Raw genomic sequence first — 50,014 nt, forward strand, 5'->3', positions numbered from 1 at the left:
GCTCCGGCACCCGCCGCGGCGAAGTCCCCCGCCGCCCCGGCGTCGATCCCCCCGCCCGCACCGCACGGCCACCCCGACGACGACGGGCACCCGCCGTCCTACCCGCCCCGGCGCGAGCTGCGCGACGCGACCGAGGTCCGCCGCACCGCCGGCACCCACCGGGCCCCCACCCGCGCCGGGTGGATCACCTCGACCACGACCGGGAACCGGCTCGGGAAGCTCGGCCGGCTGACCTGGCCGCTCGTGGCGCTGATCCTGCTGGTCGTCGCGCTCCTCGGGGCGGCGCTGGCCGATAGGCTCACCGGCGCCGAGGGCGGCTCACCCCCGGGCGAGCCCGCGCTGGGCGCGACCGGCACGACGAGAACGGCGACGACGACCGTCACGGCGGCTCCGGCGCACGGGACCGGCGCGGCTGCCGGCACCCGCACGGCGGCCGTCGACCCCGGATACGCTTTCCGGGACGGCCTCGATGGGATGATCACGGAACGTGCGCGGGTTGCCGACAGGGCAGCAGGCACGTGGACGACGACAGCGAAGGACGCCTAGTGGTGGACGACGGATCCCGGATCCTCGGAGGACGGTACGAGGTCGGTGAGCTGATCGGCCGCGGCGGCATGGCCGAGGTGCACATCGGCCACGACACGCGGCTCGGACGGACCGTGGCGATCAAGGTCCTGCGCTCCGACCTCGCACGCGACCCCTCGTTCCAGGCACGCTTCCGCCGCGAGGCCCAGGCCGCCGCATCGCTCAACCACCCCGCGGTCGTCGCGGTCTACGACACCGGCGAGGACCTCGTCACCGAGCCGTCGGGCGTCGTCGCGCACGTGCCGTTCATCGTCATGGAGTACGTCGAGGGGCACACGGTCCGCGACATCCTGCGCGACGGCAACGCGGTCCCCATCGAGGAGGCCGTCGAGATCACGGCCGGCGTGCTGTCCGCGCTCGAGTACTCCCACCACGCGGGCATCGTGCACCGCGACATCAAGCCCGCGAACGTCATGCTGACCCCGACCGGCGCCGTCAAGGTCATGGACTTCGGCATCGCGCGCGCCGTCGCGGACTCCGCGGCGACCATGACGCAGACGCAGGCGGTCATCGGCACCGCGCAGTACCTGTCCCCCGAGCAGGCGCGCGGCGAGACCGTCGACACGCGCTCCGACCTGTACTCGACGGGCTGCCTGCTCTTCGAGCTGCTGACCGGGCGCCCGCCGTTCGTCGGCGACTCCCCCGTCGCCGTGGCGTACCAGCACGTCCGCGAGGCCGCCCCGGCGCCGAGCATGTTCGCCGCGGACGTCCCCGACTCGCTCGACCGGATCACCCTCAAGGCGCTCGCCAAGGACCGCGACTCCCGCTACTCGACGGCCGCCGAGTTCCGCACGGACCTGGAGGCCGCCGCGCGCGGGGGCCACGTCGGCGCTCCCCCGGTCGGTGCCCTCGTGGCCACCGGCGTGAACGACGACGCGACGCAGGTGTTCGGCGCCGCCGGCCCGGCGACGACGCAGGTCGTCACCGGCCCCGCGCCCTGGGCGCCCACCGGCCCGGGCACGACCGTGCTGCCCCCCACGGGCGCCGCGACCGGCGCCGTCGGCGAGGACGACGAGCCGAAGAACAAGCGCTGGCTCATGTGGACCCTCATCGCGGTCGCGGTCCTCGCGGTCGCCGGGATCATCGCGCTCATCGCGGCGAACGCGGCGAACAACGACGAGCCGGAGACGGTCACCGTCCCGGCGATCGTCGACATGCCCGCACCCCAGGCCAAGGTCGAGATCGAGGGCGCCGGCCTCGTGTGGGCCCAGGAGGAGGTCGCCTCCGAGACGATCGCCGAGGGCAACGTCGTGTCGAGCAACCCGGCGAGCGGGGCGCAGGCCGAGAAGGACTCGACGGTGACGGTCCAGGTCTCGACCGGACCCGACACCGCGACGGTCCCCGACGTCACCGGCCTGACGCAGGACGCGGCGCGCACCCAGATCGAGGCCGCCGGCCTCACCGTCGGCTCCATCACGCCCGAGGACAGCGCCGCCTACCCCAAGGACCGGGTCACCAAGACCGATCCCGCCGCCAACGCCTCGGCCAAGGCCGGGGCCGCCGTCACGGTGTTCATCGCGAGCGGCAACGTGGTCGTCCCCGAGCTCGTCGGGCTGCCGCAGGCCGACGCCGAGAAGGCGCTCGCCGACCTCAGCCTGAGCTCGACGACCGCCGAGGTCGAGACGAACGAGCAGCCCCCGGGCACGGTCGTGACCCAGAGCCGGGCCGCGGGCGACCTCGTCCCGCAGAACTCGTCGGTGCGCCTCGAGGTGGCCGTCGCGCCGACCGCGCTGCTCATCCCCGAGGGTCTCGTCGGCCAGTCGTGGGACCAGGCGAGCCGCACGCTCTCCGGGCTCGGGCTGCAGCCGCAGCGCCGCGACGTCGACAGCGACCAGCCGCGGGACACCGTGCTGAAGACCGACCCGACGCGCGGCGACGAGATCGAGCCGGGATCGGTGGTCATCGTGGACGTCTCGCGCGGGCCGCGCAACGGTCAGCAGAACCCCACGCCGACGCCGACAGCGCCGGGAAACAACGGCTGACCCCGCCGGCGCGTCCTCGACGCGGCGACATCCGCACACGACGAAGGCTCCGACCCGCGAGGGTTCGGAGCCTTCGTCGTGGTGACGGACGCGTGACGCCGGTGCGCGACGCCGTGGCCCGTCGCAGTGCGCGACCCGACGCTGGTGACGCGGGCGCGTCCGAGCCCGTGCTCGGCCCAGCTGCCTCGGGCCGGTCCCTACGACCGCACGAGCGGGTGCAGCCCTTCCGACCGGGCGACGGCGTCGGCGTCCCCGCACACGGCCAGCCAGTTGGCGAGCAGCCGGTGCCCGCCCTCGGTCAGCACGCTCTCGGGGTGGAACTGCACCCCGTGCAGCGGCAGCGTGCGGTGCTGCAGGCCCATGACGACGCGCCCGTGCGCGGACCCGACCTCCGCCGTGACCTCGAGCTCGTCGCTGACCGTGCCGTCGACGACCGCGAGCGAGTGGTAGCGCGTCGCGGTGAACGGCGTCGGGAGCCCGGCGAGGACGCCCGTGCCGTCGTGCTCGACGAGGCTCGTCTTGCCGTGCATGAGCTCGGGCGCGTGCGTGACCGTGCCGCCGAAGACCTCGCCGAGCGCCTGGTGCCCGAGGCAGACCCCGAGCATCGGCGTCGCGCTCTCGGCGCAGTCCCGGATGACCTGCATGCTCGACCCGGCCTCGGCCGGGGTGCCCGGCCCGGGCGAGATCAGCACGCCGTCGAACCCGGCGCGCTCCTCGACGGGCGGCACGGCGTCGTTGCGCACGACGACCGTCTCGGCACCGAGCTGGTTCAGGTAGCCCACGATCGTGAACACGAACGAGTCGTAGTTGTCGACCACCAGGATCCTGGTCATCCCTCACCCACAGTCGTGTCGTTGAACGGCATGAACGGCGCGATCGCCGGGAACACCCACAGGAAGCACGCGGCGAGCACGGCCAGGGCCGCGACCGTGAGGATCGCGGCGCGCACGGGCGCCGGGCCCGGCAGGTGCCGCCACAGCCATCCGTACATCATGCGCCTCCGAGGAGCTCGGCCGGGATGCCGTCCGCCACGGGCGCCCAGTAGTCGAGCGTCCCGTGCACGATGAACCGCTCGCGCGCCGAGAACATCGGGTGGCACGTGGTCAGCGTGATGAAGCGCTCGGTCGGCGTGGCGCCCGGGTCGCCGGGGACGGGCGCGACGACCTCGGTCTGCGCGGGCGTCACGATCTCCGTCGACGTCACGCGGTACACGTACCAGGTGTCGGCGGTGCGGACCACGAGCGGGTCGCCGGCCTGCAGCTCGGCGACGCGGTTGAACGGCTTGGCGTACGTGGTGCGGTGGCCGGCCACGGCGAAGTTCCCGACGGCACCGGGCATCGCGGTCCCCGGGTAGTGGCCGATGCCGAGCACGTCGAGGACGCTGTCGCGCTCGACGCCCTCGCTGATCGGCCGCTCGGGCTCGCCGGCCCACCGCGGGACCTGGATCGTCGCGAACGTCGTCGCGTGGGCGGGCTCGGCGGCGACGGGCGGCTCGTCCCGGCGCGGCGGGGCGACGACGGGACCGACGGGCTCGCTCGGGCCCTCGGACGCGTCCGGCGTCGGGGCCGTGGGCGCGACGTCCCAGTCGAGCTCCTGGACGATCTCCGCCTGCGCACGGTTGCCGACGACGTCGGTCCACCACAGCTGCCAGACGAGGAACGCGAGCAGCAGCACGCCCAGGGTGATGAGCAGCTCGCCGAGGACGCCGAGGGCCCCGAACGCGGTCGTGCGGCCGCGCGACGACGTGCTCGAGCGGCTGTGCCGGGGGTTCGACCGGGTCGGGGTCTCGACGCTCACGCGGAGTCCTCCGCCCGCGCCTCACGGGCCTGCTCGTCGTCGTCCCGCGCCTCGCGGGCCCGCTCGTCGTCGTCGGGTGCGTAATCGCCCCGTGCGTCGGCCGTCCCGCCGTCGGGCAGCCCGGGCAGCACCTCGGTGCCCTCGGGGACGCGCGCGTGCTCGAGCTCGGTCGCTCCCTCGTACGCGGGCAGGGTCAGCGGCTCGGGCGCGACCGTCACGGACCAGCCGAGGCCGACCGCGTCGACGTAGCGCAGGTAGTTCTGGATCTCGGGCGACGCGTAGAGCGCGCGCCGCAGCGCCGCCGGGTCCCCGACGGCTCGCACGACGTACGGCGGCGAGTACGGCTGGCCGTGCAGCGAGAGCACGTTGCCGATGCACTGGAACGCGCTCGTCGAGATCACCCGCTGGTCCATGAGGCCCATCGCCTCGGCACCGCCCGCCCACAGCGCGTTGATGACCGCCTGGAGGTCCTGCTGGTGCACGACGAGGTCGTCGGGGCGGACGGACGTGGGCCGCGCGACGTCCGCCGGGGCGTCCTCGAGCTCGACGACCAGGCCGGGCCCCGTCACCGGGACCAGGCCCGCCTCGAGCTCCGCAGCGGGCGCGAGCGGCTCGATCACGATGCCGTCGAGCTCCGCCTGGGCGGCCGTGAGGCGCTCGACGTCCGTGCGCAGCGTCGAGACCTCGTCGAGCAGGACGCCGAGCCGGCGCTCCTCGACCTCGGCGAGCCCGGCGAGGTCCTGCGGGTGCCGCTCCCCCGTCGTCCGGGCCAGGCGCGCGTTCGCCGCGAACAGGGCCCCGGCCAGGGCGAGGACGAGCGCCACGGACAGCGTGCCGCGCGCGGCACGGGCAGCACGGTGCGGGTGGTCGGGCACTCGTGCTCCTCTCCGGCGATCTCGCCACTACGCTAAGCCACATTCTGGCGGGTCGGTGCCGACGTGCCCCGGCCTGCCGTACCGCTGGAACAGGAGCAGCCGTGCCCGAGTCGAAGAACCGCAAGAAGGCGGCCTACACGCCGCCGCCCGTCGCGAGCGGCCCGAAGGTGAGCCCGCGGTGGCTCGTGCCCGTGATGCTCGGCCTGATGATCCTCGGCCTCGTGTGGATCGTCGTCACGTACATCATGCGTTCGGAGTACCCGATCCCCGGCATCGGGCAGTGGAACCTCGCGATCGGCTTCGCCCTGATCCTCGCGGGCTTCGCCCTCACGACGCGCTGGCGCTGAGCCCTCCCCCGGCCCTTCGACGCACGGAGGCGGGGCGCCGGTACCCGCGTCGCCCTTCCACAGGCGGACGGGCGTCGTTCCACAGGAATGCCCCATTCGTCCCCACGCACGCGACCGGCGCCCACAGCACAATGCCTGGTCGTAGGACGTTTGCAGAGCCCTGACCTGCGGAAACGGGTCCGTCGTCCCCAGCGGTGGACATCTCTGTGGACAACTACACAGGTGTAATTCACCACCTGTGCGGAACGTTGGGGAAATCGGGTCAGACCAGGGCGTACTTCGCGAGCGCGAGCCCGACGAGCAGCAGGCCGACGAGCACCGGCGCCCCGACCGCCACGGCGGCACGCCGCTCCCGCGGGGCGTAGGCGAACGCGGCGGCGAGGGCCGCGCCCACGACGAGGCCGCCGAGGTGCGCCTGCCACGCGATGCCCGGCACCACGAAGCCGATGACGACGTTCAGGACGATCACGACGGCGATGCCGCGCACGTCCCGCCGCATCCGGCGCATCACCACGAACACCGCCCCGAACAGCCCGAAGACGGCGCCCGAGGCGCCCACGGTGAGGGTGCGCCACGAGTCGTCGAGCGGGGACGCGAGCAGCAGCACGCCGACCGAGCCCGCGACGGCGCTCAGGCCGTAGAGCGCGGCGAAGCGTCCGCGGCCGAGGGCCTGCTCGAGGTACGGCCCGACCATCCACAGCGCGAGCATGTTGAACACGATGTGGATGACGCCGGAGGGGGAGTGCAGGAACGCGACCGTGAGGAACCGCCACGGCTCGACCTCGCCGATCGCCGGCCAGAACGCCCAGCGCAGCGTCCACGCCGGGTCGACCTGCTGGAGCACGAAGCTCACGACGCACGCCGCGATGATCCCGATCGTCACGACCGGGCGGCCCGCGCGGACCGTCCCGCCGAAGATCGTCCGGTTCGCGGGCGTCGCGCGCGCGGCCTCGGCGACGCAGTCGACGCACTGGACGCCGACGGCAGCCTGCCGCTGGCACTCGGGGCACGTCGGACGGCCGCACCGCTGGCAGCGCACGTAGGACACACGGTCCGGGTGGCGCGGGCAGACGGGCGGGCCCTCGGGCGGGCCGGTGGGCGCAGCGGCAGGCTGGTCGGCGCTCATGCGGTGATCGGGACCGCTCAGTCCTCGATCGTGACCGAGCTGATGACGACGTCCTCGACCGGGCGGTCGCCGCGGCTCGTGGGCGTCGCGGCGATCGTGTCGACGACCTTGCGGCTCGCGTCGTCGGCGACCTTGCCGAAGATCGTGTGCTTGCCGTTCAGGTGCGGCGTCGGGACGACCGTGACGAAGAACTGCGAGCCGTTGGTGCCGCCGGTCTTCCCGGTGATCGGGTCGCGGCGCAGCCCCGCGTTCGCCATCGCGAGCAGGTACGGCTCACCGAACTGGAGCTCGGGGTGGATCTCGTCGTCGAAGCTGTAGCCCGGGCCGCCCGTGCCGGTGCCGAGCGGGTCGCCGCCCTGGATCATGAAGCCCGGGATCACGCGGTGGAAGATGACGCCGTCGTACAGCGGGGCGCTGCTCTCCGCGCCGGTCTTCGGGTCCTTCCAGGCCTTGCTCCCGGTCGCGAGGCCGGTGAAGTTCTCCACCGTCTTCGGCGCGTGGTTCGGGAAGAGCTCGATCCGGATGTCACCGGCGGTCGTGTGCAGTGTCGCGAACATGCCGCCCATCTTCCCACGCAGCGGCCTGCCTGCGCGGGGAGGCCGGCGCCCGTCCGGGAAACCCTGCGCCCGTTCGACCAGGCGTCGAGCGGTGCGCACGGAGGGGTACGCCGGCCGCGAACACCCAGGCCAGGACCGCGGCCGCCCCGCAGCCCTTTCGGGCCTGGGACCTGCGTGTCGACGGGTCTGGTGGCAGAGTGTGGGGTCAACGCAGCCGACCAGCCGCAGAACCGGGGAGTGGACATGACCTTCGCCATCCGACGCCCGAATCTCGAGTCCGTGGACACGGACAAGCTCAAGCTCCAGGCCGCAGAGAAGGCGGCGGTGCTCGCCGCCGCCGCGAAGGTGCAGGCCGCCGAGGCAGCAGGACAGGCCGCGGGAGCCGCGGCGCACGCCAAGGAGTGGGGCACGCCCAAGGCCGAGGCCGCGATGGAGTGGCTCGTGCCGCGCGTCGAGCACCTCTACAAGGAGAGCCTCAAGGCCGCGGTCCCGCGTGTCGAGCGCGCCGCCGGCGCCGCGTCGCCCGCGATCGACTCGGCGCACGACAAGCTCGTCGACGAGCTCATCCCGAGCGTCGTCGCCGCCGTGAACGCAGCCGCCGTCAAGGCGGGCGCCATCGCGGACAAGGCCGCCGAGGCCACCGCACCGCAGAAGTCGCACCGCGCCGCGAAGACGTTCTGGATCCTCGCGGGCATCGCCGGTGCGGCTGCCGCGTTCGCCGCGTGGACCCGTTCGCGCGCGCAGACCGACCCGTGGGCCGAGCCGTGGGAGCCCACGTCGGCGGACACGTCGAGCAACGGGCTCCGCACCCGGGCGCACGACGCCCGTGAGGACCTCTCGGACCGCGTGGGCGGCGCCGCGGAGGCCGTGGGCGAGGCGGCGGGCGTGACGGTCGCGAAGAGCCGCGAGGCGGCGCAGCGGGCGGCCGAGAAGGTCACCGAGGCGCGCGAGGACCTCACCGAGAAGGTCAGCGAGGCCACGAAGAAGGCGACGACGCGCCGCTCGGCGTCGAAGAAGCCCGACTCGGCCGCCGGCGACACGGACGAGGCGCTCACCGACACGACGGCCGTCGCGCCGATCGTCCCGGTGGGAGAGGTTCCCGACCCGGTGATCGAGACGGCCCCCGAGCGCACGACCGACGAGGACCGGACCGACCGCGGGACGCTCTGACCCGACACCGACCGGCACACCCCCGACGGCTTGGGGGCGGCTCGCAGCGGGCCGTCCCGGGCCACGGGTCCGCGACCCGGCCCTGCAGCGATGCGGGCCGGGTCGCGGCGTGTCCGGGCGAGTCGAGGGCGCGTCTCCGTGCAGCTCACAACCCCGCGCTGGCTCGCGCACGTCGACCAGGACCGGGGCGGGGAGACCGTCGAGCAGCCGCCCGCTACGCTCGCCACGCCCGGGCCTCGTCCCCTGCCCCGCTGTCCACCCGCGGGAGCATTCGGCTAAACGTTTAGGCGGTTGACGCCGTCGTCGCGCCCTCCGGACGATGCCCGAGGCGGACCGCCCGCGAACAGCTCCGGGTGGCGTTCACGCGCGGGCGTGGAGAGAGGGACGGCGCGGATCCCGCCGGACCGGGCACGACGACGTGCCCACCCGTTTCTCCAGTGCCGAAGAAAGGGATCTCATGTCTCGCCTCGCCCCGGCGCACGACGCCCCGGCCCCAGCGCCACGCGGCCGGCGTCGCCGCGCCGTGGTCGCCGGCTCCGCCACCGTCGCGCTCGCCGCAGGTGCGCTCGTCGCGCCCATGCTCACGTCGACGGCGGCCGCCGCCCCCGACTTCAACTACGCCGAGGCGCTGCAGAAGTCGATGTTCTTCTACGAGGCGCAGCGCTCGGGCGACCTGCCCGCGAGCAACCGCGTCTCGTGGCGCGGCGACTCCGGGCTGACCGACGGCTCCGACGTGGGCAAGGACCTCACCGGCGGCTGGTATGACGCGGGCGACCACGTGAAGTTCGGCCTGCCGATGGCGTTCACGTCGACGATGCTCGCGTGGGGCGCCATCGAGAGCCCGGCCGGCTACACCAAAGCGGGCCAGCTCGACGAGATCAAGGACAACCTGCGCTGGGTCAACGACTACTTCGTCAAGGCCCACACGGCGCCCAACGAGCTCTACGTCCAGGTCGGCAACGGCACGGACGACCACAAGTGGTGGGGCCCCGCCGAGGTCATGACGATGGCCCGGCCGGCCTACAAGATCACCGCGGCCTGCCCGGGGTCCGACGCCGCGGGGGAGACCGCCGCGTCCCTCGCCGCCGCGGCGATCGTGTTCAAGACCGACGACCCGGCGTACTCCGCGAAGCTCCTCACGCACGCCAAGCAGCTCTACTCGTTCGCCGACACCTACCGCGGCAAGTACTCCGACTGCGTCACCGACGCCGCGTCGTACTACAAGTCGTGGTCCGGGTACCAGGACGAGCTCGTGTGGGGCGCGTACTGGCTCTACAAGGCCACGGGTGACGCGACCTACCTCGCCAAGGCCGAGAAGGAGTACGACGGGCTCGGCGTCGAGAACCAGACGACCACACGCAGCTACAAGTGGACGGTCGCGTGGGACGACAAGTCCTACGCCGCGTACGCGCTGCTCGCGATGGAGACCGGCAAGCAGAAGTACGTCGACGACGCGAACCGCTGGCTCGACTACTGGACCGTCGGCGTCAACGGCACGAAGGTCAACTACTCCCCGGGCGGCCAGGCCGTGCTCGACACCTGGGGCTCGCTCCGGTACGCCGCGAACACCTCGTTCGTCGCGCTCGTCTACTCCGACTGGATCACCGACGCGACCCGCAAGGCGCGGTACCACGACTTCGGCGTCCGGCAGATCAACTACGCACTGGGCGACAACCCGCGCAAGTCCAGCTACGTCGTCGGCTTCGGCGCGAACCCGCCGCAGAACCCGCACCACCGCACCGCGCACGGCTCGTGGCTCGACTCGCTGACCAACCCGGTCAAGACCCGGCACGTGCTCTACGGCGCGCTCGTCGGCGGGCCCGGCTCCGCGAACGACGCCTACACCGACGACCGCGGGGACTACGTCGCCAACGAGGTCGCGACCGACTACAACGCCGGCTTCACCAGCGCGCTCGCGCGGCTCGTCGAGGAGTACGGCGGCACGCCGCTCGCGAGCTTCCCGACGGCCGAGGTGCCCGACGGCGACCAGTTCTTCGTCGAGACCAAGCTCAACCAGCCGCAGACCGGCACGTTCACCGAGGTCAAGGCGATCATCCGCAACCAGTCGGCCTACCCGGCGCGCAGCCTGACGAACGCGAAGCTCCGCTACTGGTTCACGCTCGACCCCGACGAGCCGGCCTCGAACATCAAGGTCACGACGAACTACACCGAGTGCGGGACGAACCCGCCGTCGGTCGTCGCCGCGGGCGGCTCGCTGTACTACGCGGAGATCGACTGCACCGGGCGCAACATCTACCCGGGCGGCCAGTCGCAGCACCGCGCCGAGATCCAGTTCCGGGTCGCGGGCGGCCCGACGTGGAACGCCGCCAACGACCCGTCGTTCGTCGGCCTCGCCTCCGGCACGGCCGACCCGGTCAAGACCAAGGCGATCACGCTGTACGAGGGCGGCACGCTCATCTGGGGCAACGAGCCGGGCGACGTCGTCGGTCCCGACCCGGACACCACGGCGCCGTCGGTCCCCGGCACGCCGGTCGCGTCGTCGATCACCGGCACGTCCGCGACGCTCTCGTGGACCCCGTCGACGGACACGGGCGGCAGCGGGCTCGCCGGCTACGAGGTGTACCGGGTGCAGGGGACCACGGCCACGCGCGTCGCCACCACCACGACGCCCGGCTACGCGCTCACCGGCCTCACGCCCGACACGGCGTACACCTACGCGGTCGCCGCGAAGGACACGGCCGGCAACGTCTCGGCGCGCGGCACCGCCGTGACGTTCCGGACGACGGGCGTCATCGTCGACCCGGGCCCCGACACGACGGCCCCCACCGTCCCGACGGCCGTCACCGCAGCCGGCGTGACCGCCACCGGCGCGACCCTGACCTGGACCGCCTCGAGCGACCCGACCAACGGTCAGGACCACGTCAGCGGCGTCGCCGGCTACGACATCGGCCGGGTCTCCGGCACCGCGACGACCGTCGTGGCGTCCTCCACCGGCCCCACGCACGCCCTGACCGGCCTCACGGCGTCGACGGCGTACCAGTACGCCGTACGGGCCAAGGACGGCGCGGGCAACGTCTCCGCGTGGAGCACCCCGGTCTCGTTCACGACGACGAACGGCACCACCACGCCGCCGTCGGCGTGCAGCGTGAAGTACACCGCCAACACCTGGGGCTCCGGCTTCACCGGGTCGGTGCGCCTCACGAACACCGGCTCCTCGGCGCTCAGCTCGTGGACGCTCGCGTTCGCGATGCCCGCCGGGCAGACCGTCACGCAGGGCTGGAGCGCGACCTGGTCGCAGACCGGCACCGCCGTCACCGCCAAGAACGCCGCCTGGAACGGCACGCTCGCCGCCGGCTCCTCGATCGAGATCGGCTTCAACGGCACGCTCACCGGCGCGCACGTCGCCCCGACCGCCTTCACGGTCAACGGCGCCGCCTGCACGCTCGGCTAGACCTGGCGTCCGCGTCAGGATCACGCCGGCGCGGGCGGCAGCACACAGCGGAGGGCCGCTCCCGGGACTCACCCCCGGGGGCGGCCCTCCGTGCTGCGAGGATGCGGCACCGAGGGTGGTGGGGACAAGCCGAGGGCGGTTCGCCCGCCGGGACCGGTCAGCGACCGGGGGACACCGACGTCGGTTGACCGGCCCACTCGCGCAGCGCCGGGACGTCCGCGACCTCCCAACCTGCGTGGACGGGCAGCGACAGCGTCCGGTCGGCCGCCTCGATGACGAGGGCGCTGCTCCACGCGAGGTTCGTCGAGTCGCCGCGGATCGCCGTGATCGTCTCGCGCGGGATCGTGACGAAGCGCGGCCCGAGCCAGAGGTGCAGCGCACCGTCGCCGAGCACGACGTGCTGCCGGCGGTCGACCCAGCCCGGGCACGAGCACCTGGGCGGCGGGCGGTCGGCGGGGGAGAGCCTCGACCGCGGCGGCGTGCACGAGGGCCCTACCGGCTCCGGGATCGGAGCGGCGCGGTCGTCAGCGGGGCGGTCCGTCGGCACATCAGGCGTCAGGCTGCCGACGGCGCGAGGGCCTCCGTCACGCGCGTCCCGCAGCCCGTCAGCGGACTTCGGGTGGGCGGACTTCGAGTGGGCGGACCTCGGGTGGGCGCAGTACCAGCACGTGCCGCCGTCCTTCGTGAAGTACCGCTTCCACGCCGGACGTCCCGCGACGAACCAGCCCACGAGGGCCAGCACGGCGGGGACGAGCCCGAGCAGGCCGATCCACATCACGTCCCTGACCGACGCAGGCTCAGCCCAGTCCTCGACGTCCGTCGCGATCATGGCCTCGGTCGGCTCGCCCGGCAGGTAGCGGACCTCGAGCGGCCACTCGTCGGCGTCGCGAGCGGGCAGCGGCTTCCAGTCGCCCGCATAGTCGTGCCCCCACGGCTCGGCCTCGACGAGCAGCGCCGTGACCGTCCGCCCCTCGGCGTCGAACGTCGCACGCACCTCGTCGGAGTACCGCCCGGCGGTCCGCGCCTCGACCGTCCGGGCGGTCGCCGTGGCACCGTCGTCCTCGAGCCGGAGGGCGAGCTCGTGGGCGCGCACGGCGCTCCGGTACGACGACGCAGCGATGAACGTCACGATCAACGACAGGGCCACGACCGTCAGCGCCGTCCAGCGTCGGACGCGGCGGCCGCGCGAGGCACGACGGGCCTCCGGGACGCCGCTCGGGTCTGCGACCCGGATCAGCACGGGCAGTTCCTGCGCCGGCCGTCGGACGACGAACGCTCCTCCCAGGTCACACGGGGAGCGTAGGGCCCTGGTCACGGCGGTGCTCGGTGAGCCGAGGGAGCTCGCACCCCGACGAAGGTCGGGCGACTTCGGCCGGGACGGGGACTACTGCTGGGCCTCGACGACCCAGTCCTCCGCCGGAGCGGGGTAGCAGCTGCCGGCGCCACCCTCGTAGCCGTCCGCGAAGGCCCGGGTGCGCTCGAAGCCCGTGCCGTGCGCCCGGGGGTCGGTGAACGGGGTGCCGGGGACGTCACGGACCGAGAAGACCGCCAGCGTCGCCTCGTCGAGGTCGCCGGCCTCCAGCAGGCCCTGCTCCTGCACGTCCCTCGCCCACGCGCCGGCGAAGCAGTCCGCCTGGAGCTCGCGGAGGACGCCGAGCTGCTCCTGCTCCGGGAGGCGGAACTGCATGGCGTGGCCGTACTCGTGCGCGAGGACGAACGCCGCGGCGAAGTCCCCCGACGAGACGTAGTAGGGGATCATCAGGCCCGTCTCGTCCCAGGCGATGAAGTCCCCGGCCGGGCAGTAGAAGGCGTTCTCGGCCGGAGCCTCCTCGTCGCCGCACCGGGGACCGGCCTCCTGGTCGGGGCGGTAGTACACGAACCGGGAGGGGCGGGTGTACGCCGCACCGAAGGTGGCGGGGAGCTCGCGGGCCCAGAACTCGTCCAACGAGGCGATGACCCCCTCGAGGGTCGCCTGGTAGTCCTCGTACACGAAGGCGGTCCTGGTGTCGGTCCGGATCGCCTCCGTCTCCGCCGGCGGGTCCTCACCGAAGTCCCCGCTCTCCTCGGCGTTCTCAGCCTTCGCCTCGTCGACCGCGGACTGGATCTCGTCGAGGATCTCCTGCGCGCGGGCACGGTTGGTGCCGTCCCCGACGGTGGTGTCGAACCCGCACCCCGTGAGGGCGAGAACAACGGCGACGACGATCACGACCGGCCGCAGACGGGAGAGGGAAGGCACGGGAACCTCCAGGGGCGGGTGTGCGCGAGCGGGAAGGGCTGCCCCGAAGACGCAGGAGTCTCACCGGGAGTCTGCACCAGAGAGTGCTGCGACGCCCCCGGAGGGGCGGAGGAGCCGGCGACTGCTGCAACGAGCCGCTCTCGTGACGCAGCGAAGGCCTCTGCGAGAAGCGGATAGCTGCGGATCGACAGCGATCTCGTCTGGGAGCGGGATGGGCACCTGACCCAGCGCGGTCGTCGCCATCGCGTGCTCCTCGTCCGCCCATGCCAGGCGACCATCGGCGAACTCGTCGACCTTCCGCACTTCCCAGCCGTCGACGACGTGCGCCCACAGCACGACGGGGTCTTCCGCGTTGTCGTGGTGCCACCGCACGCGCTGGAAGTAGCTGTCGGACACGGGCCGATCGTGCCATGGGCATCGCGCGCAGCACGGGCCGCAGGAGTGGATCTTGGCGACGCCCGCCACTGCTGCCGTTTGCTGCTGCACCTCATGGCAAGAGCCGCTCCGCGGTGTCGCGAAAGCGGCTCTGACCAGTGGTGGAGCCAAGGGGACTCGAACCCCTAACCCCCTGCTTGCAAAGCAGGTGCGCTACCAATTGCGCCATGGCCCCTGGGTGGAACCACCGGACCGGTGTCCGGCTGTCGCGGGGGAGGACTACTCGAAGGTGTCCGTGACCTCGGCCCACAGGTCCCGCTCGTCGCGGTCCTGCGTGTACCGCTGCCAGGCGTAGAAACCGGCGGCAGCGACCGCCACGAGGAGAAGCACCTTCTTCATGGATCCCCCACGGGTCGGGAGTGGGCCTAACAGGACTTGAACCTGTGACCTCTTCCTTATCAGGGAAGCGCTCTAACCGTCTGAGCTATAGGCCCGTGCGCGCACCGTCACGAGGACGGGGTGCGCCGGATGAGACTACCGCAGCGCGGCACCCGGCCCAAACCGGGTTCCGCTCACTCGTCCGTCAGCGTGAGGTGCACCCCCCCGACCAGCGCGGCCGTGAGGTTGTAGAGGAAGGCGCCGATCGTCGAGAGCGCCGTGATGAGGAAGACGTCGATGACCGCGACGAGCGTGGCCGCGGAGACGATCCGCTGGAACTCGACGTACTCGAGGATGTTCACGGGGCTCTCCGCGCCCAGCACCTCACGCACGAGCGAGTCGGCCTTGGCGAAGACCTGCATGCCGTCGAGCGTGAGCCAGACGACGGCCGCGGCGACGACGATCATGATGCCGATCGCCACGGAGAGCAGGAACGCGAGCTTCATGACCGACCACGGGTCGACGCGCGAGAGCGCGAGGCGCACCCGGCGCGGTGCCCCGGGGACGGCCTTCATGCTGCCGGTCGCGGGCCGCGGGGACTGGCCGTTGACGGTGCGCTGGGCACCCGTCGCCGTGGCGCTCATGGTCCGCTCCTCGGCACGCGGGTGGGCGGCCGACGCGAGGGCGGCCTGGGTCTTCGCCGCCGCCTTCTTCAGGGACGACGCGACGGAGCCCACCGCGACCTGCAGCGGCGACGGCTCCTCCGGGTCGGCCGGCGGGGGAGGCGTCGCGGTGGACGTGCGGGGCGGCGTCGGCCGGTCGTCGTCCCGCGCGGCGGGCGTCTCGACGGGCTCGCGCGTCGCGGTGTCCGCGTACGCCGCACCGGGCGCGGGCGGCGCCTCGGTGTCGACCGCGGCCGAGCCGGCGGGCCTCAGCGGGGGCGTGGACGACGACGGGCGGGTCGCCGGTGCCGTCGGCCGCTTGCGCGGTGGGATCGACGGAGGGGCGGACTCGCTGCTCATGCATCCTCCTGCGCGGATGTCTCCGCGGCGGTCGGTGCGTCCGACCCGCCCTGCGTAGTGGCGTCAGGGTCTGCCGCGACGGCGTCCCCCGACTCGTTCTCGTCCTCCACGGTACCCGCATCGTCGGCCAGGTGACGCTCGATGTTGCGGGCGACGGCGATGATCCGGTCGTTCGCGTCCGGCTTGGCGAAGATCACGCCCTGCGTCGCGCGGCCCGTGGCGTTGACCTCGGACGTGGCCGACCGGACGATCTTGCCGCGCTCCATGATGACGAGGACCTCGTCCTCGGGGTCCGTCACGAGGGCACCGACGAGGTCGCCGTTCGCCTCGGGGAGGTTCGCGACCTTGATGCCGAGGCCGCCGCGGCCCTGGACCCGGTAGTTGTCGGTCGTCAGCGCGGTGCGCTTGGCGATGCCGCCCTCGGTCACGGTGAACAGGTACGCGTCGTCGGACACGACGTCCATCGCGAGCAGCTCGTCGTCGGAGCGGAACTTCATCCCCGTGACGCCGGACGTCGCGCGGCCCATCGGGCGCAGGGCGTCGTCGGTCGCCGTGAAGCGGATCGACTGGCCCTTGCGCGAGACGAGGATGAGGTCGTCGGTCGAGTCGACGATGCGCGCGGACACGAGCTCGTCAGGGTTGCCCTCGTCGTCCTCGCGCAGGTTGATCGCGATGACGCCGCCCGAGCGGTTCGAGTCGTACTCCGACAGGCGGGTCTTCTTGACCAGGCCGCGCTTGGTCGCGAGCACCAGGAACTCGGCCTGCTCGTAGTCGCGGATGTCGAGCACCTGGGCGATCTTCTCGCCGGGCTGGAACGCCAGCAGGTTCGCGACGTGCTGACCCTTCGCGTCGCGGCCGCCCTCGGGCAGCTCGTACGCCTTCGCCCGGTACACGCGGCCGAGGTTCGTGAAGAACAGCAGCCAGTGGTGCGTCGTCGTGACGAAGAAGTGGTCGACGATGTCGTCCTCGCGGAGCTGGGCCCCGCGCACGCCCTTGCCGCCGCGGCGCTGCGCCCGGTAGTTGTCGCTGCGCGTGCGCTTCGCGTAGCCGCCGCGGGTGATGGTGACGACCATCTCCTCCTCGGCGATGAGGTCCTCGATCGAGACCTCGCCGTCGAACGGGAGGATCTTCGTGCGGCGGTCGTCGCCGCTCTTCGCGACGATCTCGGCGAGCTCCTCCTTGACGATCGTCCGCTGGCGGACCTCGGAGCCGAGGATGTCGTTGAGCTCGGCGATGACGGCCTCGAGCCGCGCGTGCTCGTCGAGGATGTTCTGGCGCTCCAGGGCGGCGAGCCGGCGCAGCTGCATCGCGAGGATCGCGTTCGCCTGGATCTCGTCGATCTCGAGCAGGGCCATCAGGCCCGTGCGCGCCTCGTCGGCGTCGGGGGAGCGGCGGATGAGCGCGATGACCTCGTCGAGGGCGTCGAGCGCCTTGAGCAGGCCACGGTAGATGTGGATGCGCTCCTCGGCCTGGCGCAGGCGGTACTTCGTGCGCCGGACGATGACCTCGAGCTGGTGGGACGTCCAGTGCCGGACGAACGCGTCGATGCTGAGCGTGCGCGGGACCCCGTCGACCAGCGCGAGCATGTTCGCGCCGAACGTGTCCTGCAGCTGCGTGTGCTTGTAGAGGTTGTTGAGCACGACCTTGGCGACCGCGTCGCGCTTGAGCACGATCACGAGGCGCTGGCCCGTGCGGCCCGAGGTCTCGTCGCGGATGTCGGCGATGCCGGTGATCCGGCCGTCCTTGACCAGGTCCGCGATCTTCAGGGCCAGGTTGTCGGGGTTCACCTGGTACGGCAGCTCGGTGACGACGAGGCAGATCCGGTTCTGGATCTCCTCGACCTGCACGACCGCGCGCATCGTGATCGAGCCGCGCCCGGTCCGGTACGCCTCCTCGATGCCGCGGTGGCCGAGGATCGTCGCGCCGGTCGGGAAGTCGGGGCCCTTGATGCGCTCGAGCAGCGCGTCGAGCAGCTCCTCGTTCGACGCGTCCGGGTGGTCGAGGTGCCACTGCACGCCGTCGGCGACCTCGCGCAGGTTGTGCGACGGGATGTTCGTCGCCATGCCGACCGCGATGCCCGCCGAGCCGTTGACCAGAAGGTTCGGGAAGCGCGAGGGCAGGACCGACGGCTCCTGGGTGCGGCCGTCGTAGTTGTCCTGGAAGTCGACGGTGTCCTCGTCGATGTCGCGGACCATCTCCATCGACAGCGGCGCCATCTTGCACTCGGTGTACCGCGGCGCGGCGGCCGGGTCGTTGCCGGGGGAGCCGAAGTTCCCCTGGCCCCACACGAGCGGGTAGCGCATCGACCAGTCCTGCACGAGGCGGACCAGCGCGTCGTAGATCGACGTGTCGCCGTGCGGGTGGAACTTGCCCATGACGTCGCCGACGACGCGGCTGCACTTCGAGAACTGCCGGTCGGGGCGGTAGCCGCCGTCGTACATCGCGTACAGGACGCGGCGGTGCACCGGCTTGAGGCCGTCGCGCACGTCGGGGAGCGCGCGTCCGACGATCACGGACATCGCGTAGTCCAGGTAGGACCGCTGCATCTCGAGCTGCAGGTCGACCTGGTCGATGTTCCCGTGCTCGGCGCCGGCGAAGTTGTCAGTCAACGGTTCGGTCCTCTTGTTCAGGCTCGGTGCTGCTCAGTGCTGCTGGTGACGTGCGGTGGGGCTGCCCGCGTGCGGGACGCGGGCGCGGCTCAGATGTCGAGGAACCGCACGTCCCTCGCGTTGCGCTGGATGAACGAGCGACGCGCCTCGACGTCCTCGCCCATGAGCACCGAGAAGATCTCGTCAGCGGCCGCGGCCTCGTCGAGGTTGACCTGCAGCAGCGTGCGGTGCTCGGGCGACATCGTGGTCTCCCACAGCTCCGAGTAGTCCATCTCGCCGAGACCCTTGTAGCGCTGGATCGCGTTGTCCTTGGGGATCCGCTTGCCGGCGGCCTGGCCGTCCTTGAGGTACTGGTCGCGCTCACGGTCCGAGTACACGTAGTCGTGCGGCGCGTTCGACCACTTGATCCGGTACAGCGGCGGCTGCGCGAGGAACACGTTGCCGTTCTCGATGAGCGGGCGCATGTACCGGAACAGCAGCGTGAGCAGGAGCGTGCAGATGTGCTGGCCGTCGACGTCGGCGTCGGCCATGAGCACGATCTTGTGGTACCTCAGCTTCGCGAGGTCGAAGTCCTCGCCGATGCCGGTCCCGAATGCCGTGATGAGCGCCTGGACCTCCTGGTTGGCGAGCGCCTTGTCCAGGCGGGCCCGCTCGACGTTGAGGATCTTGCCGCGGATCGGGAGGATCGCCTGCGTGCGCGGGTTGCGGCCGCGGACCGCGGAGCCCCCGGCCGAGTCGCCCTCGACGATGAAGATCTCGCACTCCTCCGGGCGGTTCGACTGGCAGTCGCGCAGCTTGCCCGGCATGCCGCCCGACTCCAGCAGGCCCTTGCGCCGGGTCGCCTCGCGCGCCTTGCGGGCCGCCATGCGCGCCGCGGCCGCCTGGATCGACTTGCGGATGACGTCGCGCGCCTCGGTCGGGTGCGAGTCGAGCCAGTCGCCGAGCTGCTCGTTGACCACGCGCTGCACGAACGCCTTGGCCTCGGTGTTGCCGAGCTTCGTCTTCGTCTGGCCCTCGAACTGCGGCTCGCCGAGCTTGATGGAGATGACGGCCGTGAGGCCCTCGCGGATGTCGTCGCCCGTGAGGTTCTCGTCCTTCTCCTTGATGATGTTCTTGTCGCGCGCGTAGCGGTTGATGAGGGAGGTCATCGCCGCGCGGAAGCCCTCCTCGTGCGTGCCGCCCTCGGTCGTCGTGATCGTGTTCGCGTACGTGTGCACCGACTCCGAGTAGGCGTTGGTCCACTGCATCGCGATCTCGACGGAGATGCGGCGCTCGGTGTCCTCCGACTCGAAGTCGATGATCTCCGGGTGCACGACCTCGACCTTCTTCGCCGAGTTCAGGTGCTTGACGTAGTCGACGAGCCCGCCGTCGTACTTGTACGTGACCGTGCGGCCCGCGGACGTCTCCTTGGCGGCGTCCGGCGCCTCCTCGGTGTCCGGGGCGTCGGTGATCTCGTCGGCCGTGCCGGTGTGCGCGGGGCGCTCGTCGGTCAGGGAGATCTGCAGGCCCTTGTTGAGGAACGCCATCTGCTGGAACCGCGCGCGCAGCGTCTCGAAGTCGTACTCGACGGTCTCGAAGATCGACGGGTCCGCCCAGAACGTCTGCGACGTGCCCGTCTCGTCGGTCGCCTCCTTCTTGCGGAGCTCACCGTTGGGCTTGCCGCCGTCGTGGAAGGACTGCTCCCAGACGAAGCCGTCGCGCTTCACGACCGTCTCGACGCGCGTGGACAGCGCGTTGACGACCGAGATGCCGACGCCGTGCAGACCACCCGAGACCGCGTAGCCCGCGCCGCCGAACTTGCCGCCCGCGTGCAGGATCGTCATGACGACCTCGACCGTCGGCCGGCCCTCGGTCGGGTGGATCGCGACGGGGATGCCGCGGCCGTTGTCGACGACGCGCACGCCGCCGTCCGCGAGCAGCGTGACCTCGATGTGGTCGCAGTAGCCGGCGAGCGCCTCGTCGACCGAGTTGTCGACGACCTCGGAGACCAGGTGGTGCAGGCCGCGCGCGCCCGTCGAGCCGATGTACATGCCCGGGCGCTTGCGGACGGCCTCGAGGCCCTCGAGGACGGTGATGGCGCTCGCGTCGTATCCGCCGTTGGACGATGCGGGGGTGGTGCCGTCGGGTGTGCTGGTTCCGGCGGTGCTGCTCTGCTCGGCCACGGGCGGTGGTGCTCCTCAAGGTCTCGCACGCGCGCGGAGGTGCCACTGACGCCCCGGGGGGCGGATCGAGGGCAGATCACTCCACGACGCTGGAGTTCCGGGCGCAGACGCGCCAGGAATGACCTTCACAGTCTACCTGGCGGACGAGCCTGGACCCCCGTTCTACGGGCACCTCACCCCGCGGGTGTCGCAGGCTGCCCCGGCCGCGTGGTTCCGGTGCGTGCCGTGGGGTGCCGGGGGTGGCCGTCGTGGGGGTCGCGGGCCGCGCTGCACGCTCATCCCCAGGTGTCCCGGGGCCCGCGGCCGGGGACCGACCGGGGGCCGCGCCCGAACCCCGGACCCGACGGCCCGACCACGCGGACCTCGCGCACGACACCCTCCCCGACGTCGTCCGCGAGGCGGAGCAGGAGCCGCGGCACGAGCAGCCGGACCTGCGTCGCCCACGCCGTCGAGTCGGTCCGGACCGTCAGGACACCGTCCTGGAACGTCTCCGGCTCGCAGTGGTCGGCGATCTGGTCACCCACGACCTCGCGCCACCGGCCGATCACCCCGCCGACCGACACGTCCTGCACCCAGCCGCGGTCGCGCAGCAGCCGCGCGAGGGTGTCACCGACCGTCTGCGGGTCGCGCGCGTCCTTGCCGGCCGAGCCCTTCGGCGGGTCCAGCGGACGGCGGCGGGGCTCCTGACCTGGGCGGTAGCCGCGCGCCCGGGCAGCGGCCTTCGCGCGGTTGAGCGCCTCGCGGGCCACCAGTGCCGGGGGAGTGAGGTCGACGAGCTCGCCGATCGGGACGCCGTCGGGCGCCTTCGGGGGCGCGGGGTCCGGCAGGACGTCGTCGGCGTCGAACGGCTTCTCGACCCAGGGGGTGCCGTCCTCGTCGGGCGGCTCCGGCGGGGGTGCGTCGGACGGGTGGGGCTGCGCGGGGTCGGCGGCCGCTCGCGGGGTCGGTGAGCGCCGGCGACGGCGCACGGGCTCGTCGCCGGACGAGAAGAGGTCGTCGCCGGCGCCGGCAGGGAGCCCGGGGACGGGGCCTGTCCACAGCCGATCCTGCGGTTCGGTGCTCCCGTCCGTGCTCCCGTCGCGCGGGTGCTCAGAGGACACGCGACACCTCGCCGGCCATGACGTCGACGCGCGCGCCCGCGAGCTGCTCCGGCACGTCGCCGGCGACCGCGGCCGTGATGATCACCTGCCGGGCGGGGGCCACGAGCTCCGCGAGGCGCGTCCGGCGCCGGGAGTCGAGCTCGGCGAACACGTCGTCGAGCAGGAGCACGGGCTCGCCGTCGTCGCCCCACCCGGTTGTCCACAGGTTGTCCACACCCGTGGACGACGGGGTCTCGTCCGGTCCCTGCGTCAGGAGCGTGTAGGACGCGAGGCGCAGCGCGAGAGCGAACGACCAGGACTCGCCGTGGCTCGCGTAGCCCTTCGCGGGCAGCCCGCCGAGGGTCAGGACGAGGTCGTCGCGGTGCGGGCCGACGAGGCACACGCCGCGCTCGATCTCCTTGGGGCGCAGCCGGCCCATGGCCTCGAGGAGCTGTGCCTCGACGAGCTCGGGCGTGGGCACGGGGGCACCGGCTGCTGCCGGGGAGCCCGCGGGGGCGTCCGCGCCGAAGGGCCCGGCGCCGGGGGAGGCGTCGCCCCGACCACCGCGCGGGCCCGGACCGTCGCGCCCGTCGGCGCCGTCGAGCGCCGCGTCGAGCGTCGAGCGGTACGACACGACGGCCGCGCCCTGACCCGAGCTGACCTGCTCGTACGCGCGCGCGACGTGCGGGCCCATCGCCGCGACGATCGCCAGCCGCGCGACGATGACCTGCGCGCCCGCCTGCGCGAGCTTCGCGTCCCACACGTCGAGCGTCCGCAGGTCGGCGCTGCCGCGCGAGCCGCGCACCGCCTGCGCCGCCGACTTCAGCAGCGCGCTCCGCTGGCGCAGGACGCGGTCGTAGTCGGCCAGCACCCCCGCGAGCCGCGGCGTCACGAGCACCGCGAGCTCGTCGAGGAACCGGCGGCGGCCGTCCGGGTCGCCCTTGACGAGCGCGAGATCCTCGGGCGCGAACAGCACGGTCCGCAGCAGCCCGAGCACGTCGCGCGCGCGCCCCGGAGCCCCGCCGTTGACCCGCGCCCGGTTCGCCTTGCCCGGCGTGACCTCGATCTCGACGAGGCTCGTGCGCTCCGACGCCCCCGTCGCGGGGTCCGCCTCGCGCACGATCCGCGTCCGCACCACGGCCCGGGACGCCCCCGCGCGCACGAGCGCCGCGTCCGACGGGACCCGGTGGCTGCCGAGCGTCGCGACGTAGCCGATCGCCTCGACCAGGTTCGTCTTGCCCTGGCCGTTGGGTCCGACGAGGGCCGTGATGCCCGGCTCGAGCGGGAGCTCGACGTGCGGGTACGACCGGAAGTCGGTCAGCGAGAGGTGCGCGACATACATCGGTGGGGCTAGCCGGCCGAGGTGACGCCGCCCGGGGTCTCCGGGGCGACGTGCTGACCCGCCGCGCGCACGGCGTGCCCGCCGAACTGCTGGCGCAGCGCGGCGACGGCCTTCATCGCGGGCGACGCACCCTGACGCGACGCGAACCGCGCGAACAGCGCGGCGGAGATCACCGGGAGCGGGACGGCGGCGTCGATCGCCTCGTCGACGGTCCAGCGGCCCTCGCCCGAGTCCTCGACCCAGTCGTCGATCGCGGCGAGCTCGTTGTCCTCCTCGAGCGCCTTGACCAGCAGGTCCAGGAGCCAGGACCGCACGACGGTCCCGCGCGTCCACGCCTTGAGCGTCCCCGGGACGTCCGTGACGATGTCCTTCGCCTCGAGCAGCTCGTAGCCCTCGGCGTACGCCTGCATCAGGCCGTACTCGATGCCGTTGTGCACCATCTTCGCGTAGTGCCCGGCGCCGACCGCGCCCGCGTGCACGAAGCCCTCCTCGCGGGGGCCCTCGGGGCGGAGCACGTCGAACACCGGCAGGACGCGCGCGACCTGCGCCTCGTCGCCGCCGACCATGAGCCCGTAGCCGTTCTCGCGGCCCCAGACGCCGCCCGAGACGCCGACGTCGACGTAGTTGATGCCCTTCTCCGCGAGGGCGGCGGCGTGCACCGCGTCCTCCGCGTAGTGGGAGTTGCCGCCCTCGATCACGAGGTCGCCCGCGGAGAGCAGCCCGCCCAGCTCGTCGATGACCGCACGCGTCGGGGCACCCGAGGGCACCATGACCCACACGACGCGCTCGCCCTCGGTCATCGCGGCGACGAGGTCACCCAGCGACGCGACGTCCGAGACGTCGGGGTTGCGGTCGTACCCCGTGACCTCGATGCCGCCCGCGCGCAGGCGCTCGCGCATGTTGGCACCCATCTTGCCCAGCCCGACCAGTCCGATGTGCATGAGGTCAGCCTCTCGTTCGTCGTGCCGGTGCGCGACCGGGCGCTGGGGCCGGCCCGCGCAGGTGCTCCCGGGGAGGGCGGTGCTGCCGGGCGGGCCTGCTCCGTCAGCGACGGAGCGGTGGGCCCGGGGCGGTGGTGCGCTCCCGGGGTGGCAGGAAGGTCAGCTCGCGAACCGGATCGGCACGAGCAGGTAGCGGTACTCCTGCAGGTCGTCGCCGTCGAGCGACTCCTGCCCGGTGAACTCGACCGGCTTGTTCGGGTGCGTGAACGACATGCGGACGAACGGCGTGGTGAGCGCGCCCAGCCCGTCGAGCAGGAACTGCGGGTTGAACGCGACCGAGATGTCCTCGCCGACCAGCGTCGCCTCGAGCGCCTCGGACGCCTGCGCGTCGTCACCCTGGCCCGCGTCGAGCACGACCTGGCCCTCGGTGAACGACAGCCGGATCGGGGTGTTGCGCTCCGCGACGAGCGAGACGCGCTTGGCGGCGTCCGCGAGGGTCTGCGTCAGCACGATCGCGTGGATGGGCGTCTCGTCCGGGAACAGGCGGCGGACGGCGGGGTAGTCGCCGTCGACCAGGAGCGAGGTCGTGTGGCGACCGCCGGCCTCGAACCCGATCAGGTCGACGCCCTGGCCGGTCGCGAGCGCGACGTTCACCGAGCTCGACGAGCCGAGCGACTTCGCGGCGTCGGACAGCGTGCGGGCCCGCACGAGCGCGACCGTGGAGATGTCCGGCGACGCGGGGGTCCACGTGAGCTCGCGCAGCGCGAGGCGGTAGCGGTCGGTCGCGAGGAGCGTGATCTTCTCGCCCTCGATCTCCATGCGGACGCCGGTGAGCAGCGGGAGCGTGTCGTCGCGGCTCGCGGCGATCGTCACCTGGGCGACCGCGTGGGTCAGGGCGTCACCCTCGACCGTGCCCGTGACGGCCGGCATCGCGGGCAGCGCGGGGTAGTCCTCGACCGGCATCGTCAGGAGCGTGAACCGGCTCGCGCCGCACGTCACGGTGACCTTCGTGCCGTCGAGCACCACGTCCACGGGCTTCGCCGGCAGGGCCCGGGAGATCTCCGCGAGCAGGCGGCCTGAGACCAGCACCGTGCCCGGCTCGCTGACGTCGGCGGCGATCTCGGAGCGGGCCGAGACCTCGTAGTCGAAGCTCGAGAGCTGGAGCGTGCCCGAGGAGTCGGCCTCGATGCGCACGCCCGCGAGCACGGGGACCGGGGGGCGGGTCGGCAGGCTGCGAGCCGTCCACGTGACTGCTTCGGCGAGAACGTCACGGTCGACGCGGAACTTCATGCCCCACCCTCTCGGTCCTGGGTCCCCGGACGCCGGTGACCCGCCGGCCCACGGCGGTCGAGCCGCAGGCGCTGCGAACCCGCGCTCGTGAGGAGCAGCGCCGCGGGACGACATGCGAGGGGACGCCTGGCTGCGGTGCGGGAGCACGGGTTGCTCGGAAGACTACGCGAGTGGCGATGACGCCGGTACCGGACTGTGGACGGCGTCGTGGGTGAGTCCTCGGCCGTCGTCGCCCTCGGTCAGCACGCCCGGTCGGTCGATCGGCCCGAGAGGTCTTCGAAGGTGTGTGGATTTCTCCGCTGAAGATGAGTCGTCATCGTCATAGCGTCTGTGCACTCTGTGGACAGTGGTCGTTTGCGCAGGTCAGGGCGTCTGTACGGCTGTGCACGGAGTGTGGGTCGGACCCGTGGACATCTCCGGGCCCCGGTGGACGGGAAGAAACGTCACGGCGTCGTCCACGGACACGGGGTGTGTCGTCCACATGCGTGCAGCGTGTCGTCCACCGTCATCCACAGGTGTGTGCACAGGTGTGAACATTCGTCCCATGCCTCGCTCCGACCCCGGTCGAGATTGTCCCCAGACTTGTGGACGGGGTGTGGAAACGACGACCGACACCCCGCGAGCCCCGCGTGGCGACGTGCGTCCGCGCTGTGCACAGGGTGGGGACACGGACGGGTCGGCACAGCACGAAGGGCCGGGGACACGTGTCCTCCGGCCCTTCATGACGGCGTGGGTGTCAGCCGCGGTTCTGCTGCTTGATCCGGTTCGTGAGCTCGGTGACCTGGTTGTAGATCGAGCGGCGCTCCGCCATGAGCTCGCGGATCTTGCGGTTCGCGTGCATGACCGTCGTGTGGTCGCGGCCGCCGAACGCCTGCCCGATCTTGGGCAGCGACAGGTCCGTCAGCTCACGGCACAGGTACATCGCGATCTGCCGGGCCGTGACCAGCACCCGGGAGCGGGACGAGCCGCACAGGTCGTCGATGCTCAGCCCGAAGTACGCGGCCGTCTGCCCGATGACCTGCGTCGCCGTGATCTCGGCGGTGTTGTCGTCGGTGATCAGGTCCTTGAGGACGATCTCCGCGAGCGACAGGTCGACCTGCTGCCGGTTGAGGTTCGCGAACGCCGTGACCCGGATCAGCGCACCCTCGAGCTCGCGGATGTTCGTCGAGATCTTCGACGCGATGTACTCGAGCACGTCGTCGGGCGCCTGGAGCTTCTCGCTGCCCGCCTTCTTGCGGAGGATCGCGATACGCGTCTCGAGGTCCGGCGGCTGCACGTCCGTGATGAGGCCCCACTCGAACCGCGACCGCATGCGGTCCTCGAACCCGTTGAGCTGCTTGGGCGGCAGGTCGGACGTGATGACGACCTGCTTGTTGGCGTTGTGGAGCGTATTGAACGTGTGGAAGAACTCCTCCATCGTCTGTTCCTTGCCCTGCAGGAACTGGATGTCGTCGATGAGGAGGACGTCGACCTCGCGGTAGCGGCGCTGGAACGCGCCGGCCTTGTCGTCGCGGATCGAGTTGATGAAGTCGTTGGTGAACTCCTCGGAGTTCACGTACCGCACGCGCACGCTCGGGTAGAGGTTCTGCGCGTAGTGCCCGATCGCGTGCAGCAGGTGGGTCTTGCCCAGTCCCGAGTCGCCGTAGATGAACAGCGGGTTGTAGGCCTTCGCGGGGGCCTCGGCGACCGCGACCGCCGCGGCGTGCGCGAACCTGTTCGACGAGCCGATGACGAAGGTCTCGAACAGGTACTTCGGGTTCAGCCGAGCCGGCTCCGTCGGGGGGACCGGTCTGCGCGACGACGGGCGGAACGGCTCGCGGGCCGGCTCGTCGTCCTCGTCGTGGTCCGAGCCGCGCACCGGGCTGTGCTCGGCGACGGGCGCGGGGAGAGGCCGGAGCTGGGGACCGTCGCCGTCGATCGGGGCGAGGTCGGCGTCGACCGTGATCGCGAAGCGTGCCTCGCGGCCGAGGGCCGAGGACAGCGCGCTGACGACCTCCGTGCGGACCCGGGTCTCGAGGTACTCCTTGGTCAGGTCGTTGCCGACCGCGAGGAGCATCGTGCCGTCCAGCAGTCCCAGCGGCTTCGCGAGCTTGACGAAGGCGAGCTGCCGCGGCGTGATGTCCGGGCTCTGCTCGAGCTCGACGACGGCGTCGGTCCAGACACGGGTCAGCTGCTCGTCCTGTGGTGACACGTCCTACCCTCGCTGCCCGTTGTCGTGGCCGTGAGTCTCGCACGGTCACTCGATGATCCACACCTTTGTCCACAGCCTGTGTGCGGTGCGTCGAATGGCCCCGTGGCGGGGCGGCGGGTGGCGGCGGTTGCCCTGGGCCTTGCGCCTGCCGACGGGTGGACGTGCGATCCGGCGGAGCGCCTGGGCGCCCTCGGACCGTCGCGACGACGCACGATACTAGCCGCCGTCGCCGGTGCTCCGGGAGGGGCGGCGGGTGAGAAAGCCGGTCGCCGGCGTGTCGCGCCGGGCCACAGCGCCCGGGGGTGGCAGGGTGCCGGGCCTCCGGGAGCAGGTCGGAGCGGGTGGAGCGGGTGGGCCGGGTCGCCGGCCGGTGAGGACGGGAACGCCCTGGCGTGGCGGCGCTCACCCTGACGGGCTCGGCGTCGTCGTGGGTAGTCTCGGTGCGGCGCTTCGTGCTGCCGTCATTTGACCCCCGTGCCCGGCGCGGCGTAACGTTGTGCAGCCCTTCCTGATGGCTCCTGCTGGCGCGCCATGACGCCGGACACGGTCACCCGTGTCGACACCGGAGCAGTCGAGCTCGGCACCCTGACCTGGTCGTGCGCGCTGCGCGCGATCACTGCCCCGAAGTACTTGGAGACCCTCGTGAGCAAGCGGACCTTCCAGCCGAACAACCGGCGCCGCGCCAAGACGCACGGCTTCCGTCTGCGCATGCGCACGCGCGCCGGCCGTGCGATCCTCGCCGCTCGTCGGCGCAAGGGTCGCACGGAGCTCTCGGCCTGACGCCTCTCCGGTGCTGCCTGCCGCGCACCGGATGCGCCGTCCCGCCGAGTTCGAGCGGGCGGTGCGCCGCGGTGCGCGCGGCGGACGTGAGTCGCTCGTCGTGCACCTCGTGACTGAGACCGACCCCGGACCTGGTCCGGTGGTCGGTCTCGTCGTGTCCAAGGGCATCGGCAACGCCGTGACGCGGAACCGGGTCAAGCGGCGGTTGCGGGCGCTCGTGCGTGAGCGGCTCGGGACCATGCCGGCGGACGCGGGCGTCGTCGTCCGTGCGCTGCCTCCTGCGGCGGTGCGCGACTACGCGTCGCTCGGCGAGGACCTCGACATCGCGCTCAAGGTCGCCGCCAAGCGGGCCCGACAGCGCGCCAGCGCCTGAGAGACATCCCATGACCTCACGTCCGGCGCAGGCCCTCCGGCTGCTCACGCGGCTGCCGGGCCTCGTGCTGATCGGTCTCGTGTGGGTGTACCAGACGGTCATCTCGCCGCTCACGCCCCCGACCTGCCGGTTCTACCCGTCGTGCTCGCAGTACGCCGTCATCGCACTCACCCGCCACGGCGCCCTCCGGGGCACCTGGCTCGCCGTCCGACGCGTGCTGCGGTGCCACCCCTGGAACCCCGGGGGTGTCGACGACGTTCCGCCAGCAGCGGAGCACCGGCCTCGCTCTTCTCGCACGGCCCACGCCGCGCACTGACCCCAGCAAGGAGCTCTGCCACATGTCGTGGTTCGACGGCCTGCTCTACCCGATCATGGTCGCGGTGGCCTGGATCATGGTCCAGTTCCACTCGCTGCTGACCAACCTCGGGCTCGACCCGGAGTCCGGTGCTGCGTGGGGCCTGTCGATCGTCGGCCTCGTCATCGTCATGCGGATCCTGCTGATCCCGCTCTTCTTCAAGCAGATCAAGGCGTCCCGCGGGATGCAGTTGCTCGCGCCCGAGATGCAGGCCATCCAGAAGAAGTACAAGGGGAAGACCGACCCCGCGTCCCGTGAGGCCATGAGCCGCGAGACGATGGAGCTCTACCGCAAGCACGGGACCAACCCGTTCGCGTCGTGCCTGCCGATCCTGGCCCAGTCGCCGATCTTCTTCGCGCTCTTCCGGGTGCTGTACTCCCTCGGTCCGCTCGCCGACGGCACGTACCCGAACGCGGAGAACCCGAGGCCCTCGATCGGCCCCCTGACCGCGGAGCTCGCCGGTCAGGCCGAGTCCGCCACGATCTTCGGCGCACCGCTCTCCGGCACCTTCCTGGGGTCCGACGACATCCAGGTCAAGATCGTCACCGTCCTGCTGATCCTCGCGATGTCGGCGACGACGTTCCTCACGCAGCGCCAGCTCACGATGAAGAACATGCCACCCGCCGCGCTGCAGGGGCCGATGGCGCAGCAGCAGAAGATGCTCCTCTACTTGATGCCGATCATCTTCGCGGTGTCGGGCGTCAACTTCCCGATCGGTGTCCTCATCTACTGGACCACCACGAACCTGTGGTCCATGGGCCAGCAGTTCTACACGATCCGCCGCATGCCGGCCCCCGGCTCGCAGGCCGAGATCGCCCTCAAGGAGCGGCGCGCCCGCAAGGCTTCTGCCAAGGGGAAGACGCTGGAGATCGAGGAGACGCCGTCGACGGTGCTCGACGAGAAGCCGCGCACCGGTCAGCGGACGCAGCCGAAGCGCAAGGACCGCGCGAAGCCCCGACCTGCAGGCACGACAGGTGGTGCGGCAACGGCCTCCACTGCCTCCACCGCCTCGACGGCCGACTCGGCGGCGAGTCCCTCGACACCCGACGACGGGCCCGACGAGCCTCCTGCCAAGCGCGTCAGCACGACCAAGCCCAAGCCCAAGAAGTAACGCTCACCCCGGCACCGAGCCGACTCCCGAGGAGCAGCACCGATGACGCCTGCAACCGAGCAGCCCAGCACGCCACCCGCCCCCGACGAGGTCCCGTCCTCGCGCCTCGAGGAGGAGGGCGAGATCGCGGCCGACTACCTCGAGGAGCTCCTCGACATCGCCGACCTCGACGGGGACATCGACATCGACGTCGACCACGGTCGAGCGGCCGTCGAGATCATCGCCGAGGGTGGATCCGAGCGCGCTCTCCAGCGCCTCGCCGGCGACGACGGTGAGGTCCTGGACGCGCTGCAGGAGCTGACCCGGCTCGCGGTCCAGGCCAAGACGGGGGAGCGGAGCCGGCTCATGCTCGACGTGGCCGGGTACCGCGCCGCACGAAGGACCGAGCTCATCAAGGTCGCCGACGAGGCGATCGCCCGGGTCAAGGAGAGCGGCGCCGACGTGGCGCTCGACCCGATGAACCCGTTCGAGCGCAAGGTCGTGCACGACGCGGTCGCCGCTGCCGGGCTCGTGAGCGACTCCGACGGTGTGGAGCCGGCGCGTCACGTGGTGATCAGGGCGTCCTGATCTCGACAGCGTCTCGCAGTGCCTCGAGGGCGGCCGATCGTGGATCGGCCGCCCTCGGGGCGTTCGGGTGGTGACGCGGCGGGGACGTGTTGCGCTCGTTCGTGTCGGCCATCCGATCTCTCTGCGGCGCGAGGGCTGGGGCTGTCGACCTCGGTACAACCGATGACGGCTGGAGTAGTCGCCGTGCCTTCTGTGGCGCCGTGCGAGACGGGCGCCTGCGCCGGTGAGCGAGGGGGAGAGGGCCGACTCTCGGTGGCGGAGCGCTTCGGTTGTTTCACGTGGAACGTGACGGGAGCTTCGCACTTGGTACTGCCTGGGCTTGTGGCGCGGACACCTAGCCGCCGGGAAGGTGCGGAAGTCAGGGACGTATGGCGACGCGGAGGACTCCGTCGCGCCGTGCTGCAACGTAATGGTGGCGCATCACTGCCCCGCGCGGTGCACGCTGTGCGCAGTGCGCCGCAGTTGTGTGGCCGCGCCGAGCTGTGCCGCGCTCGGCTGTGCCTCGCCGTGCCTGGCCGTGCCGGGCTATGCCTCGCCGTGCCGGGTGGTGCCATGCTTGTCCTACCGTGCCCTGCCCGCCCGTCGTGCCGCCGCGTCGCGGACACGACGCATAGCCGGGTCCCGCGTCGTCCCGACGGTCTTGTTCGTGTGTTGTCGTGCGGTACGACCCGCGAGTATCTCGAGTGCGCCGCGGGATTCCGGCGCACGAGACGCAAGTGCGGCTCGTTGCAGTGCCGGGGAGCACCGTTCCACGTGAAACCCCACGGGCCTAGCCGGAAAGGGGTCGCTCAATCGCGTCCACCCGGATAGCCCGCCTGTGCCGTCTTGCTTGAGCGCGGTCGGATGTGCAGCAAGAAAGCGGGTGAGCAGGCCCCCACGGTGACAGTGGCTGCGACTGTCAGCTCGGCCCGCGACCGGCTCAAACAGCGTCGTGCCGAACGAGCCGGGGGGCGGCGCTCGGGCCCGGCGCCGTCGATCACGTTGTAGCGGGGTGCGAGCGTGCGCGCGCACCCGTCCCCAGATCCCATGGCTCCACCAGCGGACGCAGCTCACCGCTGAGGCCCGCGGCTGTGGCAGCGCTGGTGTGGCTCGCTTGTCCGGAGCAGCGGCTTGAGTCCTGCGAATCAGGGGGCGGTCGGCCGTGTTGTACCCCGGCAGCGCCCTTCTCCGTCAGCTCGCGGGCACGGCGAACGCGCTGCAGGACAACAGGAACCCGCGTCTTCCGCGACAGCCAGACGCGGCTCGACGCGGCTCGACGCGCATGGCTGGCCGTACCACCCCGCGCGCGCTGCGGCTCAACAGAACGGCCAAGTCGTCCGTGACGGCCGAGTGCGGCCCCGGCGCGCATGGGCCGGCCGCGCCCCGGTGACGGCGGCGCTGATCGGGCGTGCGCGCTCGTGGGGTAGCGGCGCCGAGCGGTCTCTCTCCGATCTGTCCGAGTTGCCGCGTCTCCGCGCGGCCGACGGCGGCCCGTCAGTGGCAACTTTGCCGTGCACGACCGAGCCTCTGGCGAGAACAGGACATCCGCTCCGGCCGCGGTCCCCGAATCCATAGGACCGCCTGGACACCACGCCGACGAGACGGGAGGAAGACAACAAGAGGTGGCCTGTGGCGCCGTCCGCGATCAAGGCGGCGGCTCGGCGGATTGCGGGAGAAGACGGGCTTGGCGATGCTGCGGGACTCGCGACCGGCACCGTTGAGAGTCGCAAATTTTGACCTCCAGGCTCCGGTCCGGGCTGGCTGCCGCGCCGGAATCGGCTACCCACCGACACGCGGTGTAGATGCGCCCCGAGGAATCAGCAGCCACGACCTTCGGATGCGGGTTCGACACTCGAACGCTGTCCCGAGCGCCGCGGGCCGTAGAGGAGGACGTTCGACGGCAGGATTCGTGATGGGGAGTCGACGTCGAACTTGGCGGAGGCCGTGCACGACATCCCGCTTGCCAACCGCATCGCCATCGCCATCGCCCCTGCCACCAGACCGCCACCGCTACTGCACTGGTACGGCTACGGCTACTGCCACCGTCATGGTCACGGGCACAGCCACGGCTACTGCACTTACCACTGCCACTGCGACTGCCACGGCTACGGGCACCGCCGCGGCTACGGGCACTGCCTGCGGTTATGGGCACTGCCTGCGGTTATGGCCACTGCCACTGCCACTGCTATTACTGCCACGGCCACCGCCAACGGCACGGCCACCGTGGGGCATTCCCGTTACGTTCATAGCGCGGTCCGCGGCGGGCGGGTGTGGGAGGCGCTCACGCAGCGCGGTGGTCTCGACCGCCCGTTGCTCGGCTGTCTGACGCTTGATGGGGGCCGCACCCGGCCGGCTCGGCACCGCGCTCGCGTGCGGCTTCGTCATGCTGCTCTGCTCCACATTCGACTACGGCCTCACGCATCGCCGCCTCCGGTTGCGGCTCCGAGCGATGCGGTTCCTCACCACCTTCGGCGACGACGCCTTGCGTCCCTGCCCAACGGCTTCGGCGTACGGCGGCACTGCCGTGGAGGTCGGGCGTTCTCGTGCATTTCGGGGCCTCGAGGGTCTTCGCCGGTCGCGCGCTAGACGCGGCGACCATCGAGCCGGGGGACCTCGTGCGCTGGACGCCCTCCGGTAACCCGGCTACTGCGATGACGCATTGGGGTGCTGCATCGTCGAGACGCTGCGGATCGTGTGTCCGATCACGCACATGGGAGCGCCCGCAGTACGCCGGTCGGGACGGTACGGAGCAGCGCCCACCCGCCCGTGCGGATCGTCCCGGACCGGGGCCCCTCCCGGTTCCACGTGAAACGATCGATTGAGGAACGAGGTGGAACGACCGTCAGGGAACGAGCAGGCGAACATGGTGTCGGGTGATGCTTCGCCACGTGCGTCGGCCAAGTGTTGGCTCAACACGTCGCCGTCGCCCTGGGTGGTTCGCGCTGACGCTGTCTGGAGCTCTGGTAGACCCAGCCTTTCGTCGCCAGCCATCCGTCGCAGGCGGTGCTTCCCTCAGCTAGTAGCTTGGCGCGTTCCTACTGAGGCTCTGCCACCTAGACGACCGGACTTCCACCACGTGCTGCTTGCGTTGGAGGGGCGCGAGGGCCTCCGCCCAGCTCAGTGAGCACTTCATGCCGCTACGCGCCGGCTCTCAGGCGGCGCGTAGCGGCCCGGATGGTCCCTCAGGCTGCCTTGTTCCACGTGAAACAGGCCTCCATCCTGCCCGGATCGTGAGGCCTGTTTCGTCGTCTTGGCAACGCACGATGACGGGTGGCGACGGTCAGGAAGGGTGCGATCGCGACACGCGCTCGGCCGCCGCCACCTTTGCTGATGGCCTCGGCATCCCACCTCTAGCACATCCGCGTGCGGGCGGACCCCCCGCGGTGTTCCGCCTGGAGAGCGATCTCGGAGCAGTCATGGCGGCCGCTCTGCTTGTTTCACGTGGAACGGTGAAGCTCGGACGAGCTCCTCACGACATCGACGCACTGTCCGGGGCGCCGAGGTGTCGCGATCGTGCTCGCAGACGGCTGCCGAACGCGACGCAGGAGGCTTGGACGAGACATTCTGCTCATGGCTCGCCAGTCCTCCGCAGGCGCTCCTCTGCGGTCGTGCAAGCCCGTAAGTGGCCAGCACCGATCGGACTGTCCGCGACGCCCGGCCGCCGCTGTGCGACGGGGGGTGGCCGCGGCGGTTTTGGCCGTGGAGGGAGGCGCGAGGGCGCGGAGTGGTTGCAGGGAGACGGCTGTGCGATGCCCGGTGGCGCCCTGCCGGCCTGGGGTGGGTGTGGACGAGTTGATGTGCACAAGCCACGGGGCGGCACACGTGGATGCGAACGAGCAGACGGTACGGTGGGCCGCGCACCAGTGTGGTGACGAGGCGGCGGCCTCGATCAAGAGGGCCTTCATGGCTCCTTCAGGAACGGGGCGAGGTGCATGAACGGGGCTGAAACGGACGACGCGATCATGCTGCCGGACCCGCTCGAAGGAGACCCGCGGCTGCCGACGTACTTCGGCGACTCCTGGGCGGCTGTCGAGAGCTTTCGCCGGATGCTCGTGGACGAGGGCGTCCTTCGCGGCCTCGTCGGCCCGCGGGAGGTCGGCCGCCTGTGGGAACGACACTTGTTGAACTCGGCAGCGGTCGTCCCGTTCCTGCCGCAGACCGGTGTCATCGTGGATCTCGGGTCCGGGGCCGGCCTCCCGGGCGTCGTCGTTGCGGCCATGCGCCCGGAGGCACAGGTGGTGCTGCTCGAGCCGATGGAGCGGCGATGCAGCTGGCTCCTCGAGGTCGTGAACGAGCTGGGCTTGACGAACGCGACCGTCACTCGTGCACGTGCAGAGGATGTCCACGGAAGTCTCACGGCCGACGCGGTCACCGCGCGTGCGGTCGCCCCGCTTGACCGGCTCTATCGATGGGCGCTTCCCCTCCTGACCAGTGGGGGAGTGCTTGTAGCACTGAAGGGCGGTCGAGCAGCCGACGAGGTGCAGGCAGCAGGCAAGGTCGGCAAGCGTCTGGGCGCCGGGCAGGCATCCATCCATGCGGCTCACACGATTGATGGTGTCGATGAGACCACAGTGGTTCGCGTCGTTCGGGAGGCTGTTCGCGGTGTTCGGTAGGAAGAAGCGGCGCCAGGACCCCATCGCAGTGCCGGCCAGTCCCGACATCGACTCGTGGGTGCCGGCCACATCGTCCACGCCAGCAGGCGCCCCGGCGGGCACGGCAGCCACAGCGGGGGGCACGCCTTCTTCGTCGCCACAGCTAGCGCGCGGTGACCACTCGACACACGAGTCAGCGGCTTCCCACGAGGCGACAGACGTGGCGGAACCGGTGTCGACGACCGTGTGGCCATCCGTGGAGCCGCAGGATCCCAGTCCGACTGAGGCGTCAGGAGGCGCCCCGCGCTCCCACACCGACCTGCAGTGGCAGGAGACCGGGACGTCGTCCGCGCCTAGGCAGAGCGAGGTCGAGGCGACCGCGGCGCGGGTTCTACCTCCCGAGACTCCCGGTGGCAACACCGATCCTGCTCTCGTCGTCGATGCCGACGACACGTCGCGAAAGGCCGTCCTCGAGCATTCGATCGGCGCGGCGAGTTCGGTGCGCGAGTCCACGGCCGATGTGGGTGAGGACAGGGCTGTTTCACGTGAAACGGCGGACGAGGCGGATAGCCGGACACTCCCGACTGACTACACCCACGCTCGAGATGTCCTGCCCAGCGGGAGCGGGACGGCGGACGTCCAGCCGGCGAACCTCCAGATGGAGGATCCCTCTTCGCTGGGATCGACGGCTCCAGCGTCGACCGACTACGCGCCGAGCAGGGACCTCCACGGCACACACTCGCCACGCGACGAAGAGCAAGGTGCCGACCTGAGGGCCGTACAGCCGACAGCCGAGGCCAGCGATTCAGAGGGCCTCGGGGCGGCACCGGGGCACTTCGACACGCCACCGTTGCCGGTCGATACCGCCGGGCCGTCGATGCCTGATCATGTGCACGGCACTCTCCACGAAGCGCCTGACGGCGCAGAAGCAAGCGAGCAGATGAACGACGGTATGACGGTCGCCCCGATCCAGGACCAGGGGCAGCATGACGGAATCGACGACGTATCAGTGAGCGTCGCACCCGAGGACGGTCTCGTCGATGCGCGCGTGCTCGATGCCTCGGGTGCGGACACCGACGATCTGCACCGCGATGCGCTCGTGCAGAGCCTCCCGGACGTCGGCGACGACACGCCGCTGATGGCGCAGATCCAGGAGGACGCTCGCCGTCGTATTCAGCTGCGGGGGCGGAAGTTCCCGCGACCGGCGTCGACGCGCGTCATCACGGTGGCGAACCAGAAGGGCGGCGTCGGGAAGACGACCACGACCGTGAACATGGCTGCGGCTCTCGCGCAGGCTGGTCTCAATGTGCTCGTGCTGGACAACGACCCGCAGGGCAACGCCTCGACCGCGCTCGGTATCGAGCACCGCGCCGGGACGCCCTCGATCTACGAGGTCCTCGTCGAGGGGGCCAGCATGGCGGAGGCCGTGCAGGAGAGCCCCGATGTCCCACGGCTCTGGTGCCTGCCGGCAACGATCGACCTGTCCGGCGCGGAGATCGAGCTCGTGTCCATGGTGGCGCGCGAGACGCGTCTGCGATCGGCCCTCGACGCGTACCTCCGTGGACGTATCGAGGCCGGACTCGAGCCGATCGACTACGTGTTCGTCGACTGCCCTCCGAGCCTCGGGCTCCTGACGGTCAACGCGTTCGTGGTCGGCCGCGAGGTGCTGATCCCTATCCAGTGTGAGTACTACGCGCTCGAAGGCCTGAGCCAGCTCCTCAAGACGATCCAGCTCATCCAGGCTCACCTGAACCCGGACCTGCACGTCTCGACGATCCTGCTCACCATGTACGACGCGCGAACCAACCTGGCGCAGCAGGTGGCCCAGGAGGTACGCGAGCACTTCCCGGAGACCACCTTGCGCACGTCGGTTCCGCGGTCGGTCCGTATCTCTGAGGCGCCGAGCTACGGCCAGACCGTGATGACCTACGACCCGGGCTCTACCGGCGCGCTGGCTTACCTCGAGGCGGCACGCGAACTGGCCGAGCGCGCCATCGTCGCCGCTCCGGGCGGCGACATCACCCCCAATGACCGACCGACATCCGACGTCCCGGCGGACGACCAGGACGGACTTCCCGGAGAGCGCGACGGCGCGCTCGCCGAGGTCCGGTCCGGCGCGCACGGCGACGCGACCCACAAGCAGGAGGACAAGTGAGCGAGAAGCGTCGGGGGCTGGGCCGCGGGCTCGGGGCCCTCATCCCCAACGGGCTGGACGGCCAGCGGGCGTCGGACGCTCAGCGTCCGGTCGACGTGTTCTTCCCCGACAACCGCAACGGGGCCGCCGAGGCGGACCTCCCGCCCGATCCCGTGACGCGGCCTGTTTCACGTGGAACAACAGCAGCGCCCGCGAATCCCATCGCCCCCGCCACGACGTCTGCCGAGACGGTGGCGTCGACTGACCGCGAGCTGTCCGTTGATGCGACGCAGTTGGAGACGGCTCCCGACCGCGCTGCGGGCGACGCGACTGCCGCCACGCCCGCGATGACGGAGGTCGACGGGACCGACGAGGCATCCCAGGATGCACCTGCGAACTTCAGGGGAGGACGGCGACCAACCGGCCCGACAGAAGACCTGGTGCCGGTACCGGGAGCACGCTTCGCCGAGCTCCCCGTCGAGTCGATTCGCCCTAACCCACGACAGCCCCGCTCGGTATTCGAGGAGGAGGCGCTCGAGGAGCTGGTCGCCTCGATCCGCGAGGTCGGTGTTCTCCAGCCTGTCGTGGTCCGGCCCGTCGCCGGTGACCAGTACGAGCTGATCATGGGCGAGCGCCGGTGGAGGGCTACCCAGGCCGCCGGCATGGCAGTCATCCCCGCGATCGTCCGGGAGACCGGGGACAGCGACCTCCTCAGGGATGCGCTGCTGGAGAACCTGCACCGCTCGCAGCTCAACCCGCTCGAGGAGGCAGCGGCATATCAGCAGCTGCTGGATGACTTCGGCTGCACGCACGAAGAGCTCGCCACCCGCATCCATCGCTCGCGTCCGCAGATCTCCAACACGCTGCGGCTGCTGCGGCTTCCTCCGCTCGTGCAGCGACGGGTGGCTGCCGGCGTGATCTCCGCTGGACACGCACGCGCTCTTCTGGGGCTCGCCGACGGAGCCGCGATCGAACGACTGGCTCAGCGCATCGTCTCCGAGGGGCTGTCGGTACGTGCGGTCGAAGAGATCGTCGCCCTCGGTGGTGATGCCGAGACACCTGCTGCGCGGCGTCGGCCCAAGGCGGGGGAGCGGAACGAAGCGCTCGACGAGTTGGCGTCCCGGCTGTCCGATCGGTTCGAGACGCGCGTGAAGATCAATCTGGGCAAGGCCCGTGGTCGGCTCACGGTCGAGTTCGCGTCCGTTCAGGACCTGAATCGCATCTTGGAGAGCCTGGCGCCCGAGGACCCGGGGCTCCTCAAGCCATGAGCGGTTTCACGTGGAACACCGGTGGACGGTGAGTGTGGACCGCCTGGGCGACCTCAGGGACGCCTGAAGCGCACCTCCCGTCGACCGCCGCGCGGAGCTCTCACGCACGAAGCACGGAACGCACTGAACGCATGGAACCCACTGAACGCACTGAACGCACGGAACGCACGGAACGCACTGAACGCACGGGGCATTGACGCACGGCGTCGCACGCACGGTAACGAGGTGGGGCTCCGTAGCGATCGGAGCCCGAGCGCTCGGAGGTGCCCGACTCGACGCACGCCGCGCGGATCGGCGAGCACGCACCGGCGCGGAGCGGACGCACCCAGCCGTGACCGCCGACAGGCAGACCGTGGGCGTGTGCCAGCGGCACCACCCGCAGCGATGGTGCCGGGTTCGATCGTTGCCGCCTGACGATCGCGGCGGCCACCGCGCTGAACGATGGTGGTGCCTCGGCGAACTGCGCTCCGCGACCCGGCGCGACGCACCGCACCGTTTCACGTGGAACGATGCGCTGACTCCCGAGATCTGACGCCTGGCATGCCCGTGACGCATCGGTCACCCACGCCTGCCCTGAAAGGCGCTCCTGATAGAGGCAGGCTGCGGTCGCTGTGCGTCGCGGGCGCGCCCGCTTGTCTTGCAAGCCAGCGGGTTCGGGCTGACGCAAGCCGGCGACTCGTGTCCTTCCGCTGCGTCCCCATAGCGTCGTCCGTCGAGGACTGCCGATCCGTCACCGGCGGGAGTCGTTGTTGCGCGCCTGGTGACGACCGGCCGGAGGCCCCGCGGCGAATGTCGGGAATAGGGTCTCAAACGGACCGCCACGGCCGACGAGTCATGTGATGACTTCCTGGCCGCGTCAGCCGACAAACCGATGTAGGTGTCCGGTCCCGTGCGACAACGTCCAGCTGCGCTGGCGCGTCCAGCTCAGGCACCGCATCTCGGTCAGCGACCGCACCTCGCTGAGCCACCGCACCTCGCTGAGCGACCGCACCTCGCTGAGCCACCGCGTGCCGCTGAGCCATCGCGTCACGCTCAACTATCGCGTCCCGCTCGTCATTCTGCGCACCCGCTCAGTCGGCGCGTCGCGCTCAGCCACCGCATCCCGGAGCGCCGTCTCGACCAGCGACCGGTACAGGTCGCCGAGCTCGTGCCCCGCAGCCTCCGCCGACTGAGGGAGGAGCGAGGTCTCCGTCATCCCGGGGGCGACGTTGACCTCGAGGAAAGACACGGACCCGTCGGGACCGACGATCAGGTCGGTGCGCGAGAGGTGGCGGAGCCCGAGCGCCTCGTGGGCGGCGACGGCGACAGCACCGGCCCGCTCGGCGATGTCGCGAGGCAGTCGAGCGGGCGCGAAGTACTCGGTGCGCCCCGGGTTGTAGCGAGCGTCGTAGTCGTACGGGCCGTCCGTGACGATCTCGACCGCAGGCAGCGCTTGGACGCCATCGCCCAGGTCCACGACGCTGACCGCGAGCTCGGTCCCGACGACCGCCTGCTCGATGAGTGCGGTGTCGCCGTAGGCGAAGCACTGGACCATCGCACGGGGGAGCTCCGCAGCGTCGGTCACGAGGCTCACGCCGAGAGCCGAGCCGCCGCGGGAGGGCTTCACGACGAGCGGCAGGCCGAGGCGTGCGGTGACCGCGTCGAGCACGCGGGAGGCGCCGAGCTCCCGGAAGAGACTCTGCGGCAGCGTCACAAAGTCGGGCGTGCTGATCCCGGCGCGAGCGACGACGGTCTTGGCGATGGGCTTGCTCCAGGCGACACGGCTTTCGCGGGGGCCTGTGCCGACCGTGGCCAGCCCGAGGAGCGCGAGCACGTCGCGGACGGAGCCGTCCTCGCCGCTCGCACCGTGCAGGAGCGGCCAGACGAGGTCCGGCTGGGCGTCGACCAGCGCAGGAACGAGGTCGGAATCCACGTCGTGGACCGTGACCTCGACGCCCGTGGACCGTAGCGCCTCGGCGACGCGCCGGCCCGAGCGCAGCGACACGTCACGCTCGTGGGACAGCCCTCCAGCGAGGATGACGATGCGCCGGTTGCTGGCGAGGGGCATGTCGGTCACGTGCGTCGAGGCTCCGGGGTCGTGGATGGTGCGAGGGCGAGGAGAACGGTCCGTGGCGCGGTGAGACCCTCAGGACACGTCCGGGCCGGGGGACTGGACGTCGTCCCGGATGGCGCCGAGCCCGGCACCGAACAGCGAGACGAGCTCCGACTCGCCCGCGACGACCCCGGCCAGCCGTCGCACGCCCTCGCGGATGCGCTCCGGCGTGGGGTAGCAGAAGGACAGGCGCATGTGGTCGCTGCCCTGGCCGTCGGCGTAGAAGGCGGTACCGGGGACGTACGCCACCCGGGCGGTGACTGCGCGCGGGAGCATCGCCTTGGCGTCGAGCCCGTCGGGGAGGCGGACCCAGGTGTAGAACCCGCCGTCGGGCACGGTCCACGTCGCGTCGGGCAGGTGCTCGGCGAGCGCGCCCATCATCGCGTCGCGCCGCTCGCGGTACATCTCGCGGAACGCCTTGACCTGGCCGCGCCAGTCGCAGGTCGTCAGGTAGGCGCTGATCGCCAGCTGCGAGGCGTTGGAGGGGCAGAGGATGGCCGACTCGGACGCCAGCACGAGCTTCTCCCGCACGGCGTGCGGTGCGACGGCCCACCCGACGCGGTAGCCGGGTGCGAAGGTCTTGGAGAACGAGCCGAGGTAGATGACGCCGTCCTCGTCGAGCGAGCGCATGGCGGGGATCGGGTCGCCGTCGAAGCCGAGCAGGCCGTACGGGTTGTCCTCGAGCACGAGAACGCCGTGGCGCCTGCAGATGTCGAGGATCTGGGGACGCCGCTCGGCGGAGAGCGTCACGCCGGCGGGGTTGTGGAAGTTGGGGACGGTGTACAGCAGCTTGACGCGGCGGCCCTCGACGGCGAGCCGGCTCAACGTCTCCTCGAGAGCGGCCGGGACGAGCCCGTGGGCGTCGAGCGGGACGTGCACGACATCGGCCTGGTACGCCCGGAACACCCCGAGCGCCCCGACGTAGCTCGGCGCCTCCGCGACGACCACGTCACCGGGATTGACGAAGAGCCGCGTGACAAGGTCGAGTGCTTGTTGCGACCCGGTCGTGACCACCACATCGTCCGGGTGCGCGTGGATCCCCTCGAGGCGCATGACCTCGAGGATCTGCTCCCGCAGCGTCTCGTCGCCCTGGCCGGACCCGTACTGCAGCGCCGTCGTGCCGCGCGTCGCCACGACGCGCTGGGCGACGTCGGCGATGACGTCGAGCGGCAGGCCGTCGAGGTTCGGCATCCCGCCGGCGAGCGAGACCACCTCCGGCCGGTTCGCCACAGCGAAGAGCGCGCGTATCTCGGAGGCGCGCATGCCGTGCGTGCGGTCGGCGTACGCGCCGAGCCACGGGTCGAGCCGCGTCCCTGCGGCGGTCGTCGGAGAGGTGCCCGACGTCGTGCCGCCGGTGGGAGTGTCCTGGCTCATCCTCCGAGTGTCGCACGCACCTCCGGTGGTCAGCCGGTGCGTCCGCGCACCTCACCCGGCCGTGTCGTGGCCGGGCGGGACGGCGACGAGCAGCGTGAACACCTGGCACGCGGTCGGGCGACGTGCCGGCGCGGTGCCCGGAGGAGACGGTGCGGTGGCCAGAGGAGACGGCGCTGCGCCCGGCGAGGCAGCCGCTCGCGGGAGAACCGGAGTCGATACACGGAAACGCCGACTGAACCCCGGCCGACTCAGCCCGAGCACGACTCGTCCTGAGCAAGCGTCAGCCCCGGTGAGCCTCACGTGGAGCATGACTAAGCCCGAGCACGTCGCAGCCCGAGCGCGCCGCAGCCCGAGCACGCCCTAGCCCGAGCGCCGCAGCCCGGGTAGGCCCCACCCCGAGCACGCCTCAGCCCCCGTGCCCGCATCGCTGCGCGCCCGGGGGCTGAGTCGAGGTCCTCGCCGACAGGGCGGGACCGACGGCGTTACGCCTGCGCGCCCACCTCGGCGAGCACGCCCTCGATCTCCTGGGCGATGAGCTGCTTCGGCCGGGCCCCCGACAGCGACCGCACGAGCTCACCGCCCGCGTAGAAGTTGAGCGTCGGGATGGTGAGGATGCCGTACTGCCCGACGGTCACGGGGTTCTCGTCGGAGTTCATCTTGACGATCTTGACCCGGCCGTCGTACTCGACCGCGAGCTCCGCGAGCACGGGAGCGACCATGCGGCAGGGCCCGCACCAGGGCGCCCAGAAGTCGACGAGCACGGGCACGTCGGCGCCGAGCACCTCGGCCTGGAAGGTCTCGTCGGTCACGTGGACGTCGGTCATCACGCCTCCTGGAGGATGTCGGCCTCGGGGGAGACGGGGCCCTCGGTGCCGACGTCGCCGAGCCCGGTCAGGTAGTGCTGGGCGTCGAGCGCAGCCGCGCAGCCGGAGCCGGCGGCGGTGATCGCCTGACGGTAGGTGTGGTCGACGGCGTCGCCGCAGGCGAAGACACCTTCGAGGTTGGTGAGGGTCGAGCGGCCCTGGACGACGATGTAGCCGTTCTCGTCGAGCTCGACCTGCCCGTGCAGCAGCTCGGTGCGCGGGACGTGGCCGATCGCGACGAACACGCCGGTGGCGGGGTGCTCGCGCGTCTCGCCGGTCACGGTGTCGCGCAGGGTCACGCCGGCGACCTTGTCGGTGCCGTTGATCGCGACGACCTCGCTGTTCCACGCGAAGTCGATCTTCGGGTCGTTCGCGGCCCGGTCGGCCATGATCTTGGAGGCGCGGAGCTTGTCGCGCCGGTGCACCATCGTGACGCGCTTGCCGAAGCGCGTGAGGAAGGTGGCCTCCTCGACGGCGGAGTCGCCGCCGCCGACGACGATGATCTCCTGGTCGCGGAAGAAGAACCCGTCGCAGGTCGCGCACCAGGAGACGCCGCGCCCGGACAGGCGCTTCTCGTCGTCGAGCCCCAGCTCGCGGTACGCGGAGCCGGTCGCGAGGACGACGGCGCGCGCGGTGAACGTCTCGCCGCCGCCGGTGACGACGGTCTTGGTCGCGCCGCGGAGCTCGACGGAGACGACGTCGTCCCAGAGGACCTCGGCGCCGAACTTCTCGGCCTGCTTCTGCAGGTTCTCCATGAGCTCGGGGCCCTGGATGCCGTCGGGGAAGCCGGGGAAGTTCTCGACCTCGGTGGTGTTCATGAGCGCCCCGCCGGCGGTCACGGAGCCGGCGATGACGAGCGGGGCCAGGCCGGCGCGGGCCGCGTAGATCGCGGCGGTGTATCCGGCGGGGCCGGAGCCGACGATGATCAGGTCGCGCGGGGCAGACTGCTCGGTCACGTGAGATTCCTCGGGTCGGGGATGGTGCTCGGTGAACCGATCCTAGGGCGGATCTGTTCCCGGACGACCGACGCCCCTCTGCGGCGTGGACACCCGCCAGGGCGCGGTCGGTCCCGCGTCGAGCGCAGCGCCCCGACCCTGGCCCGGCGCAGCAGGACGCCGGGCCGGAACAGGGTCACGACAGCGCGAGCTCGGTGACCTCGACGCGGTACTTGCCGTCGGCGGCCTGCGGCAGCGACGTGAACCAGAGCACGATCGAGCCGGTCTCGGCGGGCTCGGGGAACGTGAACACGGTGTCGGGCGCCAACGGGCCGGCGGCGAGGACCGTGCCGCCGCCGGGGTTCGCCGCGTCGGTCGCCCGGACCTCGACGTTGCCGCCGCTCTGGTTCGTCTTGATCGTGATGCCCGAGACGGTCGAGGGCCCGGCGAGCGTGATCACGTAGCCGACACCGGGCTTGAGACCGCCGAACTCGGGACGGTTGTAGGTCTGGGTGTACCAGAACGAGGCCGGGTCGCCGTCGAACGCGAGGGCGACCGCCTCCTCGTGCTCGCCGTCGCTGTCGGACGGGTCGACGCTGGTCGCGCCGGCGATCGTCGGTGCGGCGCCGGCGGGCGGTGCGGGCTCGGCGGGCTCCTCCTCCGCGGGCTCCTCGGCGGGCTGCTCGCCCTCGGCAGGCGGTGCGGCGGCGGTCTCGGTGGCACCCGGCGAGGTGCCGGCGTCGGTCCCGTCGACCGGGCGGAAGAGCGCGTTGAACGCGATGACGACGCCGACGATTACGACGATCGCGACGACGAGCAGCACGATCTTGGTCGGGTCGAAGCGGCGCTCCGCGACGTCGACGTCCTCGTCCCCGGAGATGTCGAACACGTCGGGCTCGTCGTCGTGCCCGCCGTAGCCGGCCGCGAAGGACGGCGGCGACTGGTCGTAGGGGCCCTGCTGCGGGCGCGCCGAGGTGCGCGCCGGCGGTCCGGCCTGGCGGGCCGGGGTGGCGGGCTGCCGCTGCACCGGCGGCGGCGGACCGACGGTCGTCGGCGGACCGGCCGCCACCGCGGTCTCGGCGACGGCGGTGGGCGGCGGAGGCGTCGGCAGCATCGGGCGCGTCGCCGCCGGGGCCGACTGGGCGAACGCCGGACCACCACGGGGGTGCGCCGGGGGCGGCGTACCGGGGCGGCCCGTCCCGGCGGGGGCCTGCTCGTCGAACGCGGAGCGGACGGACTGGCGCTGGACCTGCACCGGGCGGGTCTCGGGCGGTGCAGCGGGGGTGAGCTGCTCCTCGTGCGGGGCGGTCGCGGCGGCCGCCATGACCTCGCTGAGGCCGGTCGTGCGGATCTCGCCCCACGGCTCGAGCTCGCGCACGAGCTCGGCGGGGCTGTGCGGGCCGTCCTCGTGCGGGCCGAGCGTCACGGCGCACAGCGTGTCGAGGTCGGCGGGGATGCCGCGGACGAGGTCGGCGGGCGGGACGAGCTGCCCGTCGCGCACGGGTGCGGCCGGCAGGGTGTCGGACGGCACGAGCTCGCCGTCGAGCGTGGGCCAGCGGCCGGTGAGGGCGGCGTACAGGAGGCGGACGAGGCCGACGGTGTCGGCGCGCGTGGTGCTGCGCGCGTCGCCGAGGCCCTGGCCGAGCAGCGCGCCGTCGAGCGCGAGGCCGGTGAGCAGCACGCGGTCCTCGGGCGTCACGTGCAGCACGGTGGGGCGCAGCGCGAGGTGGTGGACGCCGCGCCGGCGGGCGACCTCGAGCGCGGCGGCGGCCTCACCGACGACGGCCCGGGCCTGGTCCGCGGACAGGGGGCCGCGTGCGAGCAGGTCGGCCAGCGAGGGGCCCGTGACCTGCTCGGTGACGACGTAGCTGATCGAGCCGTGGTGGGTGCCGACGTCGAGCACGCGCACGAGGCGCGGGTCCGACACGAGCGCGGCGCGCCGGGCGGCGTCGAGCGCCTGCGCGACGTTGCCCTGCTCGAGCACGCGCACGCGTACCGGGCGGTCGAGGATCTGGTCGGTCGCCTGCCACGAGCTCGCCCCCGGCAGGTCCGAGCTCACGAGCTGCAGGACGCGGTAGCGTCCGGCCAGCACGGTGCCACGTCCGACGACGTCCTCCACGCGAGTCCTCCCGGCGACGGTTCATCCGGCGACTGCCGGACCCCCATGCTAGTCGGGGCGTCAGGCGCGGGTGCGGCGTATGCGACGGAGCAGCGGACCGGCGAGAGTCTGGAGCTCGCGCGCCCGCAGCGCGACGAGCACCGCGACGTAGACCCCGACGATGACGGCGCCGCCCACGGCGCACGTGACGAGCGCCTCGAGGGCGGACCCGACGGGCCCGAGCAGGCGGACGACGAGCGCCCCGGCACCGGCGGCGAGGAGCGCGGCCGCGACGGCCTTCGCGTGCGTGACGAGCACGCGCCGCCCGTCGAGCCCGCCGAGGCGCCGGCGGAGAGCGACGAGAGCGACGACCGCGCCGAGCACGTACGAGACCGTCATGGAGACGCCCGCCGCGGCCACCCACAGCTCACGGCCGAGCACGGCCCTGCCGAGGAGGGTGCCGGCGACGACGACGAGCATCATCGCGACCTGGATCGGGATCATCGACCGCGCGTCCTGGTAGGCGTAGTACACGCGCTGGCACATCGACCAGGCACCGAACGCGACGAGCCCGGCGACCATCGTGACGACGACCGTCGCGAGGTCCGACGCTCCGTTCGTGGTCCCCGGGAAGATCGCGCGCACGATCGGGTACGCGAGGACCGCGATGCCGGTCGTCGCGAGCACGGTGAACAGCCCGACGGTGCGCAGGCCGAGGCTCAGGTCGTCGCGCACCGCGCCCTGGTCGTCCGCAGCGGCCTTGGCCGACAGCCGCGTGAACAGCGCCGTCATGAGCGACACCGTGACGAGCGAGTGCGGCAGCATGAAGAGGAGGAACGCGTTGTCGTAGACGACGTTGCCCGCGGTGTCCCCGGTGCCCGCGGCGGTCGTGACGCGCGAGACGACGAGCACGCCGATCTGCCCGACGACGAGCCCGAGGAACGTCCACAGCGCCACGCGCCCGGCCGTCCCCAGCCCGGACCCGCGCAGTCCCCAGCGCGGCCGGTAGCGGAAGCCGCTGCGGTAGAGCGGGACGACGAGCACGAGCGCCTGCGCGACGACCCCGAGCGTCGCCGTCCCCGCGAGCACCGCGATCTGCTCGGGACCCCACCACGAGACGTCGCCCGCCTGGCCCTTCGGCGGCACCCGCGTGCCCCACAGGGCCACGAACACGCCGAGACCGGCGATCGCGACGACGTTGTTGACGACCGGCGCCCACATGAACGGCCCGAAGCTGCCGCGCGCGTTGAGGACCTGCCCGAGCAGCGCGTACAACCCGTAGAAGAACACCTGGGGCACGCACCAGTACGCGAGCAGGACCGTGAGGCGCTGCACCTCGGGGTCGGGGAAGTCGGCGTAGAGGGACGTCAGGAGCGGGACGGCGGCCGTGAGCACGAGCGTGAGCCCCGCGAGCCCGACGATGCCGAGCGTGAGGAGCTTGTCGACGTAGACGTGGCCGTCGGCCCGGCGGTACGCGCGCACGACCTCGGGGACGAGCACCGCGTTGAGCGCCCCGCCCGCGATGAGCAGGTAGAGGATGCTCGGCAGCTTGTTGGCGGCGCCGAACGCGTTGGCCGCGGAGCCGAGCATGCCGATCGTCGCGACGAGCGCACTGGTGCGCACGAGGCCCAGCACGCGCGACGCGGCGGTGCCGGACGCCATGAGCGCCGTCGAGCGGCCGAGGCCGGGCGACTTGGTGGGGGCGGCGGTCATAGCGGGGTCGTCTCGCTCTCGTCGCCGGGCACGGCCTGCGCCGCGAGCCGGGCTCCGCGCCGGGCCGTCTGGCCGCGGCGCACGGTCTTCACGATGCCGAGCAGCAGCGCGAGCGCCAGGAACGCGCCCACGACGGCCGTGCCCACGTTCTCGATGGTGGGGGACACGTGCGCGCTGAAGCGGCCGGCCGTCGCGACCGAGGTGCCGTCGGGCGCGAGCGCGAACACGTCGACGAGCACGTCGCAGTTCGCGTTGGCGCTGACCTCGACCACGACGGTCTGCTCGGCGCCGGGCTGGACCGTCGCCATCGGCGCTTCCCCGACCTCGAGGCACGCCTTGCGCGGGCGCATCTCGACCCGGACCGTCGCCGGCTGGTCGAGCGTGCTGCGCAGCGCGAGCCGGATCTGGCTCGTGCTGGAGATGATCGTGAACCGTTCGCTCAGCACGACGCTGAGTCCCGAGCGCCGGGCGGTCGCGTCGGCGAGCGCGGTCCGGACGACGTCACGGCGACCCTCGTCGTCGGCGCGCCACGCGACCGACAGCGGCCGGAGCACCTCGTGGTCGAGCCCGGCGAGGTGCTCCTCGGGGTTCTCCAGCACCGCGGCGAACGCGACGGCCGCGTTCCGGGCGTCGGCGAGCGCGTTGACCGTCGCGGCCGAGAGCTCGCCGGCGGCGCGGCTGACGTCGGGGAGCGGCTCGCGGTCGGTCGTGTCGGGTGCGGCGTCGAGGAGCGCGCTCGCGGGGGTGAGGCGGACCCAGGGCGCGGCGTCGAGCGCGTCGAGCGAGGCCGTCATGAGCGTGGGGTCGGGGGACCAGTCGCGGGGGACGGTCGCGAGGAGGTGCGGCGTGGTCTCGCGGTCCTCGTGCGCGACGACGGCGGTCTCGGCGAGCAGCCGCTGCGCGAGCGTCGCCGCGGTCGCGCCGGGCTGGAGCCGGCCGGGGTCGCTCAGCAGCGCGCTCAGCGTGGGGTCGGGCACGAGCGCCGTCACGGTCCCGGCGTCGGTCCGCACCGTGGTCACTGCGCCGGGCGTCGTCGACGTCGTGCGCTCGGGCGTGAGGGCACCGGGACCGACGACGAGCGACGGCACGTCGGTGCCGGCGACGAGCGCGGCGCTGCGCAGGTCCGGGACGTCGTCGGCGGCCCACTGCACGGGCGTGGCCGGCCCCCCGACCAGGGGACGGGCGTCGGCCGACGACTCGAGCGCCGCGGTGAGCAGGTCGGGACGGTCGGCGTGCGCGAGCGCCGCGAGGTCGGGGTCGGCCCACGGCAGCGCGAGCAGGTCGCGGCCCTCGGCGGCCGCGCGGAGCTCGTCGAGCCACTCGGTGGACTGCGGGCCGGCGGTGGCCGCGCGCTCGACGAGCGCCGGGTCGAGCGCCCACGACAGTCCCGTGCTGGCGCCGCTCGCGGTCAGCAGCGCGCGCAGCCGGCCCTCGGGCCCGGTCTGGGCCTCGAGCGCCGCGTCCTCGGGCTGCCGGGGCTCGTCGGGGGCGGCCTCGTCGGTCGGCTCCTCGGGGGCCGGCTCCTCGGTCGCAAGCTCCTCGGTGCCCTCGGTGCCCTCGGTGCCCTCGGTGCCCTCGGTGCCCTCGGTGCCCTCGGTGCCCCCGGTGCCCGGGGCGACCTCCTCCGGTGCGCCCTCGGTCGCCGTCGGCACGGGCACCTCGGCGTTCGTCGCCGACGCCGGGCCGGCACCGGGCGCGGACGCGACGACGGGCACGAGCACGCTGAGCCGGGTCTGCGGGAGGTCCTCGGAGTCGGGCAGCCACAGCAGGAACGTGCGCTCGATCCCCATGCGGCGGCGCCCGTCGAGCAGCTCGACGGCGAGGCCGCGGGGGCCCCACGCGTCCGGGGTGTCGAGCAGGCCGACCGACGCGGCGGGCACCTCGAACTCGACGTCGGCGGACGCCCCGGGGGCGAGCGGTGCGCCGAGCGGGACGGGCCGCCCGACCGCGCTGCCGGCGCTCGCCCGGGCGTCGGCGTCGACCCAGGCGTCGAGCTCGGCGCTCGTCCCGGGCCGGGTGCGGCTCAGGCGCAGGACCGCGCTCGGGTTCGCGAGCTCGGTGTCGCCGTCGTTGCGGACCGTCACGGTCACGCGCAGGTCCTCGTCGGGCGCGAGCACCTGCGGGGTGACCGCCGTGACGCCCACGGCGACGGGCAGCTCGTCGGTCGCGGGTGCGGCCGCCGCGGGGGCGGGCGTCACGCCGACCAGCGGGGCGAGCACCGCGAGCAGGCCGGCGGCGCGGAAGACCTCCCCGAGCTCGAGCGCGTCCGGCGCGAGGTCCGCGAGGACCGTCAGGGCGCGGCGG

The 50,014-nt window shown here is 72.2% G+C and carries 36 protein-coding genes, 2 tRNA genes and 2 pseudogenes; 13 read left to right on the forward strand and 27 right to left on the reverse strand.

The genetic code is table 11. The annotated features are described in order from the left end of the window. Positions 1 to 546, forward strand: a pseudogene (locus tag AB6N24_RS08335) (hypothetical protein); the annotation flags it as partial. Beyond that, complete coding sequence (gene pknB / locus AB6N24_RS08340; RefSeq protein ID WP_412868944.1) at positions 546 to 2,567, forward strand: Stk1 family PASTA domain-containing Ser/Thr kinase; 2,022 nt, start codon at positions 546 to 548, stop codon at positions 2,565 to 2,567. The pseudogene AB6N24_RS08335 and the gene pknB, both read left to right, overlap by 1 nt. A gap of 197 nt (positions 2,568 to 2,764) precedes the next feature. On the opposite strand, the gene AB6N24_RS08345 is transcribed toward pknB, so the two are convergent. From AB6N24_RS08345 to AB6N24_RS08360, 4 genes are read right to left on the reverse strand one after another with little or no spacing between them, the layout of a single operon-like run. Next, complete coding sequence (locus tag AB6N24_RS08345) at positions 2,765 to 3,400, reverse strand: aminodeoxychorismate/anthranilate synthase component II (protein ID WP_412868945.1); 636 nt, start codon at positions 3,398 to 3,400, stop codon at positions 2,765 to 2,767. Next, positions 3,397 to 3,561, reverse strand: a complete 165-nt coding sequence (locus AB6N24_RS08350; protein ID WP_157464167.1) for a hypothetical protein — start codon at positions 3,559 to 3,561, stop codon at positions 3,397 to 3,399. Before AB6N24_RS08350 ends, AB6N24_RS08345 begins: the two co-directional genes overlap by 4 nt. Beyond that, a complete protein-coding gene (locus AB6N24_RS08355; RefSeq protein ID WP_412868946.1) occupies positions 3,558 to 4,364 on the reverse strand; it encodes a class E sortase in 807 nt (268 codons plus the stop codon). The genes AB6N24_RS08350 and AB6N24_RS08355 overlap by 4 nt, the downstream gene beginning before the upstream one ends. Then, positions 4,361 to 5,239 (reverse strand): DUF881 domain-containing protein, encoded by an 879-nt coding sequence (locus AB6N24_RS08360; RefSeq protein ID WP_412868947.1) that lies wholly within the window; start codon positions 5,237 to 5,239, stop codon positions 4,361 to 4,363. The genes AB6N24_RS08355 and AB6N24_RS08360 overlap by 4 nt, the downstream gene beginning before the upstream one ends. Positions 5,240 to 5,340: 101 nt before the next feature. Here AB6N24_RS08360 and AB6N24_RS08365 point away from each other — a divergent pair, with 101 nt between their 5' ends. Beyond that, positions 5,341 to 5,586: a cell division protein CrgA gene (locus AB6N24_RS08365; protein ID WP_412868948.1), complete on the forward strand. Its 246-nt coding sequence runs from the start codon at positions 5,341 to 5,343 to the stop codon at positions 5,584 to 5,586. A gap of 262 nt (positions 5,587 to 5,848) precedes the next feature. Here the strand turns inward: AB6N24_RS08365 and AB6N24_RS08370 are convergent, their stop codons facing one another. Further along, positions 5,849 to 6,712 (reverse strand): rhomboid family intramembrane serine protease, encoded by an 864-nt coding sequence (locus AB6N24_RS08370; protein WP_412868949.1) that lies wholly within the window; start codon positions 6,710 to 6,712, stop codon positions 5,849 to 5,851. A 17-nt stretch (positions 6,713 to 6,729) separates the two neighbouring features. Beyond that, on the reverse strand, positions 6,730 to 7,269 hold the full coding sequence (locus AB6N24_RS08375) for a peptidylprolyl isomerase (RefSeq protein ID WP_258725117.1): 540 nt from the start codon (positions 7,267 to 7,269) through the stop codon (positions 6,730 to 6,732). 243 nt (positions 7,270 to 7,512) lie between these two features. On the opposite strand from AB6N24_RS08375, the gene AB6N24_RS08380 reads away from it, so the two are divergent. Then, positions 7,513 to 8,439 carry a hypothetical protein gene (locus tag AB6N24_RS08380; protein WP_412868950.1) on the forward strand — a complete coding sequence of 309 codons (927 nt, stop codon included), beginning with the start codon at positions 7,513 to 7,515 and terminating at the stop codon, positions 8,437 to 8,439. 457 nt (positions 8,440 to 8,896) lie between these two features. Beyond that, positions 8,897 to 11,851 (forward strand): glycoside hydrolase family 9 protein, encoded by a 2,955-nt coding sequence (locus AB6N24_RS08385; RefSeq protein ID WP_412868951.1) that lies wholly within the window; start codon positions 8,897 to 8,899, stop codon positions 11,849 to 11,851. Between the two features lie 157 nt (positions 11,852 to 12,008). On the opposite strand, the gene AB6N24_RS08390 is transcribed toward AB6N24_RS08385, so the two are convergent. From AB6N24_RS08390 to dnaA, 14 genes and pseudogenes are all read right to left on the reverse strand, one after another. Then, the gene (locus AB6N24_RS08390) at positions 12,009 to 13,091 is read right to left on the reverse strand and encodes a hypothetical protein (RefSeq protein ID WP_412868952.1); all 1,083 of its coding nucleotides are present in this window, start codon (positions 13,089 to 13,091) and stop codon (positions 12,009 to 12,011) included. A gap of 144 nt (positions 13,092 to 13,235) precedes the next feature. Further along, positions 13,236 to 14,087, reverse strand: coding sequence for a neutral zinc metallopeptidase (locus tag AB6N24_RS08395; protein ID WP_412868953.1), 852 nt, complete (start codon positions 14,085 to 14,087; stop codon positions 13,236 to 13,238). A gap of 60 nt (positions 14,088 to 14,147) precedes the next feature. Beyond that, positions 14,148 to 14,483, reverse strand: coding sequence for a DUF6881 domain-containing protein (locus tag AB6N24_RS08400; protein WP_412868954.1), 336 nt, complete (start codon positions 14,481 to 14,483; stop codon positions 14,148 to 14,150). 138 nt (positions 14,484 to 14,621) lie between these two features. Continuing rightward, positions 14,622 to 14,697 (reverse strand) — tRNA-Ala (locus AB6N24_RS08405). 44 nt (positions 14,698 to 14,741) lie between these two features. Continuing rightward, complete coding sequence (locus AB6N24_RS08410; RefSeq protein WP_412868955.1) at positions 14,742 to 14,861, reverse strand: DLW-39 family protein; 120 nt, start codon at positions 14,859 to 14,861, stop codon at positions 14,742 to 14,744. Between the two features lie 21 nt (positions 14,862 to 14,882). Further along, a tRNA-Ile gene (locus AB6N24_RS08415) sits at positions 14,883 to 14,956 on the reverse strand. Positions 14,957 to 15,034: 78 nt separating this feature from the next. Further along, positions 15,035 to 15,862 (reverse strand): DUF3566 domain-containing protein, encoded by an 828-nt coding sequence (locus AB6N24_RS08420; protein WP_412868956.1) that lies wholly within the window; start codon positions 15,860 to 15,862, stop codon positions 15,035 to 15,037. After that, positions 15,859 to 18,471, reverse strand: a complete 2,613-nt coding sequence (gene gyrA, locus AB6N24_RS08425) for a DNA gyrase subunit A (RefSeq protein WP_412868957.1) — start codon at positions 18,469 to 18,471, stop codon at positions 15,859 to 15,861. Before gyrA ends, AB6N24_RS08420 begins: the two co-directional genes overlap by 4 nt. Before the next feature lie 89 nt (positions 18,472 to 18,560). After that, complete coding sequence (gene gyrB, locus AB6N24_RS08430; RefSeq protein WP_412868958.1) at positions 18,561 to 20,633, reverse strand: DNA topoisomerase (ATP-hydrolyzing) subunit B; 2,073 nt, start codon at positions 20,631 to 20,633, stop codon at positions 18,561 to 18,563. Between the two features lie 275 nt (positions 20,634 to 20,908). Then, positions 20,909 to 21,733, reverse strand: coding sequence for a DciA family protein (locus AB6N24_RS08435; protein WP_412868959.1), 825 nt, complete (start codon positions 21,731 to 21,733; stop codon positions 20,909 to 20,911). Further along, entirely contained in the window at positions 21,723 to 23,054 is a 1,332-nt protein-coding gene (recF, locus tag AB6N24_RS08440) for a DNA replication/repair protein RecF (RefSeq protein WP_412868960.1), read from the reverse strand. Before recF ends, AB6N24_RS08435 begins: the two co-directional genes overlap by 11 nt. An 8-nt stretch (positions 23,055 to 23,062) precedes the next feature. Continuing rightward, positions 23,063 to 24,001: pseudogene (gene gnd, locus AB6N24_RS08445) on the reverse strand (phosphogluconate dehydrogenase (NAD(+)-dependent, decarboxylating)); the annotation flags it as partial. A gap of 153 nt (positions 24,002 to 24,154) precedes the next feature. Next, positions 24,155 to 25,285 (reverse strand): DNA polymerase III subunit beta, encoded by a 1,131-nt coding sequence (gene dnaN, locus AB6N24_RS08450; RefSeq protein ID WP_412868961.1) that lies wholly within the window; start codon positions 25,283 to 25,285, stop codon positions 24,155 to 24,157. A 736-nt stretch (positions 25,286 to 26,021) separates the two neighbouring features. Continuing rightward, positions 26,022 to 27,476: a chromosomal replication initiator protein DnaA gene (gene dnaA / locus AB6N24_RS08455; RefSeq protein ID WP_412868962.1), complete on the reverse strand. Its 1,455-nt coding sequence runs from the start codon at positions 27,474 to 27,476 to the stop codon at positions 26,022 to 26,024. A 642-nt stretch (positions 27,477 to 28,118) separates the two neighbouring features. Here dnaA and rpmH point away from each other — a divergent pair. From rpmH to AB6N24_RS08495, 8 genes are all read left to right on the forward strand, one after another. Then, a complete protein-coding gene (rpmH, locus tag AB6N24_RS08460) occupies positions 28,119 to 28,256 on the forward strand; it encodes a 50S ribosomal protein L34 (protein WP_034225701.1) in 138 nt (45 codons plus the stop codon). Positions 28,257 to 28,266: 10 nt separating this feature from the next. Further along, complete coding sequence (gene rnpA / locus AB6N24_RS08465; protein ID WP_412868963.1) at positions 28,267 to 28,629, forward strand: ribonuclease P protein component; 363 nt, start codon at positions 28,267 to 28,269, stop codon at positions 28,627 to 28,629. Positions 28,630 to 28,639: 10 nt separating this feature from the next. Continuing rightward, a complete protein-coding gene (gene yidD, locus AB6N24_RS08470; protein WP_412868964.1) occupies positions 28,640 to 28,945 on the forward strand; it encodes a membrane protein insertion efficiency factor YidD in 306 nt (101 codons plus the stop codon). Between the two features lie 22 nt (positions 28,946 to 28,967). After that, positions 28,968 to 30,095: a membrane protein insertase YidC gene (gene yidC / locus AB6N24_RS08475; protein ID WP_412868965.1), complete on the forward strand. Its 1,128-nt coding sequence runs from the start codon at positions 28,968 to 28,970 to the stop codon at positions 30,093 to 30,095. Positions 30,096 to 30,137: 42 nt separating this feature from the next. Further along, on the forward strand, positions 30,138 to 30,662 hold the full coding sequence (locus AB6N24_RS08480; protein ID WP_412868966.1) for a Jag family protein: 525 nt from the start codon (positions 30,138 to 30,140) through the stop codon (positions 30,660 to 30,662). Between the two features lie 3,911 nt (positions 30,663 to 34,573). Next, positions 34,574 to 35,254 (forward strand): 16S rRNA (guanine(527)-N(7))-methyltransferase RsmG, encoded by a 681-nt coding sequence (gene rsmG, locus AB6N24_RS08485; protein WP_412868967.1) that lies wholly within the window; start codon positions 34,574 to 34,576, stop codon positions 35,252 to 35,254. 1,117 nt (positions 35,255 to 36,371) lie between these two features. Continuing rightward, positions 36,372 to 37,388, forward strand: a complete 1,017-nt coding sequence (locus tag AB6N24_RS08490; RefSeq protein ID WP_412868975.1) for a ParA family protein — start codon at positions 36,372 to 36,374, stop codon at positions 37,386 to 37,388. Beyond that, entirely contained in the window at positions 37,385 to 38,635 is a 1,251-nt protein-coding gene (locus AB6N24_RS08495; protein ID WP_412868968.1) for a ParB/RepB/Spo0J family partition protein, read from the forward strand. Before AB6N24_RS08490 ends, AB6N24_RS08495 begins: the two co-directional genes overlap by 4 nt. A 1,036-nt stretch (positions 38,636 to 39,671) precedes the next feature. On the opposite strand, the gene AB6N24_RS08500 is transcribed toward AB6N24_RS08495, so the two are convergent. From AB6N24_RS08500 to AB6N24_RS08530, 7 genes are all read right to left on the reverse strand, one after another. Next, positions 39,672 to 40,682: a D-alanine--D-alanine ligase family protein gene (locus AB6N24_RS08500; RefSeq protein ID WP_412868976.1), complete on the reverse strand. Its 1,011-nt coding sequence runs from the start codon at positions 40,680 to 40,682 to the stop codon at positions 39,672 to 39,674. A gap of 78 nt (positions 40,683 to 40,760) precedes the next feature. After that, positions 40,761 to 42,101: an aminotransferase-like domain-containing protein gene (locus tag AB6N24_RS08505; RefSeq protein ID WP_412868969.1), complete on the reverse strand. Its 1,341-nt coding sequence runs from the start codon at positions 42,099 to 42,101 to the stop codon at positions 40,761 to 40,763. A gap of 482 nt (positions 42,102 to 42,583) precedes the next feature. Beyond that, positions 42,584 to 42,925, reverse strand: a complete 342-nt coding sequence (gene trxA, locus AB6N24_RS08510) for a thioredoxin (RefSeq protein ID WP_412868970.1) — start codon at positions 42,923 to 42,925, stop codon at positions 42,584 to 42,586. After that, on the reverse strand, positions 42,925 to 43,920 hold the full coding sequence (trxB, locus tag AB6N24_RS08515; RefSeq protein ID WP_412868971.1) for a thioredoxin-disulfide reductase: 996 nt from the start codon (positions 43,918 to 43,920) through the stop codon (positions 42,925 to 42,927). Before trxB ends, trxA begins: the two co-directional genes overlap by 1 nt. Before the next feature lie 175 nt (positions 43,921 to 44,095). Further along, entirely contained in the window at positions 44,096 to 45,991 is a 1,896-nt protein-coding gene (locus AB6N24_RS08520) for a hypothetical protein (RefSeq protein ID WP_412868972.1), read from the reverse strand. An 87-nt stretch (positions 45,992 to 46,078) separates the two neighbouring features. Continuing rightward, a complete protein-coding gene (murJ, locus tag AB6N24_RS08525; RefSeq protein ID WP_412868973.1) occupies positions 46,079 to 47,710 on the reverse strand; it encodes a murein biosynthesis integral membrane protein MurJ in 1,632 nt (543 codons plus the stop codon). Next, positions 47,707 to 50,014: DUF6049 family protein (locus AB6N24_RS08530; RefSeq protein ID WP_412868974.1), on the reverse strand; the 2,308-nt coding region annotated here is incomplete at its 5' end. The genes AB6N24_RS08530 and murJ, both read right to left, overlap by 4 nt.

Source organism: Cellulomonas jepli (assembly GCF_047229345.1).
GTDB lineage: Bacteria > Actinomycetota > Actinomycetes > Actinomycetales > Cellulomonadaceae > Cellulomonas_A.

Bases quoted from the DNA above. Each gene is read 5' to 3' on its own strand.
- AB6N24_RS08345 (WP_412868945.1), bottom strand. From the start codon at position 3,400: ATGACCAGGATCCTGGTGGTCGACAACTACGACTCGTTCGTGTTCACG.
- AB6N24_RS08350 (WP_157464167.1), bottom strand. From the start codon at position 3,561: ATGATGTACGGATGGCTGTGGCGGCACCTGCCGGGCCCGGCGCCCGTG.
- AB6N24_RS08370 (WP_412868949.1), bottom strand. From the start codon at position 6,712: ATGAGCGCCGACCAGCCTGCCGCTGCGCCCACCGGCCCGCCCGAGGGC.
- AB6N24_RS08375 (WP_258725117.1), bottom strand. From the start codon at position 7,269: ATGTTCGCGACACTGCACACGACCGCCGGTGACATCCGGATCGAGCTC.
- AB6N24_RS08380 (WP_412868950.1), top strand. From the start codon at position 7,513: ATGACCTTCGCCATCCGACGCCCGAATCTCGAGTCCGTGGACACGGAC.
- AB6N24_RS08385 (WP_412868951.1), top strand. From the start codon at position 8,897: ATGTCTCGCCTCGCCCCGGCGCACGACGCCCCGGCCCCAGCGCCACGC.
- AB6N24_RS08410 (WP_412868955.1), bottom strand. From the start codon at position 14,861: ATGAAGAAGGTGCTTCTCCTCGTGGCGGTCGCTGCCGCCGGTTTCTAC.
- AB6N24_RS08420 (WP_412868956.1), bottom strand. From the start codon at position 15,862: ATGAGCAGCGAGTCCGCCCCTCCGTCGATCCCACCGCGCAAGCGGCCG.
- recF (WP_412868960.1), bottom strand. From the start codon at position 23,054: ATGTATGTCGCGCACCTCTCGCTGACCGACTTCCGGTCGTACCCGCAC.
- dnaN (WP_412868961.1), bottom strand. From the start codon at position 25,285: ATGAAGTTCCGCGTCGACCGTGACGTTCTCGCCGAAGCAGTCACGTGG.
- yidD (WP_412868964.1), top strand. From the start codon at position 28,640: ATGACCTCACGTCCGGCGCAGGCCCTCCGGCTGCTCACGCGGCTGCCG.
- yidC (WP_412868965.1), top strand. From the start codon at position 28,968: ATGTCGTGGTTCGACGGCCTGCTCTACCCGATCATGGTCGCGGTGGCC.
- AB6N24_RS08480 (WP_412868966.1), top strand. From the start codon at position 30,138: ATGACGCCTGCAACCGAGCAGCCCAGCACGCCACCCGCCCCCGACGAG.
- rsmG (WP_412868967.1), top strand. From the start codon at position 34,574: ATGAACGGGGCTGAAACGGACGACGCGATCATGCTGCCGGACCCGCTC.
- AB6N24_RS08490 (WP_412868975.1), top strand. From the start codon at position 36,372: ATGGCGCAGATCCAGGAGGACGCTCGCCGTCGTATTCAGCTGCGGGGG.
- AB6N24_RS08500 (WP_412868976.1), bottom strand. From the start codon at position 40,682: ATGCCCCTCGCCAGCAACCGGCGCATCGTCATCCTCGCTGGAGGGCTG.
- AB6N24_RS08505 (WP_412868969.1), bottom strand. From the start codon at position 42,101: ATGAGCCAGGACACTCCCACCGGCGGCACGACGTCGGGCACCTCTCCG.
- trxA (WP_412868970.1), bottom strand. From the start codon at position 42,925: ATGACCGACGTCCACGTGACCGACGAGACCTTCCAGGCCGAGGTGCTC.
- murJ (WP_412868973.1), bottom strand. From the start codon at position 47,710: ATGACCGCCGCCCCCACCAAGTCGCCCGGCCTCGGCCGCTCGACGGCG.